Below are 56,269 nucleotides of genomic sequence, written 5' to 3' on the forward strand. Positions count from 1 at the left end.
CAGAGACCCATGCCGGCGTCACTTTAATTTTTTTCTGACGTAACTCTTCCACAATATAACGGCCAGTGAAACCACCGAAAATACCTATAATGTGAGTGGGCTGCTGATAATGATTTAATATCAGCGATACGTTCACTCCTTTACCATTTGGGCAATATTCCGTGTGTCGGGTTCGGTTCACTGCCGACGGCTTCAGCGGATCGCAAAAGATATTCATATCGATTGCCGTATTGAGTGTCAGGGTATGGATCACGACATTGCTCCTTCGATCCGAAAATTACAGTTGTCCTTCACAGCCGCAAACGTGAATGACTTTGCGTACGACATCCTTCATCGCCGCTTTGGCCGGTTTCATGTAATGACGCGGATCGTTAGCGTCCGGATTTTCCTCGAAATAGTGCTTCAGGGCATCGGAGAAAGCGATTTTCAGTTCGGTGGCGACGTTGACCTTGCACACGCCCAGCGAAATTGCCCGACGGATGTCGCTATCGGGCAGGCCTGACGCGCCATGAAGAACCAGAGGAACGTCAACGCGATCGCGAATGGCGGCAAGGCGGTCAAAATCGAGTTTAGGTTCCGCAGCGTACAAGCCGTGCGCTGTACCGATAGCCACCGCCAGGGAGTCGATGCCGGTGCGGGCGACAAATTCGCGCGCCTGTTCCGGGTTGGTATACAGCGCATCTTTTGCATCAACCACCAAATCATCTTCCACACCGCCCAGGCGGCCAAGCTCGGCTTCGACGCTGGCATCATAGCGGTGGCTCAGTTCAACCACACTCTTGACTAACGCGACGTTTTCTTCAAAAGGCGAATGCGATCCGTCGATCATGACCGAGCGGATACCGGCCTGTACTTTGCGCGTGATATCGGCCAGATCTTCATGGTGATCGAGGTGGACTGCTAAAGGAAGATCCCAGATCTTAGCCAGATCGCGAGCGATCGCTACTACGTTACCGGTTCCTGCATAGCTGTAAGTTCCCGGGGTGCCGGCAAGAATCAGGGGAGAACGCAGCTCGGCAGCCGTCTCTACCACCACCTGCATCGTTTCCAGGTTGTGGATATTAAAGGCAGGAACGGCATAGCCGAGGCGTTGAGCTTTCAACAGCATATTTTTACTGGAGATAATGAACATTCTTACTCCTTTACTTTTATATTGTAAGTTTGTTTTCGTATATAACCTTCGTTTTGAAAGTAATGTAGCGATCGACCCGCGTTTTTGTTGTGATCAACCGCACACATCAGCGATATTTTTTTATAAATGAAAGTTATTCTGTCTTGTTTGTTTTCTTTTTTAAAATTATATTAAGAAGTGAGGTTGATTGTAAGTTTCTGAATTAAATGATTTTAATTTGGTATCAAACCCATATGGACGGCCTTACGTTTGACAATGTGGCGGGGAAATTTAAAAATGAAAGTTATTCTGGGAGAAAATAAGAAGGCACAACACTGTGGCAAAACCGTCAACAAGTCTGCTGAAAAGGCGCCTGGACATCGCGGAGATCGTGCGTAAGAACGGAGAGATCAAAGTCGACGATCTGGCTGAAATGCTGGCTGTTTCCGGGGTAACGATTCGTAACGATCTTAACTACCTTGAACAGCAGGGCTACCTGAAGCGCTCTTTTGGCGGCGCAATATACACTTCCCAGGCAGGGACGCCGGTTGCCCTGGTTCAGGAGGCGCCGGTTGTCACCGATAAAGCGCTGGAGACCGAAATGGCTCGCCAGATCGCCGCGCAGATCGAAGATAGTGAAACGCTATTCCTGGGTCAGGGCTCGATATTACGTAAAGTGATCCCCTTCCTTGCCGGTTATGACGAGCTCTGTCTACTGTTGAACGACCTGGCGCATGTGCCGCTGGCGCAGGAGTTTCTGAATGGCGAAACCGTGCTGCTCGGCGGCGTACTAGGGAGCAGCGGCAAAATAGTCGAAGGCGATCTGGCGTTAAGCGCGCTGGGTCATTATCGCCCCTCGCGAGCGCTGATAGCTGTCGATCATATTGCTGAGGATGGCACTTTAAGCGTCAGGCAGGAAGCCAGCGCCCGCCTGTTGAGCGAAGCGGTGTCGCAAAGCGAGAGGGTGATCGCGGTAGCCGCACATCGTCCGGTCTATGGCGATAAGCGTTACGCGATTGGCGAGTTGCAGCAACTTAGCGGCATCGTTACGCCGCAGGTGGTTGCCGCGGAGTATCACGCCCGCCTTCTTGCTGCCGGACTGACGAATAGCTATACCAATAACGAGTGCCTGACATGGCTCAACCCTGCTTTGCAAAAGGCAAAGTAAAGGAGCGATGATGAACGTGACCATTTGCACCATTGGCGAACTACTGGTGGAGTTTCTGGCAAAAGAAGAGAGCCAGGGTTTTTCTCGTCCGGGAGAGTTTTGGGGGCCATATCCCAGCGGCGCGCCAGCAATTTTCGCCGATCAGGTGGCGAAGCTGGGGCTAGGTTCGGTGCTTTTCAGCTGCGTCGGCAACGATGCTTTTGGGGAAATGAATATTGCGCGGCTGGAAAGCGATGGCGTCAACGTTAACGGGATCGCGATGCTGCAAAAGGCGACTACAGGCAGCGCTTTTGTGAGCTACCGCAGCCAGGCGCAGCGCGATTTTATTTTCAATATGCCAAACAGCGCCTGTGGTCTGCTAACCGCCGACCATATCGATGACCGCCTGCTTAACCAGTGCAACCATTTCCACATTATGGGCTCTTCGCTGTTTTCGTTTCGCATGATCGACGCGATGCGTAAAGCGATTGAAAATATTAAAGCGCGCGACGGCACGGTTTCGTTCGATCCCAATATCCGTAAAGAGATGCTCAATATCCCGGAAATGTCGCAGGCCTTTGAATATATTCTTGATTATACCGATATCTTCCTGCCAAGCGACGGCGAACTGGATTACTTTGGCCTCAACCCGGGGCGCGATGAACAGGTGCTGGTGGATAAGCTTTTAAAGCGCGGCGTAAAGCACGTGGTGATTAAACGCGGCCCGCGTGGAGCGAGCTATTTCAGCGCCCGGGAAACGCATCATGTTACCGGGTTTCATGTCCCGGTTGTGGATCCAACGGGAGCTGGCGACTGCTTTGGCGCGACCTTTGTCAGCCTGTTCCTGTCCGGCGCATCGCCGCAGGAGGCACTGAGATGGGCTAATGCCAGCGGCTCTCTGGCGATTTCCCGCCGTGGCCCGATGGAGGGAACTTCCACGAAGGCGCAGATAGAGGCCTTTCTTAACGCGCATCAATAGCGGAGGTATCCCGCCCGAAGCATCACGAGCGGGATAAATCGCTGATTCGATCAGGTCACCGGCGCCGGGTTAAACACCGCCAGCTGATTGTGCAATCCCCATTGATCCGAGAAGGTTTTCTTGCGGCCGCTGGCGACATCAAGAATAAACTCAAACAGCTTCAGCCCTACCTCTTCGATGGTTTCTTCGCCGGTGGCGATGGTTCCCGCGTTGATATCCATTAAGTCGTACCAGCGGTTTGCCAGCTCGGTACGCGTCGCCATTTTAATCACCGGCACGGCGACCAGGCCATACGGCGTACCGCGACCGGTAGTAAACACCTGCACGGTGATCCCGGACGCCACCTGCTGAGTACCGCAGACAAAGTCGCTCGCCGGCGTCGCGGCGTAAATCAGACCGCGTTTGGTTGGGCGTTGCCCCGGAGAGAGTACTTCGGCAATCGCGCTCTTCCCGGACTTGGCGATAGAGCCCAGCGCTTTCTCTACAACGTTCGCCAGGCCGCCTTTCTTGTTGCCCGGGGAGGGGTTGGCGCTGCGGTCGGTTTTGCCCATATCGAGATAGTTATCATACCAGGCCATCTCCTCCAGCAGGCGTTTACCGACTTCCTCGTTGATGGCGCGCGGCGTCAGAAGATGGATCGCATCGCGCACCTCGGTGACTTCGGAAAACATCACCGTCGCTCCGCAGCGCACCAGCAGATCGGACGCGTAGCCCACCGCCGGGTTGGCGGTGACGCCAGAAAACGCATCGCTGCCGCCGCACTGCATACCGACAACCAGCTCGGAGGCAGGGCAGGTTTCACGCTGGCGCTGGTTCAGTTTCTCCAGATGGCGCTCGGCGACCTGCAAAATGTCATCCACCATTGATTTAAAACCGACGTGCTTCTCATCCTGCAGGCTGACGATGCTGGCGCTATCCACCGGGATGCCTTTCACATCATCGGTGCCTTCCAGCAGGCGCTCCGGCTGCAGTTTTTCGCAGCCGAGGCCAATGACCATCACTTCGCCGCCGAAGTTTGGATTAAGCGCCAGGTTGTGAATGGTGCGGATGGGCACGACCGCCGCCGGGGCGTTAATCGCCACGCCGCAGCCATACAGGTGGTTCAGACCCACGACGCCATCGACGTTGGGATACTTCGGCAGCAGATCGCGTTCGATAATTTTCACCACGTAATCGACGACGCCCGCCACGCAGTGCACGCTGGTGCTAATGCCGAGCAGGTTTTTGGTGCCCACGCTCCCGTCGGCGTTGCGATAGCCTTCGAAGGTATAGCCTTCCAGCGGCGGCAGCGGCGCCGGGACTTTGGTCGCCAGCGGCAAAGTATGCAGCGGCGGCGCTTTCGGCAGTTCGACCAGCGATTCGTCAATCCAGCTGCCCTGCGGGATATCGCGTACCGCGTAGCCAATCACTTCGCCATAGCGGATGATTTCACCGTGTACAGGAATATCGACCAGCGCGACTTTATGGCCCTGCGGGATATGTTCAACCAGCGTGAGCCCGTCAGGGAAACGCGTTCCGGCCGTTAAACCTCGATCGTTAACAATAATCGCCACGTTATCCGTTTCGTGTACTTTTATATAAAACGCCGTTGGCGATTCTTGCCTAATTTCAATGTCAGCCATTGTCCAGTATTCTCCAGCAAGGTGCGAATAATAAATAAAACGTTTATTCAATTTCTGATGTGCAGATTTGTGAAATAGAGAATGTCAGGTGTTTGAATCTGAAAATGTGATCTATATCACCCATTGCTGTGAGCGCCAATTCGCTAAAGTGGGAAATCGCTGGAACTGTGGATCAGCGCCCACTCATTGCTGCATTTGCACAACAATAACGATAATTAAACGCCATTTACAGGTTATGTGCACAGTGTTTAACGCTCGTAAGCTGATTATACTGAGTCATGCTTGCAATACGCCGGATAAGTAAATCGATACCTTATGATATTGATTTCTGAATAATGAAGAGTCACACCAAAATAAATAATGGAAGGTGTGTTGTACCTGAGGAATATTAAATGAGTCTGGATGCAACGATAGAACAGAAAAAGGAAGTGCCAACCCGATATTTAATTCTGTTGATCATTTTCATTGTTACCGCCGTTAACTATGCCGACCGGGCGACGCTGTCGATCGCCGGTACAGAGGTGGCGAAAGAGCTGCAGCTGAGCGCGGTATCAATGGGCTATATTTTCTCCGCTTTCGGCTGGGCCTACCTGCTGATGCAGATCCCCGGCGGCTGGCTGCTCGATAAATTTGGATCGAAAAAGGTCTACTCTTACAGCCTGTTCTTCTGGTCGCTGTTCACCTTCCTGCAAGGCTTTGTGGATATGTTTCCGCTGGCGTGGGCGGGCATCTCAATGTTTTTTATGCGCTTTATGCTGGGCTTTTCAGAAGCGCCTTCTTTCCCGGCAAACGCCCGTATCGTCGCGGCCTGGTTTCCGACGAAAGAGCGCGGCACCGCATCGGCGATCTTTAACTCCGCACAATATTTCTCCCTGGCGCTGTTCTCGCCGCTGCTGGGCTGGCTGACCTTCGCCTGGGGCTGGGAACACGTTTTCACCGTGATGGGTGTGATTGGTTTTGTGCTGACCGGCCTGTGGATAAAACTGATCCATAATCCCACTGACCATCCGCGCATGACGCAAGAGGAGCTGAAGTTTATCTCCGAGAATGGCGCAGTGGTTGATATGGACCATAAAAAGCCCGGCAGCGCGGCGGCCAGCGGCCCGAAGCTTCACTATATCAAGCAGCTGCTGACCAACCGCATGATGCTGGGCGTATTCTTCGGTCAATATTTTATCAATACCATTACCTGGTTCTTCCTCACCTGGTTCCCGATTTATCTGGTGCAGGAAAAGGGTATGTCGATTCTGAAAGTGGGTCTGGTCGCATCGATTCCGGCGCTGTGCGGTTTTGCCGGCGGCGTGCTGGGCGGCGTGTTCTCTGACTATCTGATTAAACGCGGTTTTTCCATCACCGTGGCGCGTAAACTGCCGATCGTCCTCGGAATGCTGCTGGCGTCCACCATCATTCTGTGTAACTACACCGATAACACCGCGCTGGTGGTGACCCTGATGGCGCTGGCTTTCTTCGGTAAAGGGTTCGGCGCGCTGGGCTGGCCGGTGATTTCCGATACCGCGCCGAAAGAGATTGTCGGCCTGTGCGGCGGCGTCTTTAACGTATTTGGTAACGTCGCTTCCATCGTAACCCCGCTGGTTATCGGTTACCTGGTGAGCGAGCTGCACTCATTCAACGCAGCGCTGGTCTTCGTCGGATGCTCGGCCCTGATGGCGATGGTTTGCTATCTGTTTGTGGTCGGCGACATCAAACGTATGGAACTGCAGAAATAATTAACGGTTAAGTGACAAGGTATAAGTGATGAATAACGATATCTTCCCGAACAAATTTAAGGCGGCCCTGGCGGCGCATCAGGTTCAGATTGGCTGCTGGTCCGCGCTGGCGAGCCCAATTAGCACCGAAGTTTTAGGTCTGGCAGGTTTCGACTGGCTGGTACTGGACGGCGAACATGCGCCGAACGATATCTCCACCTTTATCCCGCAACTGATGGCGCTGAAAGGCAGCGCCAGCGCGCCGGTCGTCCGCGTACCGACCAATGAGCCGGTGATCATTAAGCGTCTGCTGGATATCGGTTTTTATAACTTCCTGATTCCGTTTGTCGAAACGGAAGAGCAGGCGGTTAACGCCGTCGCCTCAACCCGCTATCCGCCTGAAGGCATTCGCGGCGTATCTGTATCACACCGCGCCAATATGTTTGGCACCGTGCCGGATTACTTCGCGCAGTCGAACAAAAATATCACCATTCTCGTGCAAATCGAGAGCCAGCAGGGCGTGGATAACGTTGATGCGATAGCCGCCACGCCGGGCGTGGACGGTATTTTTGTCGGCCCAAGCGATCTGGCCGCTGCGCTGGGCCATCTGGGCAATGCTTCCCATCCGGAAGTGCAGAAAGCGATTCAGCACATTTTTGCCAGCGCGAAGAAGCACGGTAAGCCGAGCGGTATTCTGGCGCCGGTTGAAGCCGACGCGCGCCGCTATCTGGAATGGGGCGCGACCTTTGTCGCCGTCGGCAGCGACCTGGGCGTATTCCGCTCTGCCACGCAGAAACTGGCTGACTCCTTTAAGAAATAACCACCACCGAAACTAGAGAGATAAAGACATGACAATGAAAGTTGGTTTTATTGGCCTCGGTATCATGGGTAAACCAATGAGTAAAAACCTCCTCAAGGCAGGTTACTCGTTGGTGGTTGCTGACCGTAATCCGGAAGCGATTGCCGAAGTGATTGCCGCAGGCGCAGAAACCGCCGCGTCAGCGAAAGCGATTGCCGAGCAATGCGATGTGATCATCACCATGCTGCCGAACTCGCCGCATGTGAAAGAAGTGGCGCTGGGCGAAGGCGGCATTATCGAAGGCGCGAAGCCGGGCACCGTGCTTATCGATATGAGCTCCATTGCGCCGCTGGCGAGCCGCGAAATCAGCGAAGCGCTGAAAGCGAAAGGCGTCGATATGCTGGATGCGCCGGTCAGCGGCGGCGAACCGAAGGCCATCGACGGTACGCTGTCGGTGATGGTGGGCGGTGATAAAGCGATTTTCGACAAATATTACGAGCTGCTGAAAGCGATGGCGGGTTCCGTGGTGCATACCGGCGAGATCGGCGCGGGCAACGTGACCAAGCTGGCCAACCAGGTGATCGTGGCGCTGAACATTGCGGCGATGTCCGAAGCGCTGACGCTGGCGACCAAAGCGGGCGTAAACCCGGATCTGGTGTATCAGGCCATTCGCGGCGGGCTGGCCGGGAGCACCGTGCTGGATGCCAAAGCGCCAATGGTGATGGACCGCAACTTCAAGCCGGGCTTCCGTATCGATCTGCATATTAAAGATCTGGCGAATGCGCTGGACACCTCCCACGGCGTGGGCGCCCAGCTGCCGCTGACCGCCGCGGTGATGGAGATGATGCAGGCGCTGCGCGCCGACGGTTTGGGTACCGCCGACCATAGCGCGCTTGCATGTTACTACGAAAAACTGGCGAAAGTGGAAGTCACTCGCTAACAAGAAGGGCGCGGATGCGCGCCCTGTAATTCTTGCCTTGCGCGGCACTGTCAGGCTACATAACTATGAAAATCGTAATCGCCCCAGACTCTTATAAAGAAAGCCTCTCGGCCACCGAGGTTGCTCAGGCTATAGAAAAAGGTTTTCGGGAAATTTTCCCCGATGCGCTCTACGTGAAGGTTCCTCTCGCCGATGGCGGAGAGGGGACCGTTGAGGCGATGATTGCCGCGACGCAGGGAACCGAAATGAGCGCCTGCGTGACGGGGCCGCTGGGCGTCCCGGTGGATGCCTGCTGGGGGCTTTCCGGCGATGGCAAAACCGCGTTTATCGAAATGGCGGCGGCCAGCGGGCTGGGGCTGGTGCCGCCCGCTCAGCGTAATCCGCTACTGACGACATCGCGCGGTACCGGCGAGCTGATTCTGCACGCGCTGGATCACGGAGCGAAAAACATCATTATTGGCATTGGCGGCAGCGCCACCAACGACGGGGGCGCGGGGATGGTGCAGGCGCTGGGCGCGCGTCTTTGCGATGCCAATGGCGCGGAGATCGGCCACGGCGGCGGTAGCCTGGGTGGTCTGAATTCGATAGATATCACCGGCCTCGATGCGAGGCTGCATGATTGCGCCATTCGGGTCGCCTGCGATGTCACCAATCCGCTGATCGGCGATACCGGCGCATCAAGGATCTTTGGCCCGCAGAAAGGGGCTACCGAAGCGATGATCCGCGAGCTGGACAGCAACCTGGCGCACTATGCGGACGTTATTAAGGCCGATCTGCATGTCGATGTGAAGCAGGTTGCTGGCGCGGGCGCCGCGGGCGGTATGGGCGCTGCGCTGATGGCGTTTCTCAATGCTGAATTACGCAGCGGGATTGAAATCGTGACCCAGGCGCTGAATCTGGAAGAGCATATTCTCGATTGCTCGCTGGTGGTGACCGGCGAAGGCCGGCTGGATAGCCAGAGCATTAACGGTAAAGTACCGGTTGGTGTGGCGAGCGTGGCGAAAAAGTACCATAAGCCGGTGATTGGTATCGCCGGCAGCCTGACCCGCGACGTGGGCGTGGTTCATCAGTATGGGATTGATGCGGTATTTAGCGTGCTGACCAGCGTAACGACGCTGGAAGAGGCGTTTCGCGGCGCGGCGGACAATATTTATCGTGCGTCGCGTAATATTGCGGCGACATTGCAGGTCGGGATGGCGACGGAAGGATGACAACCGCCGGCAAACCCTCTATACTTCGCGCCGAAGCTGACCAGACAGTCGCCGCTTCGTCGTCGTCCTCTTCGGGGGAGACGGGCGGAGGGGAGGAAAGTCCGGGCTCCATAGGGCAGGGTGCCAGGTAACGCCTGGGAGGCGCAAGCCTACGACCAGTGCAACAGAGAGCAAACCGCCGATGGCCCACGCAAGTGGGATCAGGTAAGGGTGAAAGGGTGCGGTAAGAGCGCACCGCGCGTCTGGTAACAGTTCGCGGCACGGTAAACTCCACCCGGAGCAAGGCCAAATAGGGGTTCACAAGGTACGGCCCGTACTGAACCCGGGTAGGCTGCTTGAGCCAGTGAGCGATTGCTGGCCTAGATGAATGACTGTCCACGACAGAACCCGGCTTAACGGTCAGCTTCCTCATTCAAAGAAAACCCTCGTCAGAAATGGCGGGGGTTTTTGCTTCATATGGCAGGTTGAAACACAGGGCAGATGAATACCTGTCCACGACGCTATACCCAAAAGAAAGCGGCTTAACGGTCAGCTTCCTCATTCAAAGAAAACCCTCGTCAGCAATGGCGGGGGTTTTTGCTTCATACGGCAGGTTGAAACACAGGACAGATGAATGCCTGTCCACGACGCTATACCCAAAAGAAAGCGGCTTAACGGTCAGCTTCCTCATTCAAAGAAAACCCTCGTCAGCAATGGCGGGGTTTTTGCTTCATACGGCAGGTTGAAACACAGGGCAGATGAATGCCTGTCCACGACGCTATACCCAAAAGAAAGCGGCTTAACGGCCAGCTTCCTCATTCAAAGAAAACCCTCGTCAGCAATGGCGGGGGTTTTTGCTTTATATGGCAGGTTGAAACACAGGGCAGATGAATGGCTGTCCACGACGCTATACCCAAAAGAAAGCGGCTTAACGGTCAGCTTCCTCATTCAAAGAAAACCCTCGTCAGAAATGGCGGGGGTTTTTGCTTCATACGGCAGGTTGAAACACAGGGCAGATGAATGCCTGTCCACGACGCTAGCGGGCATAGGGCGCGGGTGTAGTCGATCAGTTAAGGCGTCAGCCACCACCTGGCAATAAAGCGGAGACAACGCGCAAGGCAGGTCTGCCATCAACCGCAGGATGAATCATACGGCCATTAATTTTCCTTTCTTATTTATTATATATTTTAAATAAATGCATTTGGTTTTATTATTCATATTTATTATGTGTTTTCTTTTTTTAACTACATTTATATGCACTATTTTTTACATTTCTTCATCTGCTTCTGAAAAATAATAGCCAGCCACATCGGTGATAATTAATCAGGATAAAAGAAAAAATGAAATTAATGACCCGCATTGCAGTGACAACCGTCCTCGCCACTGGCTTCTCAATGGAGGCACAGGCTGCGGATGTTAACGCTGCGCCAGCCCCGGCGCAGGATCCGATCGTCCAGCACTTAAAACTGACCAACGATCAGGTAACGAAAATTAAAAGCCTGCATCAGCAGCTGGAGAAAAGCGTTCAGCAGATCTCGCAGAAAGATATTAAAGACGGCGTATTATTTGATGTGATTGATTCCGGAAAATGGAATGAAAAAGCGGTCAAAGATCAGCTGGCGGCGTTTAGCAAAGTCGAACAGCAGGTTCGCTATTATCGCGTGAAGTACTATTTTGATGTCAATCAGGTCCTGACGCCAGAACAGCGTAAGCAGGTACAAAAAGATTTAGCTCAGGCACTGAGTGAGTAAATCTATCGGCCCCGGCTGGGGCCGATATTGACGTCAGGCAACGCTTTCTTCATCCTGGAGCCGTATCTCCGCTTCTGCGACGATCGCCTCCAGCTCGCTTAACATCTCTTCATAACCAAAACCCACCGTAGTCATGGTTTCTGGTTGCGGCTGCGGCGCTGTTAGCGCCACTTTTTTGGTTTTCTTCTTGCCCACTGACACACTCCCTTACTGCCGTTGTTACACAGGTAAATCTATCAGCAAAGCGCGCAGCGGCGTATCGGCGACGAGGGTAATGTTAGCTTCGTCACGAATAAACGCGCCATCGCCGCAGGTCAGTGCCTGTTTCTCTTCTTCCTGTACCCGTGCATGCACCGTGCCATGAATCGACTGCAGGTAGGCCCGTGGGCCGTGGAGCTGCACGCTAAGCTGCTCGCCTTTCGCCAGATTGATATGGTGGATCCATACCTGCTGGCGCAGCTGGAGACTCTTCTGGCTGCCGTCCGGCGAAGCCAGCAGCTGCTGAGCTCCCTCGGCGATAGCGATTTTTTGCACCAGCGGGTTTTCATGCTGCGGGCAGGCATCCAGCCACAGCTGCATTCGCGTCAGCGAGCGCTCTTTGCTCAGGTTGTGCTCGCTGTAGCTCACGCCGGGCTGGGTAGAAATCAGCAGCGCTTCGCCAGCTTTCGCCTGGATATGGTTGCCATCGCTGTCGCGGTATTCCGCTTCACCTTCCAGAATCAGGTTCAGAATGTCGACTTTCGGATAGGTGCGCGGCTGAAACGACGCGCCGGGCGCCAGAACTTCCTGGTTGAGCACGCGCAGCGACGCGTAACCTAGCAATTTCGGGTCGAAGTAGTGGCCAAAGGAAAAGGTGTAGCGGGCCTGCAGCCAGCCGAAGTCAGCTTGACCGCACTGTTTGGCTGTTCGGGTTGTAATCATCTTCTTGACCTCTCTTTACACTAAATCAATGGTAAAGGTATGGACGCTGTATTGTTAGCCAGATATTCTGCCCGGTATGTTCAAATTTCCTGAATGAGAGTGCGATGGCTAAAGAGAGAGCATTAACGCTGGAAGCGTTACGCGTAATGGATGCGATTGACCGGCGCGGAAGCTTTGCGGCGGCGGCCGATGAACTGGGTCGAGTGCCTTCCGCGCTCAGCTATACCATGCAAAAGCTGGAAGAGGAGCTGGATGTCGTTCTGTTCGACCGTTCAGGTCATCGAACAAAATTCACCAACGTTGGCCGAATGCTGCTCGAGCGCGGGCGCGTTCTGCTGGAGGCGGCGGATAAACTGACAACCGATGCCGAAGCGCTATCGCGCGGCTGGGAAACGCACCTGACCATCGTCACCGAGGCGCTGGTGCCCACCACCGGCCTGTTCCCGTTAATTGAAAAGCTGGCAACCAAATCGAACACTCAGCTGTCGATTATTACCGAAGTGCTGGCCGGGGCATGGGAGCGCCTTGAGCAGGGGAGGGCGGATATTGTCGTCGCGCCGGATATGCATTTTCGCTCTTCCTCGGAAATTAACTCCCGGAAGCTCTATTCGGTAATGAGCGTCTACGTTGCCGCGCCGGATCATCCCATTCACCAGGAACCGGAGCCGCTCTCTGAAGTGACGCGCGTTAAGTACCGCGGCGTGGCGGTGGCGGATACCGCCCGCGAGCGTCCGGTGCTGACGGTGCAGCTGCTCGACAAACAGCCGCGATTAACCGTGAGCTCGATCGAAGATAAACGCCAGGCCCTGCTGGCAGGACTGGGCGTCGCCACGATGCCGTATCCGCTGGTTGAGCAGGATATTGCCGAGGGGCGTCTTCGGGTGGTCAGCCCGGAGTACAGCAACGAGATCGACATTATTATGGCCTGGCGCCGGGACAGCATGGGGGAGGCGAAATCATGGTGTCTGCGGGAAATTCCGAAGCTATTTATGGCCAGATAAAACAAAATGCGCCCCTTTTTAACGAGGGGCGCATTGTTCAGTAGGAAGTCGGTTTGGGATCCGGCCCGAAGCGGTTATTGCCGGGAGTGCCGTTCTGGCAATTGAAGACCAGGATCACCAGCCAGCCGATAATGGGGATCAGCAGTAATAACAGCCACCAGGCCGAGCGGTCGGTGTCGTGCAATCGACGAAACTGCACCGCCCACCACGGTAAGAAGATCAGCACGCCATAGATGGTCGTCAGAATGCCCTCTCCTCCTGCGCGCTGCCATCCAAGCATTTTATCAATGATGCTGAGTACGCCGGTCAGGATGATGTTGACCAGAATAAACATCCAGTACTCTTTGCGCCGGGCGCGGCCGCCAAATCCAATGTAATTTTTTAATACTTTAAGATACCAGTCCATTTCTACGCCTCGATTAACCGTCAATCACTTGTTTTTAAAGCGATCGAAATAAGAATAGACGTGAATGAAATGGCGGTAAATATTTGTTTTGTGAATTATTGGGCGCGGTAAATCGCGCCCAATCGCTTAGCGGAAGAGAAGATCGCGGCCGTGCGGCTCGTTAAGATCCTGCTGCGGGCCGACGGAGATGATCCCGGTCGGGTTGATCGTCTTATGGCTTCGGTAGTAATGGTTGCGAATATGGGCGAAGTCCACCGTTTCCGCGATGCCCGGCATCTGGTAGATGTCGCGCAGGAAACCGTAAAGATTGAGATAATCGCTGATGCGGCGTTTGTCGCATTTAAAGTGGGTCACATACACCGGGTCGAAACGAACCAGGGTGGTCCACAGACGAATATCAGCCTCCGTCAGCTGATTACCGGTCAGGAAGCGGTGTTGGCCGAGGATTTGCTCCAGACGTTCCAGCGAGGTAAATACCCCATCGACCGCTTCGTCATAGGCCTGCTGGCTGGTGGCGAATCCGGCTTTATAGACCCCGTTGTTGACGTTGTCATAGATCCAGCCGTTCAGCTCATCAATTTGCGCGCGCAGCGCCGGCGGGTAGTAATCTCCTGCGCGGGCGCCCAGTCCGTCAAAGGCGGTATTCAACATGCGGATGATTTCCGCCGACTCATTGCTGACAATGGTTTGCTGCTTCTTGTCCCACAATACCGGCACCGTAACGCGCCCGCTGTAGTGCGGATCGGCATGCAGATAGAGCTGATAGAGAAATTCGTGCTGGTAGAGGGTATCGCCCGTGGCTGCCGGGAAGCTATCGTCGAAAGTCCAGCCGTTTTCAAACATCAGGGGGTTGACCACGGAGACGGAAATAAACGGCTCAAGCCCTTTCAGGCTGCGCAGAATCAAGGTGCGATGCGCCCATGGACAGGCAAGAGAAACGTACAGATGGTAACGGTCTTTTTCCGCAGCGAATCCGGCTTGGCCGCTTGGGCCCGGCGCGCCATCGGCGGTTAGCCAGTTGCGGAAGGCGGAAACAGAACGCTTGAATCGCCCCCCGGTGGATTTGGTGTCATACCAGGTATCGTGCCAGACGCCGTCAACTAATTGTCCCATTGTTGCCTCCTTCAGATAGCAAAAGCGAGGAGATATCCCCTCGCTTTTTTAGATTTTCACTCAGTATAGTGTGCTTACCACTTTTTATTCAGGACGCGGTCAATACTAAACGCGCCTGGACCGGTGATAGCCAGCAGCAGGAAGCCGCCTGCGATGCTCAGGTTCTTCATGAACATCAGCGAGTTCACGCCCTCAGCAAAGTTGCTGTGGAACAGAAACGCGGTCAGTACGGTGAAGCCCGCGGTGAACAGCGCGGTGGTACGGGTCAGGAAACCGAACAGGATTGCCAGACCGCCGCCGAACTCAAGCAGGATAACCAGCGGCAGCATAAACCCAGGGACCCCCATGGCTTCCATATATTGTTGTGTACCCGCATACCCGGTAATTTTTCCCCAACCTGCGGTAATGAACAGAATGGGCATCAGAATGCGCGCTACCAATACACCAACATCTTCTAATTTTTTCATTTCTAACTCCAGGAAACCCAAAGGGCGGCGATTTCGTTTTTTGGTGCAATCCTGCGTAGTTACGCGGGCTTGCTGTCGATGGAGAGGATATTAGCGAGGATGAGATGTGATTGTTAGCAAGGAAAACTGTAGTTCTTTTTCAAAGTTTCTGAGCAATTATTGATAAACGAAATGAATAGAAAGGGTGATATAGCGGCGCAGCGGGAGAGTGATTAGGGCGGCGAGCAGAAGGGCAAATCTGATGGGACAGTACGACGATATTGATGCCGGGCGGCGGCTGGCGCCTGACCCGGCTGACATAACCCGGACGTGAGAAATCAGCCTTAGCGCGATGCGGTCTGCTGCAACAGCTTGCGGGCCATACGCCAGGTGCTCCAGATACCGAGGCTGCGTTTTGTCCAGCGGAGCAAAAAGCGCGGATGGCGAACGGACCATACCGCGACGAGGCCGCTGCCGACCATTGCCCATGAACGCAGGTTGAGCAGGGTGTTCCAGCCACGGTCGATTGGCGCGGTCGCCTCAAGCCAGCGGCGGCGGCTGGCGTTGAGATCCAGCCGCTGCTGTTGGATTTGACGTAGCAAAAGCGCCTTTTGCCGTTCGCGTTCCTGCTGGTCGCGGCTCATGACTTGTCATCCTCCAGCAATGCCCGGTCATTAGCCAGCTCCTGGCGCGTCAGGCGCAGGAACGTCGAACGACGCGCTTTGCGTAACGTCCAGATCCCGCCAATGAGCGCCGCCAGCAGCAGAATCACGGTGGTGGCGATCATCACGTTTAACCGATATTGCGCATCGACGGCCCAGATGATGAGGACTAACAGGCTCATCAGGCCGAACGCGGCTAACAGCAGCGTCAGCCCGAGCATCAGGAATAGCTGGAAGAGATTGGCTTTCTCCTCTTCCAGCTCCACGACGACGAGGCGCAGACGCGTTTCGACCATTTCGACCAGCAGGGTGACTATCCGCTGGCCAATGCCGAAAACGCTTTGCCCCGGCCCTTGCGTGCTTTGAGAATTCGCCATAATCAACGACGCGTCAGCAGGACACCCAGCACCAGCCCGACGGCAGCACCAATTCCTACGCCGGTCCACGGGTTTTCACGGACGTATTCATCCGCACGCGCAGCGGTTTCGCGCGTTTGCTTCACAATGGCGTCGCTGGTTTCACCCAGGCGAACGCGGCTCTCTTTCAGCGCGCTTTCGGCTTTACTACGCAGTTTACCAATCTCTTCTTTCGACTTATCCGTGGAGGAGTTCAGCACTTCTTCCAGGGTATCAGCCAGCGTTTTCAGTTCCGCACGCAGGTCTTCTGCAACGTTATCTTTAGCCATGTTTTATCTCCTGTGAAAGTGGTCCATATTGGTCTTGCTTAATCGATTAGTACTCGCGAGACTGTAGCGCTTTCAGCTCTTGCTGCGCTTCATCAAGTTTACGTTGACGCTTGCTGATTTTATCAGCATCGCCTTTCTGTTCGGCTTCGCGCAGGTCATTCTGGCGTTCGCTTATTTCTGCCTGCTGTTTGGCGATTTTTTTCTGGTGATCGGCTTTGAGCTGGCTGTCGCTACAGTTTGCCTGCACTTCGCTAAGCGCCCGTTTCAGACCATCAATACGGTGCTGGTTATGATGTTTTTCGGCGTAGCTTATCTCCCGCTGAATATCTTGTTCTTTTTCCTGACAAGGGGAGATGGCAAAGGCGCTGGCGCTCAGTGAAGACAGAACCAGGATCAAAGCAATGCGGTGTTTCATGGATACGACCTTCCATTGTGTGAGGGAATATCTGAAGGATATACCCTATCCAGTTGATTAACGTGAGCCTGGTGACTCCCGCAGACTTAATGATAGTAAGTAAAACGGGAAATCACCAAACAGGGTGAAAATATTCGGAATTTTCGTGCATTATCCGAATCTGTGCGGGGTATCGCGCAGGCGCGAAATCCAGGCGGTAGGCGAATCATCATCTTCCAGTAAAGCGATAATATAGCCATGCGGCAGGGCGCGGCCCAAAACTTCTTTTGCCGCGGCGCCCTGAGCGCTGGAGTCAAACTTGATGATCAAGCCGTCATTCTGCGGCGTAATGCTTTTAAAGCGGATGCCGTTAGCGTCGAGATGATGCCAGACGGAAAACCCGTCCGGCATGCTGATACCCTGGCTGACGGGACGAATAGCCAGGGTCGACTCCTGCTGTTGCACGGTGAGCCAGAGCCAGAACAGGCCGCACAGGAGTAGCGAACCGCCCAGCACCCAGCTTATCTGACGCAGAGAGGATCGTTGCATCGCCATTGTTAGCCCCGGCTTCTGTATTTTTTCTTCCACAGGACAATCAGCGAACCAATCAGGCCAAATACCAGCAGCGCGACGGGCAGCAGCATCAGGCAGGACATCAGCTGATCTTCATACTTCAGGAATACCGGCGTTTTTCCCAGCAGGTACCCCAGGGAGGTCAGAATCAGGACCCACAGCAGACCGCTCATCCAGTTAAAAAACTGGAAGCGTGCGCTGCTCAGGCCGGATAGCCCGGCGATGGTCGGCAGCAGCGTACGAACGAAGGCGATAAAGCGGCCAATCAGCAGCGCGGAAAGCCCGTGCTTATGGAACAGATGATGCGCGCGCTGGTGGTAGTGTGAGGGAAGGTGCGATAGCCAGTTTTGTACGATTCGCGTATTACCCAGCCAGCGGCCCTGAATATAGCTTAGCCAGCAGCCGAGACTTGCCGCAGCGGTAAGCAGCAGCAGCGTTTCCGGAAAGCCCATCGCGCCTTTAGCGATCAGGACGCCGACCAGCACCAGCAGGCTATCGCCGGGCAAAAAGGCGGCAGGCAGTAAACCGTTCTCAAGGAACAAAATCATAAATAAGACAAAGTACAACATGCCAATCATGGATGGATTAGCGAGAGTTTCGTAATCCTGAGCCCACAAGGCATTCAATAATTGGGTTAATAGTTCCATTCACGATTCCTGGTACATCGGTTAACGGCACGTCTGAACGCGGTATATGCACGGCGACATAGCTTTTTATTAGATTAGGGTCGCTGCTGCGCTCTGAACGGTTCCCTGTTTAAAAGTGAAGTAAGCCAAAGCTAACTCTCAGAACGACAAAATGCATCTAATTGTAACAAACCCGCTGACTTTACGTCAGAGAAATTGCAGTTTGTTGCATTCTGATTTTGCTGATTGCGAAGGAGGGTGGCGAGTGTATTTACACAGGCTGACACTATATATGCTTTGCTTACCCTGAGGGCGTTGCGGGCAGTGAAGGAATCGCTGCCCGGTATGGGGATAAGCGTCTATTTTACGCCGTTGGCGGCCGTATCGAGGTGAACCACCGGATTATCGGCAAACAGGTAGCGATCGGCGTTAAATTCAAAGTCATCGCTGGTTTCGTTGAACAACATCAGCTTGGTATTTTCCAGATGCTGCCACATGGCCAGCTTCGCCGCATGCGGATCTTTGCGAATCAGCGCCTTAAGAATTTGGTCATGATCGTCGCACCAGTTATCGACGGTACGCGAGTCGATATGGTCGTGCAGTTTTTTCCAGTACGGGTTATGCACGCGCTGGGTCCACATTTTTTCTACGATGGCGGCTAACGCGGTGTTTTGCGTCGCCAGCGCCACCTGGACATGGAACTGAAGATCCCATTCGGAATCGCGAAAGCACTTCTCTTTACGCGCATTTTCCTGGATCTCCATCAGCTTCATGATGTCCTGCTTGGTCACCTGAGTCGCCGCGAATTCGGCAATATTGCTTTCTATCAGCTGGCGGGCCTGCAACAGCTCAAAAGGACCATAATTGGCGAATTCCAGCGATTCATCGGCAATTTGCTGATGTTTTGGATGATTGGAGATGACGTGGATGCCGGAGCCTTTGCGAACCTCAACGTAGCCTTCAACTTCCAGCATAATGATGGCTTCGCGAACCACGGTACGACTCACGCTTTTTTCGTCAGCGATAAACCGCTCTGCGGGTAGCTTATCGCCCACAAGGTAGACGCCTTGTTCAATGCGCGACTTAAGCTCAGCGGCAAGCTGCTGATACAGACGACGCGATTCAGTGATTTCCATATTCGCTCCCGGGAGATGGCGACAATATTGGATTTGTTATACCACTTTTACGCGCTTCTCACCATAAAAACAGACGAAAAAGCCGCCTGTATCAAGGCGGCTTCGGATGGGGGCAACTCGCCTGCGTTTAGCTTTGCGTGGCGGGTTTACTCGTTTCCAGCGGCGTACTGTCGTCATCCGCTGATTTATTTTTCAGTACCGTCCAGATAACTACGGCGCCCAGCACATCGAAAACCGCCAGCACGGCGAACAGCGGGCTAAAGCCGATTGTATCCGCCAGCGCGCCGACCACCAGGGCGAACATAGTGCTCGCCAGCCATGCGGCCATGCCGGTCATGCCGTTCGCCGTCGCCACTTCGTTACGCCCAAATACGTCGGAAGAGAGGGTAATTAACGCGCCGGACAGCGCCTGGTGAGCAAAGCCGCCGACGCACAGCAGGGCGATGGCGACAAACGGGCTGGTGAACAGACCGATCATCCCTGGGCCAATCATCAGCAGCGCGCCCATGGTCACCACCATTTTACGCGAAACGATCAGGTTAACGCCAAACCAGCGCTGGAACAGCGGCGGCAGATAGCCCCCAACGATGCAGCCGAGGTCGGCAAACAGCATCGGCATCCACGCAAACATCGCAATCTCTTTCAGGTTAAAGCCGTAGACTTTAAACATGAATAGCGGGATCCAGGCGTTGAAGGTCCCCCACGCCGGCTCGGCAAGGAAACGCGGCAGGGCGATACCCCAGAACTGACGGTTGCGCAGAATCTGCCACGGAGACATTTTCTTACCGTTGTTGGTCTGATGATGGGATTCCTGGCCACCGATAATATAGTTGCGTTCTTCTTCCGTTAATTTTTTCTGATCGCGCGGGTGTTTGTAGAAAACCAGCCACGCCATCGCCCAGGCAAAGCTCAGAACGCCGGAGATGATAAACGCCATCTGCCAGCTGTGCATCACGATAGCCCAAACCACCAGCGGCGGGGCAATCATGGCGCCGATGGAGGAGCCGACGTTGAAGTAACCCACGGCGATAGAACGCTCTTTTGCCGGGAACCATTCGGAGCTGGCTTTCAGACCCGCAGGGATCATGGCCGCTTCGGCGGCACCCACCGCGCCGCGCGCCAGCGCCAGTCCGCCCCAGCTTCCCGCCAGCGCCGTAGAGCCGCAGAACACCGCCCAGGCGATAGCAAAGAAGGCATAGCCGATTTTAGTGCCTAACACGTCCAGCACGTAGCCGGCGACGGGCTGCATAACGGTATAGGCAGCGGAATAGGCCGCGATGATATAGGAATACTGTTGGGTGGAGATGTGTAACTCTTCCATCAGAGTCGGCGCAGCTGCCGCCACAGTGTTACGCGTCAGGTACCCCAGCACGGTGCCTAACGTCACCAGCGCGATCATGTACCAACGTAACCCTTTAATTTTACGCATGTAAACCTCATCGTTTGTTATATATCCGCAGCGGGTGCGGCTATCTTCCAGCCCAGTCACTGAGGCGAAGAAGGTGAAACGGAGGGTTCAGGAGAGGAAACCTCGTATGGCCCGAACCTTGCCATCAACTGTTGTGTCTAAATTCGGTGTCCATACCGGTAAATCCGACGTGATTGTTCGTCGGTAATGCATTCCGTCGGTTTATATGTTTCGACGGCAGCAAGATAACTTGTCATACAACTTCAAAAGTTGAGTGACGTCACAAAAGTGGGAAAGTTTGTGTGGGCATTCATTCTTGCGACAAAGGCCAGAGCTGGCGCGCTTTAGCGGGGATTTTACTCCTTTGATGGTACTTTTTTTGTCGTCGTTTATTGATCTAACTCACGAAAAATACTTCGGTCTGTAGAAATTGGTGTGATAACTTTGTCAGCATTATAGTCAATCATCTGATGGGCTCCTCCGGGGGCGAAGAGGACACGAAAATGACACCGTTTATGACCGAAGATTTCCTGCTTGATACTGAGTTTGCCCGCCGCCTGTACCACGATTACGCGAAAGACCAGCCGATTTTCGACTATCACTGCCACCTGCCGCCGCAGCAGATTGCCGAGAATTATCGCTTCAAAAATCTGTATGACATCTGGCTGAAAGGCGATCACTACAAGTGGCGCGCGATGCGCACCAACGGCGTAGCCGAGCGTCTGTGTACCGGCGACGCCTCCGATCGCGAGAAATTTGACGCCTGGGCGGCCACCGTACCGCATACCATCGGCAACCCGTTATACCACTGGACCCATCTTGAGCTGCGCCGCCCTTTTGGTATTACAGGTAAGGTGCTCTCGCCGGCAACGGCGGATGAAATCTGGAATCAGTGCAACGATCTGCTGGCGCAGGAGAGCTTCTCCGCTCGCGGCATCATGCAGCAGATGAACGTGAAAATGGTCGGCACCACCGACGATCCGGTCGATTCGCTGGAGCATCACGCCTCCGTCGCGAAAGACAGCTCATTCTCCGTCAAGGTGCTGCCGAGCTGGCGCCCGGACAAAGCGTTCAACATTGAGCAGGCAACTTTCAACGACTACATGGCGAAGCTGGGCGACGTGTCTGACACCGATATCCGCCGCTTTGCCGATCTCCAGTCCGCGCTGACCAAACGTCTGGATCACTTTGCCGCTCACGGCTGTAAAGTTTCTGACCACGCGCTGGACGTGGTGCTGTTCGCGGAAGCCAACGAAAGCGAACTGGATAGCATCCTGGCGCGCCGTCTGGCCGGTGAAGCTCTCAGCGAGCATGAAGTCGCGCAGTTCAAAACCGCGGTTCTGGTGTTCCTCGGCGCGGAATATGCCCGCCGCGGATGGGTACAGCAGTATCACATCGGCGCGCTGCGCAATAACAACCTGCGTCAGTTCAAGCTGTTAGGGCCGGATGTGGGTTTTGACTCCATCAACGACCGTCCGATGGCGGAAGAGCTGTCCAAACTGCTCAGCAAGCAGAACGAAGAAAACCTGCTGCCAAAAACCATCCTCTACTGCCTGAATCCGCGCGATAACGAAGTGCTGGGCACCATGATCGGCAACTTCCAGGGCGAAGGCATGCCGGGCAAGATGCAGTTCGGTTCCGGCTGGTGGTTTAACGATCAGAAAGACGGTATGGAACGTCAGATGACCCAACTGGCGCAGCTTGGCCTGCTGAGCCGCTTTGTCGGCATGCTGACCGATAGCCGCAGCTTCCTCTCCTACACCCGTCATGAATACTTCCGCCGCATCCTGTGCCAGATGATTGGCCGCTGGGTTGAAGCGGGAGAAGCCCCGGCGGACATTCAGCTGCTGGGCGAGATGGTGAAAAACATTTGCTTTAACAATGCGCGTGACTACTTCGCCATTGAACTGAACTAAGACCAGAGGTCGGTTGATATGCAATACATTAAAATCCATTCGCACGATAACGTCGCGGTAGCGTTGGCGGATATGGCGGCAGGCACGGTAGTCACCATTGACGGCGATACGGTCACGTTGGCTCAGGATATTGCGCGCGGGCATAAGTTTACGCTGCGCGGGATTGCGAAAGGAGACAACGTCATTAAGTATGGTCTGCCGATAGGACATGCGCTGGCGGATATTGCGCCGGGGGAACATATTCACTCCCACAATACGCGTACTAACCTGAGCGATCTCGACGCGTATAGCTATCAACCGGATCTTAGCGAGCCCGCCGCACAGCCGGCGGATCGCGACATCCAGATTTATCGTCGCGCTAACGGCGAAGTCGGGGTGCGCAACGAGCTGTGGATCCTGCCGACCGTCGGCTGCGTCAACGCCATGGCGCGCCAGATGCAGAACCGTTTTCTGAAGGAAACCAACGACGCGGAAGGTATCGACGGCGTTCACCTTTTCAGCCACACCTACGGCTGCTCGCAGCTCGGGGACGATCACATTAACACCCGCACTATGCTGCAAAACATGGTGCGTCACCCGAACGCCGGGGCGGTACTGGTGGTCGGTCTGGGCTGCGAAAACAATCAGGTCGACGCCTTCCGCGAAACGCTGGGTGAATTCGACCCTGAGCGCGTTCACTTTATGATCTGTCAGCACCAGGATGATGAAGTAGAAGCCGGGCTGGAGCATCTACGTCAGCTATATGACGTGATGCGCCATGACAAGCGCGAGCCGGGTAAGCTGAGCGAACTGAAGTTTGGTCTCGAGTGCGGCGGTTCTGACGGTCTGTCCGGCATCACCGCTAATCCGATGCTGGGCCGCTTCTCGGATTATCTGATTGCCAACGGCGGCACCACAGTCCTGACCGAAGTGCCGGAAATGTTCGGCGCCGAGCAGCTGCTGATGAGCCACTGTCGCGACGAAGAGACCTTCGGCAAGCTGGTGACGATGGTCAATGATTTCAAGCAGTACTTTATCGCCCATGACCAGCCGATTTACGAGAATCCGTCGCCGGGCAACAAGGCGGGCGGTATCACTACGCTTGAGGATAAATCGTTGGGCTGCACGCAGAAAGCGGGCTCCAGCCAGGTGGTTGACGTCCTGCGCTACGGCGAGCGGCTGAAAGTTCACGGTCTTAACCTGCTGAGCGCCCCGGGCAACGACGCGGTAGCGACCAGCGCGCTGGCCGGCGCGGGCTGCCATATGGTGCTCTTCAGTACCGGGCGCGGCACGCCGTACGGCGGTTTCGTGCCGACGGTGAAAATTGCCACCAACAGCGAACTGGCGGCGAAGAAAAAGCACTGGATCGACTTCGATGCCGGTCAGCTGATTCACGGTAAAGCGATGCCGCAGCTGCTGGAGGAGTTCGTCGATACCATTGTGGACTTCGCTAACGGTAAGCAGACCTGTAATGAGCGGAATGATTTCCGCGAGCTGGCGATATTTAAAAGCGGCGTGACGTTGTAGGCCTGATAAACAGGCACAGGTAATAGCGTGACACTCGTTTTTAAAAGCGGCGTTTCAGATAATGATGCGCCGTTTTGTTTTATAAGGACTTTTCATGACCGCGTATTGGCTTGCCCAGGGCGTCGGCGTTATCGCCTTTCTGATCGGGATTACGACTTTTTTCAACCGCGATGAGCGCCGCTTTAAGCTGCAGCTGGCTGTCTATAGCGCCACCATTGGCGTGCATTTCTTTTTAATGGGCGCGTGGCCGGCGGGAATGAGCGCCGAGCTGAATACCGTCCGCACCCTGGTCTCCATGCGTACCCGCAGGATGTGGGTGATGGCCCTGTTTATCGTACTCACGCTGGTACTGGGGCTGGCGAAGCTGCAGCATGCTATGGAGCTGCTGCCGATTATTGGCACGCTGGCCAGCACCTGGGCGCTCTTTCGCTGCTCGGGGTTAACCGTCCGCTGCGTCATGTGGTGCGCGACCGCCTGCTGGGTAATCCACAACTTCTGGCTGGGCTCGATCGGCGGCACCCTGATTGAAGGCAGCTTCCTGTTGATGAACGGTATGAACATCATCCGTTTCCGGCGGATGCAAAAGCGGGGAATCGACCCGTTTAAAGTCGAAAAGGCGGTACAGGGAGAGACCCCCTCCGCGCGTTAGCGGAGGGGGAAGGAATCAGTTGCGCAGGGCGTTTTTGGCAATCTGTTCGTCTTCGGCGATACAGGCGGCGGCGGTAAACAGAACGTCGGTGGAGGAGTTCAGCGCGGTTTCGCAGGAGTCCTGCAATACGCCGATAATAAAGCCCACGGCGACCACCTGCATGGCCACATCGTTCGGAATGCCGAACATGTTACAGGCCAGCGGGATCAGCAGCAGCGAACCGCCCGCCACGCCGGAAGCGCCGCAGGCGCACAGCGAAGCGACGACGCTCAGCAGCAGCGCGGTCGGCAGATCTACCGGAACATTCAGCGTATGCACGGCCGCCAGGGTGAGTACCGTAATGGTAATCGCCGCGCCGGCCATATTGATGGTGGCGCCCAGCGGAATGGAAACCGAGTAGGTATCGCGGTCCAGGTTCAGCTTTTCACTCAGCGCCATATTCACCGGGATATTGGCGGCGGAGCTACGGGTGAAGAAGGCGTAAACGCCGCTTTCGCGCAGGCAGAGCAGCACCAGCGGGTAGGGGTTACGGCGGATTTTCCAGAACACCAGCAGCGGGTTAATCACCAGCGCCACCAGCAGCATGCAGCCAACCAGTACCAGCAGCAGTTGGGCATAACCCCAGAGGGTCTCAAAACCGGTGGTCGCCAGCGTCGAGGCGACGAGGCCGAAGATGCCCAGCGGCGCGAAGCGAATCACCACTTTAACGATAAAGGTCACCGCGTGAGAAACGTCATTAATCAGGTTTTTGGTGGTTTCATTACCGTGGCGCAGCGCGAATCCTAAACCGACGGCCCACACCAGAATCCCGATATAGTTGGCGTTCAGCAGCGCGTCTATCGGGTTGGAAACCATGCTCATCAGCAGCCCGCGCAGGACTTCGACGATACCCGATGGCGGAGTGATGCTCTCTGCCGCGGCGTTCAGGTGCAGCGTAGACGGGAAGATAAAGCTAAACACTACCGCGGTTAACGCGGCGGCGAATGTCCCCAGCAGATAGAGGAACAGGATCGGGCGAATACTGGTTTTTTGCCCCTGCTGGTGGTTGGCGATGGAGGCCATGACCAGCATCAGCACCAGCACCGGCGCTACCGCTTTCAGCGCGCCGACAAACAGCGTGCCCAGCAGCCCAACCGCCACGGCGGCCGGTTTTGAGACCGTCGCCAGCAGTACGCCGAGCACCAGACCGATTAAAATTTGTTTGACCAGGCTACCCTGAGCCAGCCGCCGCAGCAGGGTCGAGCGGGGTGATTGTGTTGCCATGCTTCATTCCTTCCAGTGATGTTGCTGTCCGTCCCGGCGACGTATTATTGGTCACGTTTATGTCCGGATGTAAATAAATGTTTGCCTGGTTGAGTATACGGAAAGAACGCTATTGGGGAAGGGTAAAATGCTGTTACCTGCGCTGAGATCTTATTTTTTAACTGTATATTAACTATTTTGTGACATGAGTAAGAATAATACGCGGAGAAAGTTGCTGGCCGGATGAAAAGGGTCTTCACCCGGCCGTTCAGGCCTTACTGCAGCTGCTTTTTCTTATCGTGCTGCTTATTAACCCAGGCATTGATAAGCAGCGTCAACGTCAGAATTCCGCCAACCACGCCCAGCGAAATGCCGATGGGAATATGGTAAAAATCGACGATCAGCATTTTGATGCCGATAAATACCAGAATCACCGACAGGCCATACTTCAGCATTGAGAAGCGCTCCGCGACGCCCGCCAGCAGGAAATACATGGCGCGCAGGCCGAGAATCGCGAACAGGTTCGAGGTCAGCACGATAAACGGATCGGTGGTCACGGCGAAGATGGCGGGAATACTGTCCACAGCAAAGATAACGTCGCTCAGCTCAACCAGGATCAGCACCAGCAGCAGCGGCGTCGCGTAGAGCACGCCGTTTTGGCGGGTAAAGAAGCGCTCACCCTCGATTTTATCCGTCATGCGCAGATGATTACGGATCCAGCGCACCAGCGGTTTGTCGCCGATGCCGGAATCATCCTCTTTCGCCAGCGCCATCTTCACGCCGGTAAACAGCAGGAACGCGCCGAAGACGTAGAGCAGCCACTCGAACTGGGAAATCAGCCAGCTGCCGGCGAAGATCATGATCGTTCGCAGTACGATCGCGCCCAGTACGCCGTAAACCAGCACTCTGCGCTGTAGCGCAGGCGGAACGGCAAAGTAGCTGAACAGCATCAGCCAGACGAAGACGTTATCCACCGCCAGCGCTTTCTCGATCAGATAGCCGGTGAGGAACGCCAGCGCTTGCGGGTCGGCCACGGCGCGACCTTCGGTCTGCACCAGATACCACCAGAAAGCGGCGTTAAACAGCAGCGAGAGGGTAACCCAGAGAATTGACCAGCCAGCGGCCTGCCTCATGGTCATGCTATGCGCACCACGCCGTCCCTGCAGCAGCAGATCGATAGCCAACATGATGACCACGACCACTGCGAATCCGCCCCATAACAACGGTGTGCCGACAGTATTCATTACGATATTCCTTACATAAAAACAAAACGGCTGACGTCGGAAGACGGCAGCCGCTGCGCTTTTATGCATAGACCTCGCCTTCCGGCAAGGTCTCACTTACAACAAGAATCTGTTGCCCGGCGACCGGATGCGGTTTTTCACGCATCGTAATGACGATCGGCCGGCAAGGAAGTTACTCCCCTTTGCGCGTAACAAAGTATTACAGGTTATAAATGGCGTCAATGGAGGCCGACGGACCATTTACACAGCTTTACGCCACGGGTTGACTATCCGCCGGGAAGACCACGCCGGTCTGGCGACGAATTTCGCTCAGCAGCTTCGCCGTGATGCGGCTCACTTCCAGACCCGGATGAGCCACCTCGTTGGCTTCGACCAGACGAGCGAACTCCTCCGCTTCATACAGCATAGTATTGATATGCTGCGGCTGGGTGAGATCCTGAGATTTGCCGCCGCGCGGCACGAAGCAGACTTTCTGGCATTCGGAGATTTTTTCGATCACCAACGCGCCGGTTTCACCCTGGATTTCGCTCGGGATGGCGGAATCGCTTACCTTCGAGTGGTGCAGGGTGACATCAAAATCACCGTAGCTCAGAACGACCGTGCCCTGACCATCGACGCCGCTTTCCAGCAGGCTGGCGCTGGCGTGCACCGCGCGAGGCTCGCCCCACAGCGCCACCGCGGAGGCCAGGCAGTAAAAGCCGATGTCCATGATCGAGCCGTTAGAGAAGGCCGGATTGAAAGTATTGGGATTTTCGCCATCGAGATAGCGCTGATAGCGGGAAGAGTACTGGCAGTAGTTAATAAAGGCTTTGCGCAGCTTGCCGATCTTGTCAAACGACTGTTTAAGCAGCAGGAAGTTTGGCAGGCTGGCGGTTTTGAACGCTTCGAAGAGGACCACGTTATTTTCCCGCGCCGTTTTCATCGCGGCTTCGACTTCCTGCAGGTTCGAGGCCAGCGGTTTTTCGCAAATGACGTGCTTTTTATGGCGCAGAAACAGGCGGGTTTGCGGAAAGTGCAGCGAGTTAGGGCTGGCGATATAGACCGCGTCAACGTCAGGGCTCTGCGCTAAATCTTCCAGCGAAGTAAACAGGTGTTCGACGGGATAATCGCTGGCGAAGGCCTGAGCTTGCTCAAGGCTGCGGGAGTAGATGGCGGTGAGTTTATATTTGCCGGTTTCATGGGCGGCATCGACAAACTGCTTGGTTATCCAGTTTGTGCCAACAACTGCGAAACGTATCATAAACGTTGACGAACTCCGTAAAAGGGACTTTTCGTCACTGTAGCACGCCATCATGACAAAACCAGTGCGCTATGGCGCAGAACGCTCTAACGAAAGCTGGGTCAGCCACAGGCGGGTATCAAACTCCAGCTGATGGTACTGCGGCTCCATATGGCAGCACAGCTGATAGAACGCCTTGTTGTGCTCTTTTTCCTTCAGGTGCGCCAGCTCGTGCACCACGATCATCCGCAGAAAATCCTCCGGCGCATCGCGAAAGACGGTGGCGACGCGAATTTCGGCTTTAGCCTTCAGCTTGCCGCCCTGAACGCGGGAGATGGCGGTATGCAGGCCGAGCGCGTTGTTGAGCACGTGGATCTTGTTGTCGTACATCACCTTGTTGATCGGCGCCGCGCCGCGCAGATAGCGTGACTTCAGATCCTGGGTGTACTGATACAGCGCTTTATCGTTGTTGATATCGTGACCCTGCGGATAGCGCTTTTTCAGCACTTCGCCGAGACGGTTCTGTTTGATTAACGCGGTGACCTGCGCCAGCAGGGATTCAGGGTAGCCCTGGAGATAGGTTAAAGTGCTCATGCGGCCTGTTTGGGTCATTCAGCGACAACAGCCGGGGATTCTAGCACCCCGCGCGGGCAGGATGCCAGAAGGCAGCGTTACTCGATTATCGCGTCTTCTACCGCCCGGTAGCTAAAGAAGTCAAACAGCGCCTCTTTACGATGCAGCATGCTATCCACGCAGGCCATGCCGACAAACGCGCCGGTAAACTCGCCGTAGCGGCTATATTCATCGGAAAAACGTGAGGTGTCGTAGACCGCGCCGATGTGTTGGTATTTTTCGCCATCGACGGACCACGAGCACCGTATCTCCCGGCCGTTAATAGCCATCGCCAGATAGACTTCCCCCGTCGCAAGGAGGATTTTCTGCGGGTCGTCGTGACGCTCGCCGTTATCCATATAAATGATGGCCAGCTGCGCTGCGCCGGAAGCTTCATCCCAGGTTTTATGCAAAAACAGATAGTTCATGTTGTCGTAGTAGAGCACCAGGCCAGCGCTGTGCTGATAAATCTCCGGGCTGAAATCCATCTTCGTGACGATAGTGGCGTATACCGAGGTGAGCTTTTTCGCCAGCAGGCTAACTTTATTCAGCGAGCTCAGCGACTCCTGACCGCGTAAGGCAAGGTAGCCCGCTTTACGTTCAAGGCTGGTAAAGCGCTGAAAGCGGATCCGCGGCGCATAGAAGGCGTTATCCAGCGTTTGCCCATCAAAATCATCCCTGTCTGGTTTAGCCGGAAACGGCTGAGAAGGCAGATTCGACTCTTCCACCTGGTGCTGAGCGAGGTTTCCCCCGGCCGCCAGCCGCAGCCAGCCATCATCGCTCCATATCATCTTTTGTATCGCCGTCTCGCGGCCTAGCGGGCAGCGCAGCTCCTGGCGGAAGGGTCTGCTGCAAAGGTGGGTTAACCAGACTTCGCCCGTCGGGGTCTCGACGTAGCTGCCGTGCCCGGCTTTTTGCAGATAGGTTTGCGGATTGAAGTAGTGTGGTTTGAGATGGCCTGCGTCGTGGCGCTCGTTAAAATTCTCCGGCCAGGCGGTGACGATGGGGTTTTGCGGATCGCCTTCATAGGGGCCGGCGACCTGCGTTGCGCGCGCCATGGTGACCGCATGGCCGTAGCCGGTGCCGCCTTCGGCGACCATCAGGTAGTAATAATCGCCGCGGCGCGTCAAATGCGGTGCTTCAATACAGCCGCGATCGGTACCGCCGCGCCAGATTCGCTGCGGATAGCCGACAACGCGTTGCCTTTGCGGCGAATACTCCACCAGGCAAATGGCGCCCGGTTTTTCGTAACCTTCGCGGGTTTCCCACTCCAGTGAAACGATCCATTTTTTACCGTCGCTGTCGTGCAGGATAGAAGCATCGAACCCGGCAGAGTGGAGATAAACCGGCTCACTCCACGGGCCGGTGATTTCACTGGCGGTAATAAGATAGTTATCTACATCGAAATATCGCGAATTCATGGAATTCATCACGCCATAAATAACGTAGAATAAATTTTCCTCTTCACACCAGGTCAGGCTCGGTGCCCAAATACCTTTGGCGGAGGGCAGCTTTTTTAAATCCGGATTATTATCATCGGTAAGAACGTGGGTGAGTAATTGCCAATGTTTAAGATCTCTCGAATGGTAAATCGGCAGGCCGGGAAACCATTCAAAGGAAGAGACCGCTACATAATAATCATCGCCGCGCCGACATATACTGGGGTCAGGATTAAAACCTCTAAACACAGGATTCTGAATCATCGTATTTACCCTTAATGCGCAAAATATAGCGATAATTGTAAATAGACGACAGCCCAGGAGATATATAGATTGTTTCTGTTTATATAATAAACGTCTACTTATCCGGTGATGTTGCTCACAAAAAAGAGTTATTTGTCCGCCCGACTGCCCACGGCAGCAGTACTTCTGACTTTGTGCCGGAAAGATTGCGGGGTATCGTTCATCATCTCTTTAAACTTGAGGCAGAAGTAGGCGCTGTCGGTGAAGCCGGCGCTTTGCGAGATATCGCTGATCTTCAGGTCGGTATTGGTCAGCAGGTTGATAGCGATATTGAGTTTGCGCAGCAGCATAAATTTCTTGAAGCTGATTCCAAAGGCGGATTTAAAGGTGCGGGAAAACCAGGATTTTGACCACCGGCAGCGGCGGGCAGCTTCTTCGGTCGTCATTTCAAAATTTTCATTTTCATCAATGGATTGAAGCAGTTCAATAAGCTCGCTGAGGTAGCGATGGTTGGTTCGTTCGGTAATGGGGACAGAATCTTTAAGGCTATTAAAAGCATGCAGCAGCACGCTTTGCATCAGGGAGCGAAACAGTGAATCGGAGAAGTCGCTGAACTCACCGCACCAGCTTAGCAGCAGCTCCAGGCGCTCGGCTTCCTCGCCGGAAAGGTAAGCGACCGCGCCGCAGTGGGCGGCGGGGAGCGACAGGTCGTATCCCTCGAGCCACTCTTTTTCGAATTGCATAAGATAACGCTTGTGGCTGGCGGCGGCCGGGAGCGTCATTTCATGGATCACTAAGGCGGGGACGAAAATCAGGGTATTGTTTTTTACCGTAAATTTCTCGTCACCAATCGAATAGCTGCCCTCTGACTCTCTGAACCACATCAGCTCGTCCATCATATGAAAATGAGGGACTACGTTTATGCCGTTGAAATCATTTATGTTATCTACCCGCAGGGTAAATAGCTCACCGGCGCCCACGGGGATCTTTTCGAAAACGGGAGATTCGTCACTCATCGGGTACACTCTTCTTATATTTAACAGGATGATTTATACATAATCGGTAAGCCCTAAGCAATAACGTACAGAGGACAAATATTAACGATCTTCTGGCGGAGGCGCGATGAACACTGTCCGTATCAGTATTAAAGAAAAATTTAGCTATGGGTTAGGGGATACCGGCTGTAATTTAGTCTGGCAAACGGTCATGCTGTTTATGGCCTGGTTTTATACCGACGTATTTGGTTTAAGTCCGGCGCATATGGGGACCATGTTTCTGGCGGTAAGGGTATTAGACGCGGTGACCGATGTATTAATGGGGGCGGTGGCGGATCGTACCCGGACTAAATATGGGCAATTCCGTCCCTATATTTTATGGTTCGCGATTCCTTTTGGCGTACTTTGCTGCTTAACGTTTTATACGCCGGATTTTGGCTATACCGGCAAGCTAATTTATGCCTATGTTTCTTATACATTGTTATCTCTGGTGTATACGGCGATTAACGTTCCGTATTGCGCGATGATCAATAATATCTCTAACGATTCCCGCGAGCGCGTTTCGCTCCAGTCGTGGCGCTTTGCGCTCAGTACGCTCGGCGGTTTGATTGTCTCGCTCACCGCGCTGCCGCTGGTGGCCTGGCTGGGTCAGGGTAACGTGCAAAACGGCTATTTTTACACCATGATTGTGATGGGGTGCCTGAGCATCATCCTGTTCTTTATCTGCTTCGGCCTGACGAAAGAGCGTTACACCACGGATATTGCGGTCAACAATCAAAGCAGCATTCTTGATGATCTGAAAACCCTGATCGCCAACAAGGACTGGCGCATTCTGTTCGCGCTCAACGTCGTTAACCTGATTGCGGTGCTGTTTAAAGGCGGGACCACGCTCTATTACGTCAACAACATTATGGGGCGGGCGGATCTGGGCAGCCTGCTGCTGACCACCACCCTGGCTTCCGGCGTGCTGGGGGCGATGCTCTCTCCGTTTATCTTTAAAAATATTGATAAAGTGAGAGGGTTTAAAATCTCGATGGCCATCGAGGCGGCGCTGCTGATAGGCATGTACTTCGTCCCGGCGGGGAACGTGGCCGCTATCTTTGCGCTGGTGATTATCATCAATATTATTCAGCTGGCCGCTACGCCGCTGCAGTGGAGCATGCTGTCCGATATTATCGATGCGGAAGAAAAACGCAGCGGTAAAAAGCTCAGCGGGATCGTTTTTTCAACAAACCTGTTTGCCATCAAGCTGGGGATCGCCATCGGCGGCGCGCTGGTGGGCTATATGCTGGCATGGGGCGATTACGTTGGCGGCGCAGCGCAGCAAACCGACTCCGCGCTGCAGATGATCAAGCTGCTGTTCACCGTCTTCCCCGGCGTGCTGGTGGCGCTGCTGGTGGTCATCATGAGCAAGTACAGCCTGGACGATAAGCGCCTGTCACGCTTGGCGCAGGACGACCTCCCGGCGTAACGGACTGTGGCCCGGAAGAAGGAGATAATCGGCGCATCTCTATTCTACTGGGCGAAGTTTGCGTATAAACTCGCGGGTTTTAGTGTTCCGGAGGCACAGAGGCGATGAGCCAGGTAGAGTTAAACGGTGAGTTATTCACATTAGAGCGGTTCCCGCCAAATGCTGAAGAGGAAGCGCTTCAGGCGTGGGAAGCGGCGGATGAATATCTGCTGCAACAGGTGAATGACGTCGACGGCCTGACGCTCATTTTCAATGACAGCTTCGGCGCGCTGGGCTGTGCGCTCGCGGAACGCAACCCGGTCAGCATCAACGATTCCTACATATCTGAGCTGGCGACCCGCTACAACCTGCGGATGAACGGTATTGATGAAGAGAGCGTACGTTTTCAGGATCCCCTGAGCGAACTGCCTGCGGCACCGGCGCTGGTGCTCATTAAAGTGCCGAAACAGCTGGCGCTGCTGGAGCAGCAGCTGCGCGCTCTGCGCGAAGTTGTCACGCCGGAAACCCGCATTGTTGCCGCCGCGAAAGCGCGGGATGTCCACAATTCCACCCTGGCGCTGTTTGAGAAGATTCTCGGCACCACCACCACATCGCTGGCATGGAAAAAGGCGCGGCTGATTTTCTGTACCTTTACCGCGCCTGAGGTGGCCGATGCGCCGCAGACCTATAGCTGGCAACTGGACGGTACGCCGTGGACGATCCACAACCACGCCAACGTGTTCGCCCGCAGCGGCCTGGATATTGGCGCGCGCTTCTTCCTGGAACATCTGCCGGCAAATATTGAAGGCGAGATCGCCGATCTCGGCTGCGGCAACGGCGTGATTGGCCTGAAAGCGCTGGCCTTAAACCCGGACGCCCGGGTGATGTTCACCGATGAGTCCTATATGGCGGTGGCCTCCAGCCGGCTGAACGTTGAAACCAACCTGCCGGATGACATCGAGCGCTGCGAGTTTGTGGTGAATAACGCGTTGTCCGATATTGAGCCGGACCGTTTCGCCGCGATCCTCTGTAACCCGCCGTTCCACCAGCAGCATGCGATCACCGATCATATTGCCTGGCAGATGTTTAACGACGCCCGCCGCAGCCTGAAGTACGGCGGCGAATTGTACGTTGTCGGCAACCGCCACCTCGATTATTTCCGCAAGCTGAAGCGCGCGTTCGGTAACTGCACGACGATCGCCACCAATAATAAATTTGTGGTGTTGAAAGCGACAAAGGTGCGCAAGCAGCGCTAAGCCTTATCGGCTTCCCCGGTTTCCCCGGCTTGCGGCTGACGCCTTAGCCGGGCTACCGGTCGGTTTTTTTTTCCCTAAATTGACAGCGCCAGCCGGGTGCCCTGGGCGATTGCCCGTCGGGCGTCCAGCTCCATCGCCACGTCGCAGCCGCCAATCAAATGCACCGTTTTACCCGCCGCCTGTAGCGGATCGGCCAGCTCGCGGCGGGGATCCTGACCGGCGCAGATAATCACATGATCAACGTTAAGCACCTGAGATTCGCCGCCGATCGTCACATGTAAGCCGGCATCATCGATCCCTTGATAGCTGACGCCGGGGATCATTTTGACGCCGCGGGCCAGCAGGGTGGCGCGGTGGATCCAGCCGGTGGTTTTCCCCAGCCCGTCGCCGGGTTTGCTGGCTTTGCGCTGGAGCATCACTATCTGGCGCGGACTTTTCGCTAATTGCATCCCTTCCGGGCGCAGTCCGCCCGCGGTCTGCAGGGTGGTATCAATCCCCCATTCGGCGCAGAACTCGCCGATATTCTGGCTGGTGGCGATACCAGACTGGCTGAGGTACATGGCGGTATCAAAGCCGATCCCGCCGCAGCCGATAATCGCCACCTTCTCGCCGACCGGCGCTTTATCGCGCAGGACATCGAGATAGCTCAGCACCTTAGGATGTTCGATTCCCTCGATATTCGGCATCCGCGGGGCGATCCCGGTGGCGAGGATGACCTCATCAAATGCCAGCAGATCGTCCGCGGTCGCCAGAGTTTCCAGCCGCAGCGCGACGCCGGTAAGATCCAGCATTCGGCGGTAATAGCGCAGGGTTTCGTAGAACTCCTCTTTGCCGGGGATCTGTTTGGCGATATTAAACTGGCCGCCAATCTCGCGGTGACCATCAAACAGGGTAACCTGATGCCCGCGCGAGGCGGCGTTAACGGCAAAGGCCAGCCCGGCAGGACCGGCGCCGACTACCGCCAACCGCTTCGGTGTGGTCGCAGGCGCTATCGGCATCAGGGTTTCATGGCAGGCGCGCGGATTGACCAGGCACGAGGTGACTTTACCGGCGAAGATCCGATCAAGACAGGCCTGATTACAGCCGATGCAGGTATTGATCTCATCCGCCCGTCCGCTCTGCGCTTTAGAGAGAAATTCGCTATCGGCGAGAAAAGGGCGGGCCATCGAGACCATGTCGGCGTCTCCGCGGGCCAGGATCGCTTCCGCCACGGCGGGATCGTTAATCCGGTTGGTGGTGACCAGCGGGATCGACACCGCGCCCTTCAGCTTGCGGGTGACCCAGCTAAACGCGCCGCGCGGTACCGGGGTGGCGATGGTGGGAATGCGCGCCTCGTGCCAGCCGATACCGGTATTGATAATCGTTGCCCCGGCGGCCTCAATGGCTTTTGCCAGCTCGGTGACTTCCGCCAGGGTGCTGCCGCCGCTGACCAGATCGAGCATCGACAAGCGGTAGATAATAATAAAGTCGCTGCCTGCGCGTTCCCGCACGGCTCTGACCACCTCGATGGCAAAACGCATGCGTCGGGCGTAGTCGCCGCCCCACCGGTCGTCGCGCAGGTTGGTGCGCGCGGCAAGGAATTCGTTAATCAGGTAGCCTTCCGAACCCATCACTTCGACGCCGTCGTACCCGGCTTCCCGCGCCAGCTGGGCGCAGCGGGCAAAATCATCGATCAGCTGCAGGATCTCTTCGTGGCTCAGCGCGTGAGGCGTAAAGGGGTTGATCGGCGCCTGCAGCGCGGAAGGAGCCACCAGCTTCGGCTGGTAGCTGTAGCGCCCGGTATGCAGGATCTGCAGCGCAATTTTACCGCCCTCCTCGTGTACCGCATCGGTAATATGGCGATGGTGGGAGAGATGGCTGGCGTCGTTCAGCACCGCGCCGCCCGCCATGGTGACGCCGGAAGGGGCGGGGGCAATTCCGCCGGTGACGATCAGCGCCACCCCGTGGCGGGCGCGCTCGACGTAAAAAGCCGCCAGCCGCTGCGCGCCGTCCGGGAGCTCCTCCAGGCCAGTATGCATCGAGCCCATCAACACGCGGTTTTTGAGCGTTGTGAACCCCAGGTCAAGCGGGGCGAAAAGCGACGGGTAGCGGCTCATAATTTCTTCCAGTGTAAAATTATTGTTATGTGGTCGGATGAGTTACTAATTTAGCCGTCGCGGGCAAAAAGGGAAAAGGGGAGTGCGGCGATTGTGATGGGATTCAAAGAACGGCGAAAGGTTCCCCTTCCTCCTCTCCCACAGGAAGAGGAGGAAGGGCGGAATGGCGCCGGTGGCCAGATAAGTCCGGACTGTTCTCCTCTTCTTTTGGGGAGAGGGTTAGGGCGAGGGGACAACAGGAGCACGGCGCGCCAGCCCCGGCGCCTGCCACATTGAGGTCGTTAATCCGCTATCCACCAGACCGAGCTGCTCGGCGTACACCGACTGCCATTTGGCCATCATCTCCTGATACAGCTCGCGGTGCGCCGGATTGGGCGTAAATTCCCGATGCCAGCTCACCAGCTTCTCGCCGGTCGCCGCCATATCGCTGTACAACCCGGCGCCAGCCCCGGCAGCGATCGCGCAGCCCAGCGCCGTCGCCTCGCGCACCTCCGGCACCCGTACCGGCAGGCCGGTGACGTCGCTGAGGATCTGGCTCCACAGCGCCCCTTTCGAGCCGCCGCCGGCGAAAACCAGGCCGTCAAACTTCACGCCGGAAAACTGTGAAATTTGCGCCAGGTTACAGGCGGAGACAATCGCCGCGTTCTCTTCCAGCGCGCGGAAAAGGGTGGCTTTATTGCATTTTTCCGGGTCGATGGAGAGGTTAATAAACGACGGCGCGGCGTGGTACCACTGCTTAAAGTGCATGGCGTCAGAGAAGATCGGCATCACCCCGTGGGAACCCGCCGGCACGCGGCTGGCCATCTCTTCCAGCAGGCTGTAGGCGTCGACGCCGAGGCGTTCGGCAATCAGCTTCTCCTCCGCGCAGAAGGCATCGCGGAACCAGCGCATGGTCAGGCCGGTGAAGAAGCTGATGGACTCCGCCTGCGCCATACCGGGAATGACGTGTGGGTTAACGCGAATATTCATCTCCGGGTCGGTACGCACTTCCGGCAGGTTGACCACCTGCTGCCAGAAGGTGCCGCCGAGCACCGCCGTCTGCCCGGCGCGCACCACGCCGAGTCCCAGGCAGCCGAGCTGGACGTCGCCGCCGCCCATCACCACCGGCGTTCCCGCCCGCAAACCGCTCTGCGCCGCCGCCGCGTCGGTGACTGCGCCGAGTACGGTGCCGGTCTCTTTTACCGGCGAGAGAATATCGGCCCGCAGTCCGGCCATATCCAGCAGCGCCGGACGCCAGTCGCGGCTGAACAGGTCGAGCATGCCGGTGGTCCCGGCGTTAGAGGGGTCGACCGCCAGCTCGCCGGAAAGCTTCGCCGCCAGCCAGTCGCTGATCATGGTGATGGTCGCCGCGCTGCGGTAAATATCCGGGCGATGATGGGCCAGCCACAGCAGGCGCGGCATGGCGCTTAGCGCCAGGGTCTGCCCCGACACGCCGTACACTTCCGATTCAAAACGGTCGTCGTGGATCTCTTTGAGCTCCGCCACCTCGCGGCTGGCGCGGGCGTCAACGTTGGCGCAGGCCCAGATGGCCTCGCCGTTGCGGTCGTAAAGCACGATGCCTTCGCGCATGGAGCAGCAGGCGACGGACTGAATATCCGCCGCAGAGAGATGGGCGGCGGCCAGCGCCTGACGGATACACTGGCAGGCCAGCTGCCAGTTGGTGGTGAGATCGAATTCCATCGAGCCGGGGACATTGTCCACGCTCAGGTGTTTCCATTCGGCCTGGCCGACCGCAATCTGGCGGCCGTTGAGATCGAAAATCACCGCCCGGATGCTGCCGGTCCCGGCATCTAACGCTAACAGGTAACTCATGACATGCGCCTCGCTCGTGTTGCGCGGCGCAAGGCCGTTATGAGGCCAGCGTAAGCACCGCGCGTGCTGTTGTCTCTTCCGTTACCAGGCCATTAATCCGCTTGCCGATCAGGGCCGCGTAAATCGCCTGCGCTTTTTCTTCTCCCCCGGCGACGCCAACGATGGTTGGCAGCTGCGCCAGTTCATCAAGGGTGACGCCGAGCAGTTCCCGATGGATCTCCAGCCCTTCGACCGGTTTGCCGTCGGCCTGCAGGAAATAACCTAAAATGTCGCCTACCGCGCCTTTGCGGGCGTACATCAGTTGTTCACCCTCGCTGATATAGCCGGAGCGCAGGATGGTGGCGTCGCGGCGCTGATCGATGGCGCCGATGCCCACCACCGCCGCATCCGCCGCCGTGGCGGCGAGGATCACGTCGCGTACGCTCGCTTCCCGACGCAGTATCTCCGCTACATCTGCCGATGACACCCTGAGCGGCGCGGGGATCATGCTGACGCTACAGGCGGCATCCAGCTGGCCAATGCCGGTCATATACGGGCCCACGCCGCCGGAAAGCGTCACCAGCCGAACCTGCTGGGAGCCGATAAACCCGCTCAGGTGCTGCAGGCAGCTCATGGTCGCCTCGCCAAAGCCCACCGCCAGCAGCTGTCCCGGCTCCAGCACGCCCATTAACGATTGCGCCGCGCCAATCCCCAGGCGGGTGTTCATCGGGGGCGTATTCAGCGCCGGCAGCACGCGGGCGATTTTCAGGCCGAAGCGCTGCTGAAGTTCGGTTTCCAGCGCCAGGCAGCCTTCATAGCGCGAGTTAATCTGGACGCGGATCACCCCCGACTGGCGGCCCTTCTCCAGCAGGCGGGAGATCTTTAACCGCGGCAGTCCTAAACGCTCGCCGATGTCGTTCTGCGTCAGGCCGTCGTGGTAGTAACACCACGCCACCCGCGCCACCAGCTCCTCCTCGGCTAACGCCAGCCCGGCGTAGCGGCTCTCTTCCGTAATGCGTTTTTCGCTCATAAAGTGAACTCTTATAAAAATTTAGATCATATGTTCGTTGTTGCGCGGTCGGAAAATGTGAGCCGACTGGCAAAACCGATCTTTCGTTGTTCGCTGGTTTTATTCAAACGATCGAAAGCATAAAACTGTGATCGCTGCACGGTTGTAAATATAGTTCACCGTCTACGCTTTTGAACATTATTAATTTAAAAAATCTTTTGTTCAAAATGAGGCGCGATGATGAAGCCACTGCTTGAAGCTCGCCAAATCTGCAAACAGTTCTCCGGCGTGACCGTACTGAAGCAAATTGATTTCATGCTGCTTTCCGGCCAGGTGCACGCGCTGATGGGCGGCAACGGCGCCGGAAAATCGACGCTGATGAAGATTATCGCCGGAGTAGAAACGCCCGACAGCGGTGAGCTTATCCTCGGCGGACGCGCGTTTGCGCGCCTCACTCCCGCTCAGGCCCACCAGCAGGGGGTGTATCTGGTACCGCAGGAACCGATGTTATTCCCCAACCTGACGGTGCGGGAAAACATTTTATTCCGTCTGCCGAAACGGGCCGATAACGAGACCCGCCTGCAGGAAAAGCTTCAGCAGCTTAGCTGCCAGCTTAACCTTGAGGCGGCGGCCAGCACCCTGGAAGTGGCCGATCAGCAAATGGTGGAGATCCTGCGCGGGCTGATGCGCGACGCGCAGATCCTGATCCTTGATGAACCCACCGCCTCGTTGACGCCGGGTGAAACCGAACGCCTGTTCCGTCAGATCCGCTCTTTACAGGCCCTCGGCGTCGGGATCGTGTTTATCTCGCACAAACTGCCGGAGATCCGCCAGGTCGCCAGCCACGTTTCGGTGATGCGCGACGGCGCGGTGGTGCTGAGCGGGGAAACCGCGCAGTACGGCGACAATCAGCTGATCGGCGCGATGACGCCCGTCAGTCGCGATCGAGCCCTGAGCGACACGCAAAAGCTGTGGCTGGCGCTGCCGGGCAATCGCCGTACCCAGGCGCAGGATTTCCCGGTGCTGCGGGTAGAAGATCTGACCGGGGAAGGTTTTATCGATCTCAACCTCGAGATCCGTGCCGGGGAGATCGTCGGCCTCGCCGGGCTGGTGGGATCCGGGCGTACCGAATTCGCCGAAACGCTCTACGGTCTGCGCCCGGCTCGCGCCGGGCGGGTGTGGCTGGAGAACCGCGATATCAGCCGCGATAGCACGCGCGCCAGGCTCGCCAGCGGGCTGGTCTATTTGCCGGAGGACAGGCAGGTTTCCGGATTGTTTCTCGATGCGCCGGTGCGCTGGAACACGGTGATGTTTAACCAGCCGTCGCTGTGGCAGCAGAACCGGCGCGAAGCGGCGGTGGTGGAGCGCTATCACCGGGCGCTGGGGATCAAAATGGCCGATGGCGATCGCCCGGTGCGTACGCTCTCCGGCGGCAATCAGCAGAAGGTGCTGTTGGCGCGTTGCCTGGAGGCTAACCCGCTGCTGCTGATCGTTGATGAGCCCACGCGCGGCGTGGACGTTTCCGCCCGCGCCGATATCTATCAGCTGCTGAAAAGCGTCGCCGCGCAGAACGTGGCGGTGCTGATGATCTCCAGCGATCTCGACGAGTTCGTCGGCCTGGCCGACCGGGTACTGGTGATGCATCAGGGCAGGCAGAGCGGCGAGCTGGCGCAGCAGGCGGTCAGCGTTGACCGGATGATGACCCTGGCCTTCGGAGGGCAGGCATGAAAACGTTACTGAAAAATCGCGAACTGAGCGCCTTTCTCGCCATCGTGGTGCTGTTTGCCGGGCTGGTGGCGCTCAACCCGGCCTATTTCAGCTTACAAACCCTGGGCATGATTTTCGCCAGCTCGCAAATCCTTTGCCTGCTGGCGCTGGGGGCGACCCTGGTGATGCTGACCCGCAATATCGACGTTTCGGTGGGTTCCACCGTCGGCCTGAGCGCTATCGCGGTGGGCGTGGCGCTCAATAGCGGCTATGGCCTGATGACCGCCATCGCCTTCGCGCTGGCGATCGGCGCGCTGGCCGGCGCCTTTAACGGCCTGCTGGTGGTGGGGCTGCGTATCCCGGCGATTGTCGCCACCCTCGGCACTCTCGGGCTTTATCGCGGAGTGATGCTGCTGTGGACCGGCGGTAAGTGGATTGAAGGCTTGCCGAACAGCCTGAAAGCGCTGTCGGAACCGGCGTTCATCGGCATTTCGCCGCTGGGCTGGCTGGTGCTGGCGCTGCTGCTGGCGGGCGGCGGGATACTGTCGCGCACCGCCTTTGGCCGCGATTTTTACGCCGTCGGCGATAACCTCGCCGCTGCCCGCCAGCTTGGGGTGGCGGTGAACCGCACGCGGATGCTGGCATTCACCCTTAACGGCATGCTGGCCGCCTGCGCCGGCATTGTGTTCGCCGCGCAGATCGGCTTTGTGCCCAATCAGACCGGCAGCGGCCTGGAGATGAAGGCCATCGCCGCCTGCGTGCTCGGCGGCATCTCGCTGCTGGGCGGTACCGGCACGCTGCTCGGCGCTTTTCTCGGCGCCTTCTTTCTCACCCAGATCGACACTGTACTGGTGCTGTTCCGCCTCCCGGCGTGGTGGAACGACTTTATCGCCGGCCTGGTGCTGCTCGGCGTACTGGTGCTCGACGGGCGGCTGCGTCAGGCGCTGGCCCGCCATCAGCGGGCGCTGAAGTACAGCCGCTTTCAGCCCGGCAACAAAGGGGGCAAGCGCGTGGCCCCGTTTCCCGAACGCAAAAACAAAGAGGTGGCGTAAATGAAGCTCAACTGGGAAAGCGCGCTGCTGGCGTTACTGGTGCTGGAGATCCTGCTGTTTGGCGCCCTCAATCCGCGCATGCTGGATCTCAATATGCTGCTGTTCAGCACCAGCGACTTTATCTGCATTGGCATCGTGGCGCTGCCGCTGACGCTGGTGATCATCAGCGGCGGGATTGATATTTCGCTCGGTTCGACCATCGGCCTGTGCGCTATCGCGCTGGGGGTGATGATGCAGGCGGGCTGGCCGATGAGCCTCGCGATCCCCCTGACGCTGCTGCTCGGCCTGCTGTGCGGGCTGCTGAACGCGGCGCTGATTCACTACACCGGCATTAGCCCGCTGGTGATAACCCTCGGCACCCTGTACCTCTACGGCGGCGGCGCGCTGCTGCTTTCGGGCATGGCCGGGGCCACCGGCTACGAAGGCATCGGCGGATTCCCGGATAGCTTTACCGCCTTCGCCAACCTGACCCTGTTCGGCCTGCCGATACCGCTGGTGCTGTTCGCCGTTATCACCTTTTTCTTCTGGCTGCTGGCCCACCGCGGGCGCTTTGGGCGACACCTTTTTCTGCTCGGGCAGAACCCGCGCGCCGCGCGCTACGCCGCGCTTTCCGTTAACGGGATGCCCTACGCGCTGTATGGCCTGGTGGGCGTGGCGTCGGCGGTGGCGGCGCTGGTGATGGTCTCCTATTTCGGCTCGGCGCGCTCGGACTTAGGCCGCGACCTGCTGATGCCGGCGCTGACCGCAGCGGTGCTCGGCGGGGCCAATATCTACGGCGGTTCCGGCTCGATCGTCGGCACGGCACTGGCCGCGCTGCTGGTGGGCTATTTACAACAAGGTTTGCAAATGGTCGGCATCCCCAACCAGGTGTCGAGCGCGCTGTCAGGGGCGCTGTTGGTTGTGGTGGTGATGGGGCGTTCGCTGAGCCTGCACCGTGAATGGGTGCGGATGAGCTGGCGGCGTCTTTTCTCGCGTAAAACAATCGGAGCATAAAATGAAAACAAAACTGATGGTGCTGGCGTTGGCGCTGGGTATGGCATCGGCCCAGGCGGCGGACCGCATCGCCTTTATTCCAAAACTGGTCGGCGTCGGTTTCTTTACCAGCGGCGGCAACGGCGCGAAAGAGGCGGGCAAAGCGCTCGGCGTGGACGTCACCTACGACGGCCCGACTGAACCGAGCGTCTCCGGCCAGGTACAGCTGATCAACAACTTCGTCAACCAGGGCTACAACGCGATTATCGTCTCCGCCGTATCGCCGGACGGCCTGTGCCCGGCGCTGAAGCGGGCGATGCAGCGCGGGGTCAAGGTCCTGACCTGGGACTCCGATACCAAACCGGAGTGCCGGAGCATCTATATCAACCAGGGGACGCCGCAGCAGCTCGGCGGCCTGCTGGTGGAGATGGCGGAAAAACAGGTGACGAAACCCACCGCCAAAGTGGCGTTTTTCTACTCCAGCCCGACGGTGACCGACCAGAACCAGTGGGTAAAAGAGGCGAAGGCCAAAATTGAAAAAGAACATCCGCAGTGGGAAGTGGTGACCACCCAGTTTGGCTATAACGACGCCACTAAATCGCTGCAAACCGCCGAGGGGATCTTAAAAGCGTACCCGGATCTCGACGCTATTATCGCTCCTGACGCCAACGCGCTCCCGGCGGCCGCCCAGGCGGCGGAAAACCTCAAGCGCCAGGGCGTGGCGATCGTTGGTTTTAGCACGCCGAACGTGATGCGCCCCTACGTGGATCGCGGCACGGTAAAAGCCTTCGGCCTGTGGGACGTGGTGCAGCAGGGCAAGATCGCGGTTAACGTCGCCGATCGTCTGCTGAAAAAGGGCGATCTTAACGTTGGCGACAGCGTCGATGTGAAAGATCTCGGCGCCCTGAAAGTCGAGCCGAACAGCGTGCAGGGCTACCAGTATGAAGCGAAAGGCAACGGCATCGTGCTGCTGCCGGAGCGGGTGGTGTTCACCAAAGAGAATATCAATAACTACGATTTCTGATGGAGGATGAGATGGCTGATTTAGACGATATCAAAGAGGGAAAAAACTTCGGCTTAGACCGTCCGCAGCAGAACACCCTCTATACGCTGAAGGGCTGCGGGTCGCTGGAGTGGGGGATGCAGTCGCGGCTGGCGCGTATCTTCAATCCGCAGAGCAACCGTACGGTGATGCTGGCGTTCGACCACGGCTATTTTCAGGGGCCGACCACCGGGCTGGAGCGGATCGATCTCTCTATCGCGCCGCTGTTCGAAGAGACCGACGTGCTGATGTGTACCCGCGGCGTGCTGCGCAGTCAGGTGCCGGCGGCGACCAACAAACCGGTGGTGCTGCGTGCTTCCGGCGGCAACTCGATCCTCAGCGAACTTTCCAACGAGTGCGTGGCGGTGGCGATGGAGGACGCGTTGCGCCTGAACGTCTGCGCGGTGGCGGCGCAGGTCTATATCGGCAGCGAGCACGAGCATCAGTCGATCAACAACATCATCAAGCTGGTGGACGCCGGCAACCGCTACGGTATGCCGGTGCTGGCGGTAACCGGCGTGGGCAAAGAGATGACCCGCGACGCCCGCTACTTCTCGCTGGCCAGCCGCATTGCCGCCGAAATGGGGGCGCAGTTCGTGAAAACCTATTTTGTTGAGGAAGGCTTTGAGAAAGTCACCGCCAGCTGCCCGGTGCCGATCGTCATCGCCGGGGGCAAAAAGCTGCCGGAGCAGGAGGCGCTGGAGATGTGCTGGCGGGCGATCGACCAGGGCGCATCCGGCGTGGATATGGGGCGGAATATCTTCCAGTCCAGCGCGCCGCGCGCGATGCTGAAGGCGGTGAAAAAAGTGGTGCATGAGAACCTGAGCGCCCGCGAGGCGTATCAGTTCTGGCAGGAGGAAAAACAGGGAGAGCTGCAATGAACGTAACGCTGGTGGAAATCAATATCAAACCGGAACGGGTCGACGAGTTTCTTGAGGTGTTCCGTGCCAACCACGAAGGGGCGCTGCAGGAGCCGGGCAATCTGCGCTTTGACGTGCTGCAGGACCCGGAGGTGAAGACGCGCTTTTTTATCTATGAAGCCTATATCGACGATGAGGCGGTGCTGGCGCACAAGAAAACCCCGCACTATCTGGCCTGCGTAGAGAAGCTGGAGGCGCTGATGTCGAAGCCGCGGCAGAAGCGCAGCTTTATCGGCCTGCTGCCGGAGGTGTAAGACTGTCCCCTCACGCTAACCTTTGCTATGGGATAGCGTGAGGGGACATATATTGCGGACATAGGGGCAAGCCACTACGCCTCTTCTACCGAAACCCGTAGCGCCGCCAGGGCCAGGCGGGCCGCTTTTAGCACCTGTTCACACTGCTCCAGCGTCAGCGTCAGCGGCGGCTCAACGCGGATCGTCCTGGCGTTGTTCAGCGTTCCGGCCACCAGTACCCGCTGGCGGAACATCTCGCTGGCAAAGTCATAGCCGATTTCGTTATCGACAAACTCAATCGCCATCAGCATGCCTTTGCCGCGAACTTCATTCACCAGATCCGGATATTCGCGGGCCAACTGACGGAAGCCATCCAGCAGCATGTCGCCTTTCTGCTCCGCCTGCGCGGGCAGGTTTTGCGTCAGCAGCACGTTGATGGTCGCCAGCGCCGCCGCGCAGGCCAGCGGATTGCCGCCGAACGTGGTGGTATGCAGGAACGGGTTGTCGAACAGCACCGAGAACACCTCTTCGGTGGCGATCGTGGCGCCAATCGGCATCACCCCGCCGCCCAGCGCTTTGGCAAGGCACAGAATATCCGGCTGGACGTTTTCATGCTCGCAGGCAAACATCTTGCCGGTGCGCCCCATGCCGGTTTGTACTTCATCGAGGATCAGCAGCGCGCCAAACTCGTCGCACAGCTTGCGCACCGCGGGCAGATAGCCCGGCGGCGGCAGAATCACCCCGCCTTCGCCCTGAATGGGCTCAAGGATCACCGCCGCGACGTCATCGCCGGTCTTTTTGCACTCGCTCAGCAACGTGCGCATGGCGTTAATATCGCCGAACGGTACGTGCCGGAATCCCGGCAGCAGCGGCATAAAAGGCTTACGGAAAGTGGATTTCGCGGTGGCGGAAAGCGCGCCCAACGACTTACCGTGAAACGCGCCGCTGGTGGCGACGAAGGTAAATTTGCCGCGCGGAGACTGGTAAGCTTTCGCCAGCTTTAACGCCGCTTCGACCGATTCGGTGCCGCTATTGCTAAAGAAGCTGTATTTCAGTTTGCCGGGCGTTAAGGCCGCGAGGGTTTTTGCCAGCATGGCCCGCAGCGGGTCCAGCAGTTCCTGACTATGAAGAGGTTGTTTAGCGAGTTGATTTTCGACGGCGGAAACGACAACTGGATTACGGTGCCCTACATTAAAAATCCCAAACCCACCCAGGCAGTCGATAAACTCCTGTCCCTGAGTGTCGACAAGCGTATTTAACCCTCCCGCTTGCCACTCTACGGCTCCGTAATCCCCGCCAGCAGTGACCGATTTTCGATACGCTAAAAATCCTGGGTTCACATGCTCTTTAAAGTATTCTCTGACCTCCTGGTTAAGTGATTTCATCTCCTCATGATCGAGCGTTCGCTTCTCAATGAGATTCAATGCGTGTGCGCTGCAGGCCAGAGCCGATGCGCTGGAAGGTAACCTGTTCAAAATATGCTCCTGGGCGGGGCGTATCACATGATACTGAATTAAGTATTGCAGGGATTACGCCACTTCGGCGCGGGCCAGGAAAATCGGGATAAACGCAACGTGAAATTGCGATTGAGCAAAATTTAATCTTACGGCGCTATTATTGGCATGTTTTACTCCTGAAGGCGTAAAACCCCGTGAATAAGGGCTTCCGCCGCGCGCGTCGCGGCGGTGCAGGCTGCCCAGCGATGGGGCAGAGGGTTAGTCGAGCTGGGAAATCTCCATTGCCGCGCGGTCAATCACGCCGACGATCTGCTTTAGCTGAGCTTCAGTAATGGCCTGCTGGTTAACTTTTAAATCCAGTACCGCCTTAAAATTCTCCAGCGCGCGCTTCATCTGCGGATTTTTACGCAGTTCACAACCCACCATACGCGCCTGCAGTTTGGCCTGAATCTGCTCCAGCTGTTGCTGGTTTTCCGCGTGCAGCTGGCTGCCGTCGGCGGTAATGGCGATTTTTTTACGACCGTTTTCGTCAGCCACGCTGATTAAGCCCTGATCCTGGAGCAAGTCGAGCGTCGGGTAGATGACGCCGGGGCTCGGGCTGTAGTTGCCCTGGGTCATGGTTTCGATCTCTTTGATAAGCTCGTAGCCGTGGCTGGCGTTACGGGTGAGGATATCCAGAATCACCAGGCGCAGCTCGCCGTGGCCAAAGAAGCGCTGCCGACGTCCGCCGCCCCTGCGGCCATGCTCGCCGTGTTCGCCATGCTCATCGTGGCGTCCGCGTGGCCCACGCCCTTCTTCGTGATGATGTCTCATGTTTTGCTCCTCTATTTTTGATATATCTAATTTATATCTAAAAAATAAAAAGTAGCAATGAAGGATTTTGTTTATTTTTTAACTTAATGATTTTAAATGATTTATTTTTCATTTTTGACTTTTGTGCCGTTTTGCTTTGGCTATATCAAAAAAGACTTGCATTCTTTTTTAATGGCAATCATTATCATTTGCAAGATTTTTAGATATATCTATTCAGTTCACGAAGGCGATGAAAAATGACAAAGGCAAATAACCCCAAATACCCGCAGCGCGTGCGTAACGAGCTGCGTTTTCGCGAGTTGACCGTGCAGCGCGTCGAGCGTATCGGTCACGCTTTCCAGCGTATTGTGCTGGGCGGAGAGGCGCTGGACGGTTTTGTTTCTCAGGGTTTTGACGACCACACCAAGCTCTTTTTCCCCGAAGCGGGCGCCGCATTCACGCCGCCGGAGGTGACGGATGAAGGCATTAACTGGGGCGAAGGCGTGCGTCCGGCGACTCGCGACTATACGCCGCTGTACGACGCCGGGCGTCATGAGCTGGCGTACGACTTTTTTATTCACGACGGCGGCATTGCCAGCCGCTGGGCGCTGACGGCGCAAGCGGGCGATAAGCTGGTGATCGGCGGCCCGCGCGGTTCGCTGGTGGTGCCGGAAGATTACGCCTGGCAGCTGTACGTGACCGATGAGTCCGGAATGCCCGCGCTGCGCCGCCGTTTGCTCGGGTTGCAGCAGCTTCCGACGCCGCCGCAGGTGACGGCGATTGTGACTATTGGCGATGCGTCTTATCAAGATTACCTGGCCGATCTTGATGGCTTTAATATCGAGTGGGTGGTAGGGCATAACCCAGCCGCCGTGGCCGAACGTCTGGCGCAGGTGGTGATTCCGGCGGACGATTATTTTATCTGGCTGACCGGGGAAGGCGCGGCGGTGAAGTCGCTGCTGGCGCGCTTTGAAGGCGAAGAGATTGACCCGCAGCTGGTGCGTTCGCAGGCCTACTGGCACAGCAAGTAAGCGCGGAGAAAACCCGGGTTGCGGCTGACGCCTTACCCGGGCTACGAAAGAAAACTGCGCGGTGATTTTCCCGCAGGCGATGCTGCGCATCTGTCCGGGCTACCGCTCCACAGACGGCGGTGCGCCCGTAGCCCGGGCAAGGCGCGTCAAGCGCCGCCCCCGGGAGCAGAGTGCGCAGAGGCATCATTTCCCGCAGGCGATGCTGCGCATCTGTCCGGGCTACCGCTCCACAGACGGCGGTGCGCCCGTAGCCCTGCTAAGCGCAGCGCGAGCAGGGGAATTATTTCTGCGCCAGCGCCTTAAACACCATCGCCACCGCATGGGCGCCGGGGTCCATATTGCCGCGCAGGCTATCGCTGTTGAGATACGACGCGCGCCCGGCGTTGGCTTTGCTGGCGTGAAGCGTACGATCCGCGCCCGCCTGGGCCGCCGCGAAAGCGGCCTGCAGATTTTCCGGCTCGGCCGCCAGCGCCGCCAGTGCCGGCTGCAGGGCATCAATCATGGTCCGATCGCCTTCATCGGCGCCGCCGTAAAACTTCATCTGCGCCAGCCCGGCGTTTAGCGCTTCGGCGACGCTTGCCCCCTGTTCCAGCTTCTGCCCGGCGGCGGTAAAGAAAATTGACATCAGCACGCCGCTGGAGCCGCCCATCACCACCGTCAGACGCTCGCCAATCAGCGCCAATAGCGTAGCGAGGTTAGCCAACGGCAGCTGGCGACGCTGTAGCAAGTCGGCGATGTCGCGCGCGCCGGCGGCGAAGGTGGAGCCGGTATCGCCGTCGCCGACTTTGGCATCCAGCGCGTTGAGATCTGCTTCAAGATCGGACAGCGTGCCGGTCACCCGCTCGACGTAGTCCGCAACCACGCTATTCTCCGAGGGCTCAAACTCTACCCGGGTGCTGCGCAGCGACGACGGCATCACGCTGATTTCGCGTGGCTGCACCGGCGTCTGCCAGCCGGCGGTTTCTACCGCGGAAAGCAGCGCCTTCTCAATACTCTCTTCCAGCACGATGGCGGTGAGGGAGAAGCCTTTCATATCCAGCGCGGTCACCAGCGAAGCCGGGCCAATCAGCCAGTCGATACGCTGTTGCAGCGGCGTATGCGCCAGCTCGCGGGTCAAAATCGCCATTTCGGCAATCGATACGCCGCCGAGATTATTGATCATCACCGCCAGACGACCGGTTTCCGGCAGGGCGGCGCTGAGCTTCTCCGCCATCAGCGTAACGATTTCCGCGCTGTTCTGGGTCGCGATGACCGATGCGCCCGGTTCGCCGTGGATCCCCATGCCCAGCTCGGCCTGGTCCGCGTGATGGCGCGGGGCCGTTTCCGCGTCCTGCGGCAGATGACAGCTGGCAAGAGCCAGTCCGAGGCTGAAGGTATGTCCGGCGGCATACTGCGCTTCGCGCAGCACGGTCGCCAGATTGTGTCCGCGTTCGGCGAAGTAGCCTGCCACTTTATGCACCAGAATCGTCCCGGCGATGCCGCGCGGATGTTTGTTGTCCGGCAGCGAAATATCATCGCCAACGATCAGCATTTCAACGTTATAGCCCATGCGGCGCGCCTTCTCCGCCGCGAGGCCGAAGTTCAGGCGATCGCCGGTATAGTTCTTGACGATCAGCAGACAGCCCGCGTCGCCGGTTACCGCCTGGATGGCGGTCAGCACCGCATCGACGCTCGGCGAGGCAAACAGGTCGCCGCAGACGGCGGCGGTCAGCATGCCTTTACCGACAAAGCCCGCGTGGGCCGGCTCGTGACCGGAACCGCCGCCGGAGATCACCGCCACGTTGTTTTTGTCGAGATCGCGACGCACCACCACGCGAATGGCGGGATCGCTCTCCAGCCGCGCCAGGTTATTCCACGGGCTGGCGATAATGGTTCCTTCAATCACGTCGTTGACGAGGTTGGCGCGTTGATTAAAAAAGAATTGAGACATAACGGATCCTGAAAGTTAAGCGAGTTCCCGGAGGGGACAGCCTCCGGGGTGGAAAGATGGGGCAGGTTAGCCGCGAATCACGCGTTTGCCGGGAATATCAAGGGTGATGGTCTCTCCGTTTTGCAGCGTCGTCAGCACATCGCGCTGCTGGCAAAGCATCGCAATGCCCGCCTGGCGGGCGATAATCGCGCCGTGAGCGTGCTCGCTGCTCTCCTGCAGACAGATTCCCTTCACCTGACGGCCGTCGAGCTGCACGACGGTAGAAGGAAAGATATCGTCGGCTACGAGGATCGAAGGCGCGCTAAACTGCGGCAGCGCTTCGCTGCTCTCGTTAAGGTGACGCAGCGTGCGGTGCAAAATATCTTCAATATCAATATAGCGTGCCTGAAGGTAGGCATCGTCGAGATGGCGATATTGTTGGCTTAAATCGCTCAGCACCTGATGCCACGCCCACTCCGCGCTGCACTGCTCGTCGCGCACGATATCGCACGCTGCCGTATATAAATCAGGATCATCAAGCAGAGTATGATGCCCGGAGAAGATCGCCGCGATGTCGGCGGAATACTTCTCCTCCGCCAGGGCCGTCAGCGCGCTAAGATCGTCCAGCGTCCGATCAATAGCCCGTTTCAGGCGCAGCTGCTGCTGACCGATGGCGGCGCTCTTTTCCCGCGTAACGCTGTTCTGAGGCCGAGGGTAGAGCACGACCTGGCCCTGAATGCGGGCGGCATGGGTGGGCTGCAAAGCGGGGGTCGCCTCCGTTTGCTCGCCAAAGTTCTCCGTCGCCAGCGCCTGGAACGCCGCCAGCGCGGCGTCGGCGTCCGGGCCGCGGGCCAGCAGCCTTAAGGTATCGTTCCGGCGCACCTGAAGCAGGGCGATTTGGTTGAGGCTATCCGGCGTGACGCACTTTCCCTCTTTCTCCAGCACCAGGTCGGCGTTGAATCCCGCCAGCGCGGCGACCAGCTTTGACGCCGGGCGAACGTGCAGGCCGTTAGGATTTTGAATCACTACGGAAACCGAGCGCGCGTCGCGGTCATCGGCCAGCGCGGCGGTAAGCGAAGGGGGTTGCGATGGTAACCCGAGCTGTACGCGCTTTGCCTCCAGCGCATTCATGGCGTCTTCAATCACCTTGTCGATGTCGGCCCCGGCGGCGGCGCTCACCGTCGCCGCCAGCGTCCCTTCAACCAGCGGCGCCGCGCACAGGCGGACCTTCGCCGCAATCGCCGGATCGAGCAGATCCAGCGCGGTTTCGGCGCTCAGCAAGGCGCTGCCAATATCCATCATTACCAGCACATGATCGGCGTCGGCGACGGATTCAATGGCCTCCATCACCTTAATCGGATCTGTGCCGATCGGGCTGGCGGGATCGTCAATGCCGGCGGCGATCGCCAGCTTACAGCCATCGTTCATTAACATCTGCCGGGCCAGTTCTCCGACACCTTCGCCCAGACGGGCGCTATGAGAAACAATAACCAGGTTTACCATCGCGTTTTCCTTACTCTTTAGCTGCTGCGGCCAGCATCTGAACCATAAACATCACCGAGGTTGCGCCAGGATCCTGATGCCCGATGCTGCGTTCGCCCAGATAGCTAGCCCGCCCTTTACGGGCCTGCATGGCGATGGTGGCGTTGACGGCGGCTTGCGCCTGTTCGCAGGCAGCATCAAGGGCGCCTGGTATCGACAGGTGCTGTTCGCTGGACTGGCGCAGCGATTCCACCACCGGCAGCCAGACGTCGCACATGGTTTTATCCCCGGGCTCGGCTTTGCCGCGATTCACCACCCCTTCCGCGCCTTCGCGGAAGGTCTGATAAAGCTCTTCCAGCGTCAGGCTCTGATGGGCCTGGGTCACCTGGGCGGCGCGAATAAAGAAGGTGCCGAACAGCGGGCCGCTGGCCCCGCCGACATTGGAGAGCAGCGTCATACCGGTATTTTTAAGAATGAAACCAATGTCTTTATCGGCAATTGACGGCAGTTTTTCCACTACCTTGCTGAAACCACGATGCATATTCAGGCCGTGGTCGGCATCGCCGATTTCCCGGTCCAGACCGGTCAAAAAATCGCTCTCTTTCGTGAAGATATCGCCGCAGCGATAGAGCCAGTCTACGATTTGCGTTCTGCTTAATGACATGTCGTGCTCCTTATTTTCCCCAGTTCAGCGCCGGGGTGTGAACCGGGGCGTCCCATAATGCCAGCGTCTCGTCATCGGCTTTTAACAGGGTGATGGAAAAACCCACCATATCCAGAGAGGTACAGTAGCTGCCGATAAGATTGCGCTCGATAACGATGCCGGTTTCCTCGCAGCGCTGCGTCAGACGGTTATAGACGCCGTAGAGTTCGGACAGCGGCGTGGCGCCGAGGTTGTTGACCAGCGCGATAACCCGATCGCCTTTTTGCAGCGCCTGCTTGGTCTGCGCTACCTCCTGCCACGCGCCTTTCACGTTGTCCCAGTGGCGCAGCGTGCGGCTATAGGCGCCGTTTTCCAGCAGGGTATCGAACATTTCGTCAACGGTGCGATCGAGGGAGGTGAAGCGGCGGCGGTCGATGCCCGGTTCGCCGTGAATGCCGACGCCGAACTCCATCTCATCGTCCTGCAGTTCGAATGAGGGCTGCCCGGCGGCCGGCACGGTGCAGGCGCCGAGCGCGATACCGATAGAGTGGCCGAGGTTGTTGAGCTTGCGCCCCAGTTCGGCGCAGGATTCCAGCGAGTCGCCGCGTTCGGCAGCCGCGCCTACCAGTTTTTCAATCAGGACGGTATTGGCCACTCCGCGCCGTCCGGCGGTGTAGAGGCTATCTTTCACCGCCACGTCGTCATCGACCACCACGGTGGTGACCTTAACGCCGCTTTCGTGCAGCAGCTCGGTGGCGGTTTCGAAGTTAAGAATATCGCCGGTGTAGTTTTTGATAATCAGCAGCACGCCTTCGCCGCCGTCGATGTTCATGGCGCACTCAAACATTTTATCCGGCGTCGGGGAGGTGAAAATTTCCCCCGGACATGCCCCGGAAAGCATGCCCTGGCCAATATATCCGCAGTGCATCGGCTCGTGACCGCTGCCGCCGCCGGAGAGCAGCGCCACTTTTCCGGCCACCGGCGCATCGGCGCGGGTCACGTAGACCGGGTCCTGGTGCAGCCTCAGTTCAGGGTGCGCTTTTGCCAGACCCGCCAGTTGTTCACTCAGGACATCTTCGACACGGTTAATCAGTTTTTTCATTGTTTATTCTCCGTCGGAGTTTCGATGCGGCCTCTCTGCTGATGGAGGCGGTCATCGTGTAGGGGTACCGCCTGACGAGGTGCGATATCGGGCGATGTAATGATTCTGGCTGAGTTAGCGGGAAAAAAAATTGTGATAAAAGGAGTTTCATTACGAAACGTAATTATTCATTTTTGTTCCGAAATGAAACGCTTTTGCGCGAGGAAATGAAAAAATGCGAGCTAAAGCGACTATTTCATCTCGCTTCACCTGGCTGCAAGGTCTGCGTAAAGAAATAAATTTGCCCGTTCTTGCCGCCCATGACGCTGAAAAAGGCCGACGATCGTCCGGTTAGTGGCCTTCTTTTGCGTCCAAGGGGCGGATCGAGATCGCAATCCCACCGTTTCATGTGAATTCATGTTCCAATATGGAACAATAAAATTTATGTGCTGTTTCATATTGGGACAAAAACCGGAAAGATTTTTTTGCCCGCGGCTCGCCCTACAGTGATGGCATCGCTCAGGTAGCGCTTTCGTTCCCGCCTTGAATACATGGCCGGACGAGGAAATACCGGGGCCCATCATGTCAAAACATGCACTTATTTGAGGGTGAACGGAATGCTAAAAGTTATTCAATCTCCAGCCAAATATCTCCAGGGACCAGATGCATCCACGCTGTTTGGGCAATACGCCAAAAACCTGGCGGACAGCTTTTTCGTGATTGCCGATGACTTCGTAATGAAGCTGGCGGGAGAGAAAGTGCTGGAAGGTTTGCACAGCCACAACATTAGCTGCCATGCGGAGCGTTTCAACGGCGAGTGCAGCCACGTTGAGATCAATCGCCTGATCGCCATTCTGAAGCAGCACGGCTGCCGCGGCGTGGTGGGTATCGGCGGCGGTAAGACGCTCGATACGGCGAAAGCCATCGGCTACTACCAGAAGCTGCCGGTGGTGGTGATCCCGACGATCGCCTCCACCGATGCGCCAACCAGCGCGCTGTCGGTTATCTACACCGAAGCCGGTGAGTTTGAAGAGTATCTGATCTACCCGAAAAACCCGGATATGGTGGTGATGGATACGGCGATTATCGCCAAAGCGCCGGTGCGCCTGCTGGTGGCCGGGATGGGGGATGCGCTGTCAACCTGGTTTGAAGCCAAGGCCTGCTACGACGCCAGAGCCACCAGCATGGCGGGCGGCCAGTCGACGGCGGCGGCGCTGAGCCTGGCGCGCCTGTGCTATGATACGCTGCTGGCGGAAGGCGAAAAAGCCCGCCTCGCCGCCCAGGCCGGGGTGGTGACCGATGCGCTGGAACGCATCGTTGAAGCGAATACCTACCTCAGCGGTATCGGCTTTGAAAGTAGCGGTCTGGCCGCCGCGCACGCCATTCACAACGGTTTCACCATCCTCGAAGAGTGTCACCATCTGTACCATGGCGAGAAAGTGGCCTTTGGTACCCTGGCGCAGCTGGTGCTGCAAAATAGCCCGATGGAAGAGATCGAAACGGTGCTGAACTTCTGCCATACCGTCGGCCTGCCGGTCACGCTGGCGCAAATGGGCGTTAAAGAGGGCATCGATGAGAAAATTCAGGCAGTCGCTAAAGCGACCTGCGCGGAAGGTGAAACCATTCATAATATGCCCTTCCCGGTCAGCGCGCAGAGCGTGCATGCGGCGATTCTGACCGCTGACCTGCTCGGACAGCAGTGGCTGGCGCGCTAATTTATCGTGGTCCAGCCCCGCCTCATTTAAACGATGGGGCGTTTTTTTCCCCCCTCTTGCGGTAGCCGCCGGAGGGGTTGTCGTTTATGAAACAGCGGAAATGGATATGACTGCGCAGACTCAGAGCTTTCCTTTGGTGATAACCCAGTCATGGCATCGCTGCAGCAAGTTTATGCAGCGGGAAACCTGGCAGACGCCGCATCAGGCGCAGGGGCTGACCTTTGAATCGATTTGCCGGCGCAAGACCGCGCTGTTGACGATTGGTCAGGCGGCGCTGGAAGATGCCTGGGAGTTTATGGATAACCGCCCCTGCGCGCTGTTTATCCTTGATGAGTCCGCCTGTATTCTCAGCCGCTGCGGCGATCCGCAGACCCTCGACCAGCTGGCGGCGCTGGGATTTCGTGACGGCAGCTACTGCGCGGAAAGCATTATCGGCAGTTGCGCGCTCTCGCTGGCCTCAATGCTCGGGCAGCCGGTCAAAACGACGGGCGAGCAGCATTTTAAACATGCGCTGCACGGATGGTCGTTTAGCTCCACGCCGGTGTTTGATAACCACGGGCGCCTGTTCGGTTCCATTTCCCTGTGCTGCCTGATCGAAGAGCAGGCTTCGCCGGATCTCTCCCTGACCCTGGCTATCGCGCGGGAAGTCGGTAACTCGCTGCTGACCGACAGCCTGTTGTCAGAGTCGAATCGCCATCTTAATCAGATGTACGGTCTGCTGGAGAGTATGGATGACGGGGTGATGGCGTGGAATGAGCAGGGAGTTTTGCAGTTTCTTAACGTGCAGGCCGCGAGGCTGCTGCATCTTGATGCCCAGGCCAGCCAGGGGAAAAACATCAATGAACTGGTGACGCTCCCGGCCCTGCTGCGCCGGGCCATTAAGCACGCGCGCGGGCTGAACCATGTCGAAGTGACCTTTGAGAGCCAGCATCAGTTTGTCGACGCCGTGA

General features: G+C 57.0%; 53 protein-coding genes and 1 other RNA gene (2 of these 54 only partly in view). 23 read left to right on the forward strand and 31 right to left on the reverse strand.

Annotated features, from left to right (window positions below; genetic code table 11):
• Together pfkB and ACE3MN_RS03015 are read right to left on the reverse strand one after the other, a co-directional pair.
• On the reverse strand, positions 1-253 hold the start of the coding sequence (gene pfkB, locus ACE3MN_RS03010; RefSeq protein WP_024358726.1) for a 1-phosphofructokinase. Its footprint begins 662 nt before the window's first position; only the first 253 of its 915 coding nucleotides appear in the window; its start codon is at positions 251-253; its stop codon lies beyond the left edge, outside the window.
• 24 nt (positions 254-277) lie between these two features.
• On the reverse strand, positions 278-1,132 hold the full coding sequence (locus tag ACE3MN_RS03015; protein WP_024358725.1) for a tagatose bisphosphate family class II aldolase: 855 nt from the start codon (positions 1,130-1,132) through the stop codon (positions 278-280).
• A gap of 352 nt (positions 1,133-1,484) precedes the next feature.
• On the opposite strand from ACE3MN_RS03015, the gene ACE3MN_RS03020 reads away from it, so the two are divergent.
• A complete protein-coding gene (locus ACE3MN_RS03020; protein ID WP_155553545.1) occupies positions 1,485-2,279 on the forward strand; it encodes a DeoR/GlpR family DNA-binding transcription regulator in 795 nt (264 codons plus the stop codon).
• Positions 2,280-2,289: 10 nt separating this feature from the next.
• Positions 2,290-3,237 (forward strand): sugar kinase, encoded by a 948-nt coding sequence (locus ACE3MN_RS03025; protein WP_004135886.1) that lies wholly within the window; start codon positions 2,290-2,292, stop codon positions 3,235-3,237.
• A 50-nt stretch (positions 3,238-3,287) separates the two neighbouring features.
• Here ACE3MN_RS03025 and garD read toward each other — a convergent pair whose 3' ends face one another.
• Positions 3,288-4,859 (reverse strand): galactarate dehydratase, encoded by a 1,572-nt coding sequence (gene garD / locus ACE3MN_RS03030; protein WP_024358724.1) that lies wholly within the window; start codon positions 4,857-4,859, stop codon positions 3,288-3,290.
• 392 nt (positions 4,860-5,251) lie between these two features.
• On the opposite strand from garD, the gene garP reads away from it, so the two are divergent.
• From garP to ACE3MN_RS03060, 6 genes are all read left to right on the forward strand, one after another.
• On the forward strand, positions 5,252-6,586 hold the full coding sequence (gene garP / locus ACE3MN_RS03035; RefSeq protein WP_004135890.1) for a galactarate/glucarate/glycerate transporter GarP: 1,335 nt from the start codon (positions 5,252-5,254) through the stop codon (positions 6,584-6,586).
• A 28-nt stretch (positions 6,587-6,614) separates the two neighbouring features.
• The gene (gene garL, locus ACE3MN_RS03040; RefSeq protein WP_024358723.1) at positions 6,615-7,385 is read left to right on the forward strand and encodes a 2-dehydro-3-deoxyglucarate aldolase; all 771 of its coding nucleotides are present in this window, start codon (positions 6,615-6,617) and stop codon (positions 7,383-7,385) included.
• Positions 7,386-7,413: 28 nt separating this feature from the next.
• Entirely contained in the window at positions 7,414-8,304 is an 891-nt protein-coding gene (gene garR / locus ACE3MN_RS03045; protein WP_004135895.1) for a 2-hydroxy-3-oxopropionate reductase, read from the forward strand.
• A gap of 65 nt (positions 8,305-8,369) precedes the next feature.
• Positions 8,370-9,515, forward strand: a complete 1,146-nt coding sequence (gene garK, locus ACE3MN_RS03050) for a glycerate 2-kinase (protein ID WP_024358722.1) — start codon at positions 8,370-8,372, stop codon at positions 9,513-9,515.
• Between the two features lie 32 nt (positions 9,516-9,547).
• An RNA gene (gene rnpB, locus ACE3MN_RS03055) (RNase P RNA component class A) lies at positions 9,548-9,926 on the forward strand.
• A gap of 908 nt (positions 9,927-10,834) precedes the next feature.
• Entirely contained in the window at positions 10,835-11,245 is a 411-nt protein-coding gene (locus ACE3MN_RS03060; protein WP_102650078.1) for a Spy/CpxP family protein refolding chaperone, read from the forward strand.
• A 33-nt stretch (positions 11,246-11,278) separates the two neighbouring features.
• Here the strand turns inward: ACE3MN_RS03060 and ACE3MN_RS03065 are convergent, their stop codons facing one another.
• The gene (locus ACE3MN_RS03065) at positions 11,279-11,440 is read right to left on the reverse strand and encodes a hypothetical protein (protein WP_180971301.1); all 162 of its coding nucleotides are present in this window, start codon (positions 11,438-11,440) and stop codon (positions 11,279-11,281) included.
• A 24-nt stretch (positions 11,441-11,464) separates the two neighbouring features.
• Positions 11,465-12,166, reverse strand: coding sequence for a pirin family protein (locus ACE3MN_RS03070; RefSeq protein ID WP_004135902.1), 702 nt, complete (start codon positions 12,164-12,166; stop codon positions 11,465-11,467).
• A 104-nt stretch (positions 12,167-12,270) separates the two neighbouring features.
• Here ACE3MN_RS03070 and ACE3MN_RS03075 point away from each other — a divergent pair, with 104 nt between their 5' ends.
• The gene (locus ACE3MN_RS03075) at positions 12,271-13,167 is read left to right on the forward strand and encodes a LysR family transcriptional regulator (protein WP_049085097.1); all 897 of its coding nucleotides are present in this window, start codon (positions 12,271-12,273) and stop codon (positions 13,165-13,167) included.
• A 37-nt stretch (positions 13,168-13,204) separates the two neighbouring features.
• Here ACE3MN_RS03075 and ACE3MN_RS03080 read toward each other — a convergent pair whose 3' ends face one another.
• From ACE3MN_RS03080 to ACE3MN_RS03130, 11 genes are all read right to left on the reverse strand, one after another.
• The gene (locus tag ACE3MN_RS03080) at positions 13,205-13,573 is read right to left on the reverse strand and encodes a DUF805 domain-containing protein (protein WP_004135903.1); all 369 of its coding nucleotides are present in this window, start codon (positions 13,571-13,573) and stop codon (positions 13,205-13,207) included.
• 126 nt (positions 13,574-13,699) lie between these two features.
• A complete protein-coding gene (locus ACE3MN_RS03085; protein WP_004135904.1) occupies positions 13,700-14,686 on the reverse strand; it encodes a glutathione S-transferase family protein in 987 nt (328 codons plus the stop codon).
• A gap of 74 nt (positions 14,687-14,760) precedes the next feature.
• Positions 14,761-15,153, reverse strand: a complete 393-nt coding sequence (locus tag ACE3MN_RS03090) for a DoxX family protein (protein ID WP_004125512.1) — start codon at positions 15,151-15,153, stop codon at positions 14,761-14,763.
• 323 nt (positions 15,154-15,476) lie between these two features.
• Positions 15,477-15,776 carry a YqjK-like family protein gene (locus tag ACE3MN_RS03095; RefSeq protein ID WP_004135905.1) on the reverse strand — a complete coding sequence of 100 codons (300 nt, stop codon included), beginning with the start codon at positions 15,774-15,776 and terminating at the stop codon, positions 15,477-15,479.
• Positions 15,773-16,171 carry a phage holin family protein gene (locus ACE3MN_RS03100; RefSeq protein WP_102650079.1) on the reverse strand — a complete coding sequence of 133 codons (399 nt, stop codon included), beginning with the start codon at positions 16,169-16,171 and terminating at the stop codon, positions 15,773-15,775. The genes ACE3MN_RS03095 and ACE3MN_RS03100 overlap by 4 nt, the downstream gene beginning before the upstream one ends.
• Before the next feature lie 2 nt (positions 16,172-16,173).
• Positions 16,174-16,479: a YqjD family protein gene (locus tag ACE3MN_RS03105; RefSeq protein ID WP_004125506.1), complete on the reverse strand. Its 306-nt coding sequence runs from the start codon at positions 16,477-16,479 to the stop codon at positions 16,174-16,176.
• A 46-nt stretch (positions 16,480-16,525) separates the two neighbouring features.
• Positions 16,526-16,894: a DUF1090 domain-containing protein gene (locus ACE3MN_RS03110; protein WP_004125504.1), complete on the reverse strand. Its 369-nt coding sequence runs from the start codon at positions 16,892-16,894 to the stop codon at positions 16,526-16,528.
• Positions 16,895-17,044: 150 nt separating this feature from the next.
• Positions 17,045-17,422, reverse strand: a complete 378-nt coding sequence (gene mzrA / locus ACE3MN_RS03115) for an EnvZ/OmpR regulon moderator MzrA (RefSeq protein ID WP_162626098.1) — start codon at positions 17,420-17,422, stop codon at positions 17,045-17,047.
• Between the two features lie 8 nt (positions 17,423-17,430).
• Positions 17,431-18,093, reverse strand: coding sequence for a DedA family general envelope maintenance protein YqjA (gene yqjA / locus ACE3MN_RS03120; protein ID WP_004125499.1), 663 nt, complete (start codon positions 18,091-18,093; stop codon positions 17,431-17,433).
• A gap of 338 nt (positions 18,094-18,431) precedes the next feature.
• Positions 18,432-19,208, reverse strand: coding sequence for a transcriptional regulator ExuR (exuR, locus tag ACE3MN_RS03125; RefSeq protein WP_004135908.1), 777 nt, complete (start codon positions 19,206-19,208; stop codon positions 18,432-18,434).
• A 127-nt stretch (positions 19,209-19,335) separates the two neighbouring features.
• Positions 19,336-20,637: an MFS transporter gene (locus ACE3MN_RS03130; protein WP_004135911.1), complete on the reverse strand. Its 1,302-nt coding sequence runs from the start codon at positions 20,635-20,637 to the stop codon at positions 19,336-19,338.
• A 482-nt stretch (positions 20,638-21,119) separates the two neighbouring features.
• On the opposite strand from ACE3MN_RS03130, the gene uxaC reads away from it, so the two are divergent.
• The 3 genes from uxaC to ACE3MN_RS03145 all read left to right on the forward strand — a co-directional run bounded on the left by uxaC (position 21,120) and on the right by ACE3MN_RS03145 (position 24,687).
• The gene (gene uxaC / locus ACE3MN_RS03135; protein ID WP_004135913.1) at positions 21,120-22,532 is read left to right on the forward strand and encodes a glucuronate isomerase; all 1,413 of its coding nucleotides are present in this window, start codon (positions 21,120-21,122) and stop codon (positions 22,530-22,532) included.
• 18 nt (positions 22,533-22,550) lie between these two features.
• The gene (locus ACE3MN_RS03140; RefSeq protein ID WP_064411709.1) at positions 22,551-24,038 is read left to right on the forward strand and encodes a UxaA family hydrolase; all 1,488 of its coding nucleotides are present in this window, start codon (positions 22,551-22,553) and stop codon (positions 24,036-24,038) included.
• A 94-nt stretch (positions 24,039-24,132) separates the two neighbouring features.
• On the forward strand, positions 24,133-24,687 hold the full coding sequence (locus tag ACE3MN_RS03145) for a YgjV family protein (protein WP_004135916.1): 555 nt from the start codon (positions 24,133-24,135) through the stop codon (positions 24,685-24,687).
• Positions 24,688-24,702: 15 nt separating this feature from the next.
• Here the strand turns inward: ACE3MN_RS03145 and sstT are convergent, their stop codons facing one another.
• The 6 genes from sstT to ACE3MN_RS03175 form a co-directional block, all read right to left on the reverse strand.
• Positions 24,703-25,950: a serine/threonine transporter SstT gene (gene sstT / locus ACE3MN_RS03150; protein WP_024358715.1), complete on the reverse strand. Its 1,248-nt coding sequence runs from the start codon at positions 25,948-25,950 to the stop codon at positions 24,703-24,705.
• A gap of 254 nt (positions 25,951-26,204) precedes the next feature.
• A complete protein-coding gene (locus ACE3MN_RS03155; RefSeq protein WP_024358714.1) occupies positions 26,205-27,173 on the reverse strand; it encodes a TerC family protein in 969 nt (322 codons plus the stop codon).
• 250 nt (positions 27,174-27,423) lie between these two features.
• Positions 27,424-28,413, reverse strand: coding sequence for a Gfo/Idh/MocA family protein (locus tag ACE3MN_RS03160; RefSeq protein WP_049131873.1), 990 nt, complete (start codon positions 28,411-28,413; stop codon positions 27,424-27,426).
• Between the two features lie 69 nt (positions 28,414-28,482).
• Positions 28,483-28,986 carry a M48 family metallopeptidase gene (locus tag ACE3MN_RS03165; RefSeq protein WP_004135921.1) on the reverse strand — a complete coding sequence of 168 codons (504 nt, stop codon included), beginning with the start codon at positions 28,984-28,986 and terminating at the stop codon, positions 28,483-28,485.
• Positions 28,987-29,063: 77 nt separating this feature from the next.
• Positions 29,064-30,707 carry a glycoside hydrolase family 43 protein gene (locus tag ACE3MN_RS03170; RefSeq protein ID WP_049131872.1) on the reverse strand — a complete coding sequence of 548 codons (1,644 nt, stop codon included), beginning with the start codon at positions 30,705-30,707 and terminating at the stop codon, positions 29,064-29,066.
• Between the two features lie 128 nt (positions 30,708-30,835).
• The gene (locus ACE3MN_RS03175; protein WP_049103222.1) at positions 30,836-31,702 is read right to left on the reverse strand and encodes an AraC family transcriptional regulator; all 867 of its coding nucleotides are present in this window, start codon (positions 31,700-31,702) and stop codon (positions 30,836-30,838) included.
• Between the two features lie 106 nt (positions 31,703-31,808).
• Here ACE3MN_RS03175 and ACE3MN_RS03180 point away from each other — a divergent pair, with 106 nt between their 5' ends.
• Entirely contained in the window at positions 31,809-33,152 is a 1,344-nt protein-coding gene (locus ACE3MN_RS03180; RefSeq protein WP_064343247.1) for a glycoside-pentoside-hexuronide (GPH):cation symporter, read from the forward strand.
• 104 nt (positions 33,153-33,256) lie between these two features.
• Complete coding sequence (rlmG, locus tag ACE3MN_RS03185; RefSeq protein ID WP_004135930.1) at positions 33,257-34,387, forward strand: 23S rRNA (guanine(1835)-N(2))-methyltransferase RlmG; 1,131 nt, start codon at positions 33,257-33,259, stop codon at positions 34,385-34,387.
• Between the two features lie 74 nt (positions 34,388-34,461).
• Here rlmG and ACE3MN_RS03190 read toward each other — a convergent pair whose 3' ends face one another.
• The 3 genes from ACE3MN_RS03190 to lsrR form a co-directional block, all read right to left on the reverse strand.
• Entirely contained in the window at positions 34,462-36,483 is a 2,022-nt protein-coding gene (locus tag ACE3MN_RS03190; RefSeq protein ID WP_375364250.1) for an FAD-dependent oxidoreductase, read from the reverse strand.
• A gap of 219 nt (positions 36,484-36,702) precedes the next feature.
• Entirely contained in the window at positions 36,703-38,295 is a 1,593-nt protein-coding gene (gene lsrK / locus ACE3MN_RS03195) for an autoinducer-2 kinase (protein WP_024358709.1), read from the reverse strand.
• A gap of 37 nt (positions 38,296-38,332) precedes the next feature.
• Complete coding sequence (gene lsrR, locus ACE3MN_RS03200) at positions 38,333-39,304, reverse strand: transcriptional regulator LsrR (RefSeq protein WP_024358708.1); 972 nt, start codon at positions 39,302-39,304, stop codon at positions 38,333-38,335.
• 219 nt (positions 39,305-39,523) lie between these two features.
• On the opposite strand from lsrR, the gene lsrA reads away from it, so the two are divergent.
• From lsrA to lsrG, 6 genes are read left to right on the forward strand one after another with little or no spacing between them, the layout of a single operon-like run.
• Complete coding sequence (gene lsrA, locus ACE3MN_RS03205; RefSeq protein ID WP_102650123.1) at positions 39,524-41,011, forward strand: autoinducer 2 ABC transporter ATP-binding protein LsrA; 1,488 nt, start codon at positions 39,524-39,526, stop codon at positions 41,009-41,011.
• The gene (gene lsrC / locus ACE3MN_RS03210; RefSeq protein WP_004135938.1) at positions 41,008-42,042 is read left to right on the forward strand and encodes an autoinducer 2 ABC transporter permease LsrC; all 1,035 of its coding nucleotides are present in this window, start codon (positions 41,008-41,010) and stop codon (positions 42,040-42,042) included. Before lsrA ends, lsrC begins: the two co-directional genes overlap by 4 nt.
• Positions 42,043-43,035, forward strand: coding sequence for an autoinducer 2 ABC transporter permease LsrD (gene lsrD, locus ACE3MN_RS03215; RefSeq protein WP_014226923.1), 993 nt, complete (start codon positions 42,043-42,045; stop codon positions 43,033-43,035).
• Position 43,036: 1 nt separating this feature from the next.
• Complete coding sequence (lsrB, locus tag ACE3MN_RS03220; protein WP_049131618.1) at positions 43,037-44,038, forward strand: autoinducer 2 ABC transporter substrate-binding protein LsrB; 1,002 nt, start codon at positions 43,037-43,039, stop codon at positions 44,036-44,038.
• Positions 44,039-44,049: 11 nt separating this feature from the next.
• The gene (gene lsrF, locus ACE3MN_RS03225) at positions 44,050-44,937 is read left to right on the forward strand and encodes a 3-hydroxy-5-phosphonooxypentane-2,4-dione thiolase (RefSeq protein ID WP_004125444.1); all 888 of its coding nucleotides are present in this window, start codon (positions 44,050-44,052) and stop codon (positions 44,935-44,937) included.
• Positions 44,934-45,230 carry a (4S)-4-hydroxy-5-phosphonooxypentane-2,3-dione isomerase gene (gene lsrG, locus ACE3MN_RS03230; protein ID WP_004135945.1) on the forward strand — a complete coding sequence of 99 codons (297 nt, stop codon included), beginning with the start codon at positions 44,934-44,936 and terminating at the stop codon, positions 45,228-45,230. The genes lsrF and lsrG overlap by 4 nt, the downstream gene beginning before the upstream one ends.
• Positions 45,231-45,304: 74 nt before the next feature.
• Here lsrG and ygjG read toward each other — a convergent pair whose 3' ends face one another.
• The gene (gene ygjG, locus ACE3MN_RS03235; RefSeq protein WP_049089047.1) at positions 45,305-46,684 is read right to left on the reverse strand and encodes a putrescine aminotransferase; all 1,380 of its coding nucleotides are present in this window, start codon (positions 46,682-46,684) and stop codon (positions 45,305-45,307) included.
• A 240-nt stretch (positions 46,685-46,924) separates the two neighbouring features.
• The gene (locus tag ACE3MN_RS03240) at positions 46,925-47,479 is read right to left on the reverse strand and encodes a PadR family transcriptional regulator (protein WP_049100228.1); all 555 of its coding nucleotides are present in this window, start codon (positions 47,477-47,479) and stop codon (positions 46,925-46,927) included.
• Between the two features lie 236 nt (positions 47,480-47,715).
• On the opposite strand from ACE3MN_RS03240, the gene ACE3MN_RS03245 reads away from it, so the two are divergent.
• On the forward strand, positions 47,716-48,489 hold the full coding sequence (locus ACE3MN_RS03245; protein ID WP_024358702.1) for a siderophore-interacting protein: 774 nt from the start codon (positions 47,716-47,718) through the stop codon (positions 48,487-48,489).
• Between the two features lie 280 nt (positions 48,490-48,769).
• Here the strand turns inward: ACE3MN_RS03245 and ACE3MN_RS03250 are convergent, their stop codons facing one another.
• From ACE3MN_RS03250 to dhaK, 4 genes are all read right to left on the reverse strand, one after another.
• Positions 48,770-50,419, reverse strand: coding sequence for a glycerone kinase (locus tag ACE3MN_RS03250; protein ID WP_049086671.1), 1,650 nt, complete (start codon positions 50,417-50,419; stop codon positions 48,770-48,772).
• Positions 50,420-50,485: 66 nt separating this feature from the next.
• Positions 50,486-51,901, reverse strand: a complete 1,416-nt coding sequence (gene dhaM / locus ACE3MN_RS03255) for a dihydroxyacetone kinase phosphoryl donor subunit DhaM (protein WP_102650081.1) — start codon at positions 51,899-51,901, stop codon at positions 50,486-50,488.
• Between the two features lie 10 nt (positions 51,902-51,911).
• Positions 51,912-52,544 (reverse strand): dihydroxyacetone kinase subunit DhaL, encoded by a 633-nt coding sequence (gene dhaL, locus ACE3MN_RS03260; protein ID WP_049086668.1) that lies wholly within the window; start codon positions 52,542-52,544, stop codon positions 51,912-51,914.
• Positions 52,545-52,554: 10 nt separating this feature from the next.
• On the reverse strand, positions 52,555-53,625 hold the full coding sequence (dhaK, locus tag ACE3MN_RS03265; protein ID WP_049089049.1) for a dihydroxyacetone kinase subunit DhaK: 1,071 nt from the start codon (positions 53,623-53,625) through the stop codon (positions 52,555-52,557).
• Positions 53,626-54,221: 596 nt separating this feature from the next.
• Between dhaK and ACE3MN_RS03270 the strand changes: the two genes are divergently transcribed.
• Together ACE3MN_RS03270 and dhaR are read left to right on the forward strand one after the other, a co-directional pair.
• A complete protein-coding gene (locus ACE3MN_RS03270; protein WP_024358697.1) occupies positions 54,222-55,319 on the forward strand; it encodes a glycerol dehydrogenase in 1,098 nt (365 codons plus the stop codon).
• A gap of 106 nt (positions 55,320-55,425) precedes the next feature.
• Positions 55,426-56,269, forward strand: the beginning of a protein-coding gene (gene dhaR, locus ACE3MN_RS03275; RefSeq protein ID WP_049086672.1) for a dihydroxyacetone kinase operon transcriptional regulator DhaR. It continues 1,070 nt past the right edge of the window; the window shows 844 of its 1,914 coding nt (coding positions 1-844); the start codon lies at positions 55,426-55,428; its stop codon lies beyond the right edge, outside the window.

Origin of the sequence: Klebsiella grimontii (assembly GCF_042137965.1) — a bacterium.
GTDB classification, from domain to species: Bacteria; Pseudomonadota; Gammaproteobacteria; order Enterobacterales; family Enterobacteriaceae; genus Klebsiella; species Klebsiella grimontii.

What these genes read in the sequence shown, in the direction of transcription:
- ACE3MN_RS03100 (WP_102650079.1), bottom strand. Translation starts at nt 16,171, where the DNA reads ATGGCGAATTCTCAAAGCACGCAAGGGCCGGGGCAAAGCGTTTTCGGC.
- sstT (WP_024358715.1), bottom strand. Translation starts at nt 25,950, where the DNA reads ATGGCAACACAATCACCCCGCTCGACCCTGCTGCGGCGGCTGGCTCAG.
- garD (WP_024358724.1), bottom strand. Translation starts at nt 4,859, where the DNA reads ATGGCTGACATTGAAATTAGGCAAGAATCGCCAACGGCGTTTTATATA.
- lsrR (WP_024358708.1), bottom strand. Translation starts at nt 39,304, where the DNA reads ATGAGCGAAAAACGCATTACGGAAGAGAGCCGCTACGCCGGGCTGGCG.
- ACE3MN_RS03190 (WP_375364250.1), bottom strand. Translation starts at nt 36,483, where the DNA reads ATGAGCCGCTACCCGTCGCTTTTCGCCCCGCTTGACCTGGGGTTCACA.
- garL (WP_024358723.1), top strand. Translation starts at nt 6,615, where the DNA reads ATGAATAACGATATCTTCCCGAACAAATTTAAGGCGGCCCTGGCGGCG.
- ACE3MN_RS03160 (WP_049131873.1), bottom strand. Translation starts at nt 28,413, where the DNA reads ATGATACGTTTCGCAGTTGTTGGCACAAACTGGATAACCAAGCAGTTT.
- ACE3MN_RS03180 (WP_064343247.1), top strand. Translation starts at nt 31,809, where the DNA reads ATGAACACTGTCCGTATCAGTATTAAAGAAAAATTTAGCTATGGGTTA.
- dhaL (WP_049086668.1), bottom strand. Translation starts at nt 52,544, where the DNA reads ATGTCATTAAGCAGAACGCAAATCGTAGACTGGCTCTATCGCTGCGGC.
- garP (WP_004135890.1), top strand. Translation starts at nt 5,252, where the DNA reads ATGAGTCTGGATGCAACGATAGAACAGAAAAAGGAAGTGCCAACCCGA.
- lsrG (WP_004135945.1), top strand. Translation starts at nt 44,934, where the DNA reads ATGAACGTAACGCTGGTGGAAATCAATATCAAACCGGAACGGGTCGAC.
- ACE3MN_RS03105 (WP_004125506.1), bottom strand. Translation starts at nt 16,479, where the DNA reads ATGGCTAAAGATAACGTTGCAGAAGACCTGCGTGCGGAACTGAAAACG.
- ACE3MN_RS03075 (WP_049085097.1), top strand. Translation starts at nt 12,271, where the DNA reads ATGGCTAAAGAGAGAGCATTAACGCTGGAAGCGTTACGCGTAATGGAT.
- ACE3MN_RS03090 (WP_004125512.1), bottom strand. Translation starts at nt 15,153, where the DNA reads ATGAAAAAATTAGAAGATGTTGGTGTATTGGTAGCGCGCATTCTGATG.
- ACE3MN_RS03080 (WP_004135903.1), bottom strand. Translation starts at nt 13,573, where the DNA reads ATGGACTGGTATCTTAAAGTATTAAAAAATTACATTGGATTTGGCGGC.
- uxaC (WP_004135913.1), top strand. Translation starts at nt 21,120, where the DNA reads ATGACACCGTTTATGACCGAAGATTTCCTGCTTGATACTGAGTTTGCC.
- ACE3MN_RS03025 (WP_004135886.1), top strand. Translation starts at nt 2,290, where the DNA reads ATGAACGTGACCATTTGCACCATTGGCGAACTACTGGTGGAGTTTCTG.
- dhaM (WP_102650081.1), bottom strand. Translation starts at nt 51,901, where the DNA reads ATGGTAAACCTGGTTATTGTTTCTCATAGCGCCCGTCTGGGCGAAGGT.
- garR (WP_004135895.1), top strand. Translation starts at nt 7,414, where the DNA reads ATGACAATGAAAGTTGGTTTTATTGGCCTCGGTATCATGGGTAAACCA.
- dhaK (WP_049089049.1), bottom strand. Translation starts at nt 53,625, where the DNA reads ATGAAAAAACTGATTAACCGTGTCGAAGATGTCCTGAGTGAACAACTG.
- exuR (WP_004135908.1), bottom strand. Translation starts at nt 19,208, where the DNA reads ATGGAAATCACTGAATCGCGTCGTCTGTATCAGCAGCTTGCCGCTGAG.
- ACE3MN_RS03110 (WP_004125504.1), bottom strand. Translation starts at nt 16,894, where the DNA reads ATGAAACACCGCATTGCTTTGATCCTGGTTCTGTCTTCACTGAGCGCC.
- ACE3MN_RS03240 (WP_049100228.1), bottom strand. Translation starts at nt 47,479, where the DNA reads ATGAGACATCATCACGAAGAAGGGCGTGGGCCACGCGGACGCCACGAT.
- ACE3MN_RS03140 (WP_064411709.1), top strand. Translation starts at nt 22,551, where the DNA reads ATGCAATACATTAAAATCCATTCGCACGATAACGTCGCGGTAGCGTTG.
- ACE3MN_RS03250 (WP_049086671.1), bottom strand. Translation starts at nt 50,419, where the DNA reads ATGTCTCAATTCTTTTTTAATCAACGCGCCAACCTCGTCAACGACGTG.
- lsrC (WP_004135938.1), top strand. Translation starts at nt 41,008, where the DNA reads ATGAAAACGTTACTGAAAAATCGCGAACTGAGCGCCTTTCTCGCCATC.
- yqjA (WP_004125499.1), bottom strand. Translation starts at nt 18,093, where the DNA reads ATGGAACTATTAACCCAATTATTGAATGCCTTGTGGGCTCAGGATTAC.
- ACE3MN_RS03130 (WP_004135911.1), bottom strand. Translation starts at nt 20,637, where the DNA reads ATGCGTAAAATTAAAGGGTTACGTTGGTACATGATCGCGCTGGTGACG.
- lsrD (WP_014226923.1), top strand. Translation starts at nt 42,043, where the DNA reads ATGAAGCTCAACTGGGAAAGCGCGCTGCTGGCGTTACTGGTGCTGGAG.
- mzrA (WP_162626098.1), bottom strand. Translation starts at nt 17,422, where the DNA reads ATGCAACGATCCTCTCTGCGTCAGATAAGCTGGGTGCTGGGCGGTTCG.
- ACE3MN_RS03015 (WP_024358725.1), bottom strand. Translation starts at nt 1,132, where the DNA reads ATGTTCATTATCTCCAGTAAAAATATGCTGTTGAAAGCTCAACGCCTC.
- lsrF (WP_004125444.1), top strand. Translation starts at nt 44,050, where the DNA reads ATGGCTGATTTAGACGATATCAAAGAGGGAAAAAACTTCGGCTTAGAC.
- ACE3MN_RS03070 (WP_004135902.1), bottom strand. Translation starts at nt 12,166, where the DNA reads ATGATTACAACCCGAACAGCCAAACAGTGCGGTCAAGCTGACTTCGGC.
- ACE3MN_RS03085 (WP_004135904.1), bottom strand. Translation starts at nt 14,686, where the DNA reads ATGGGACAATTAGTTGACGGCGTCTGGCACGATACCTGGTATGACACC.
- ACE3MN_RS03155 (WP_024358714.1), bottom strand. Translation starts at nt 27,173, where the DNA reads ATGAATACTGTCGGCACACCGTTGTTATGGGGCGGATTCGCAGTGGTC.
- ACE3MN_RS03145 (WP_004135916.1), top strand. Translation starts at nt 24,133, where the DNA reads ATGACCGCGTATTGGCTTGCCCAGGGCGTCGGCGTTATCGCCTTTCTG.
- ACE3MN_RS03245 (WP_024358702.1), top strand. Translation starts at nt 47,716, where the DNA reads ATGACAAAGGCAAATAACCCCAAATACCCGCAGCGCGTGCGTAACGAG.
- lsrK (WP_024358709.1), bottom strand. Translation starts at nt 38,295, where the DNA reads ATGAGTTACCTGTTAGCGTTAGATGCCGGGACCGGCAGCATCCGGGCG.
- ACE3MN_RS03270 (WP_024358697.1), top strand. Translation starts at nt 54,222, where the DNA reads ATGCTAAAAGTTATTCAATCTCCAGCCAAATATCTCCAGGGACCAGAT.
- ACE3MN_RS03165 (WP_004135921.1), bottom strand. Translation starts at nt 28,986, where the DNA reads ATGAGCACTTTAACCTATCTCCAGGGCTACCCTGAATCCCTGCTGGCG.
- lsrB (WP_049131618.1), top strand. Translation starts at nt 43,037, where the DNA reads ATGAAAACAAAACTGATGGTGCTGGCGTTGGCGCTGGGTATGGCATCG.
- rlmG (WP_004135930.1), top strand. Translation starts at nt 33,257, where the DNA reads ATGAGCCAGGTAGAGTTAAACGGTGAGTTATTCACATTAGAGCGGTTC.
- ACE3MN_RS03175 (WP_049103222.1), bottom strand. Translation starts at nt 31,702, where the DNA reads ATGAGTGACGAATCTCCCGTTTTCGAAAAGATCCCCGTGGGCGCCGGT.
- ACE3MN_RS03060 (WP_102650078.1), top strand. Translation starts at nt 10,835, where the DNA reads ATGAAATTAATGACCCGCATTGCAGTGACAACCGTCCTCGCCACTGGC.
- lsrA (WP_102650123.1), top strand. Translation starts at nt 39,524, where the DNA reads ATGAAGCCACTGCTTGAAGCTCGCCAAATCTGCAAACAGTTCTCCGGC.
- ACE3MN_RS03095 (WP_004135905.1), bottom strand. Translation starts at nt 15,776, where the DNA reads ATGAGCCGCGACCAGCAGGAACGCGAACGGCAAAAGGCGCTTTTGCTA.
- garK (WP_024358722.1), top strand. Translation starts at nt 8,370, where the DNA reads ATGAAAATCGTAATCGCCCCAGACTCTTATAAAGAAAGCCTCTCGGCC.
- ACE3MN_RS03170 (WP_049131872.1), bottom strand. Translation starts at nt 30,707, where the DNA reads ATGATTCAGAATCCTGTGTTTAGAGGTTTTAATCCTGACCCCAGTATA.